Below are 57,671 nucleotides of genomic sequence, written 5' to 3'. Positions count from 1 at the left end.
ACGCCAGGCAGTCAGCGCCATCCACGCCAAGCCGCGCCAGCACCTCGAGATAGACATCGGGCGCGGGCTTTTTCACCGCGGTAGTGCCGGCGTCGCAGATGGCGGCGAAGCGAGCGCGCCAGTCCGGCCCCAGCGGCGAGCGCAGCAGCGCATCGAGGTTGGCCGGGGTGGTGGTGGTGGCGATCGCGATCGGCGTGCCCGCCTGGCCGGCCTCGCCGATCAGCCGGGCGATGCCGGGGCGCAGCGGCAACCCGCCGCCGCTGACGCGCTCGGTGTAGTGGCGGGTCTTGACGGCGTGCACCGCCTCGATGGCTTCGGCCACGCTGGCGCCGCGGGCCTCATCCGGATCGACCATGCGCCAGTAGTGCAGCAGGCGCTCCTTGCCGCCGGCCACCTTCAGCAGGCGCGTGTACAGCGCCACATCCCAGCACCAGTCGAGGCCGACCTCGGCAAAGGCCGCATTGAAGGCCTGCAGATGGGCTGACTCCGTATCGGCAAGCGTGCCGTCCACGTCGAAGATCAGGGCTTGCATGGCGCACACTCCTGGCCCTGAGGCTGCGCGAACACGCGGCTGGCGAGCAGGTCGGGGGCGGTGATGGTGGTCAGGGCCAGGTCGTCGGCAATGGCGCCCGGGTCATTGAGCAGGCGCGACGCGTGGCGCAGCCGCGCGCGGTCGAGCGCATTGCGCACGCTGCGGGCATTGGCGAAATGCGGTTGCGTCATGCGCCGCGCCAGGTAGTCGGCAAAGACCGTTCGGCTCTCGTCGTCGAAGCGGTACTGCATCGCGTCGAGCATCAGGTCAGCGATCCGGCCCAGTTCCTCGGCCTTGTAATCGGGAAAATCGATATGGTGGGCAATGCGCGAGGACATGCCCGGGTTGGATTCGAAGAATCGGTCCATGCGATCCTTGTAGCCGGCCAGGATCACCACCAGGTCGTCGCGGTTGTTCTCCATCACCTGCAGCAGGATCTCGATGGCTTCCTGGCCGTAGTCGCGCTCGTTCTCGGGCCGGTAGAGATAGTAGGCCTCGTCGATGAACAGCACGCCGCCCATCGCCTTCTTCAGGATCTCCCTGGTCTTGGGCGCGGTGTGGCCGATGTACTGGCCGACCAGGTCATCGCGCGTGACCGCCACCAGGTGCCCGCGGCGCACGTAGCCGAGCTGGTGGAGTATCTGCGCCATGCGCAGGGCCACGGTGGTCTTGCCGGTGCCGGGATTGCCGCTGAAACACATGTGCAGGCTGGGCGCGCCGGCGGAAAAGCCGCGCGCCGCGCGCAGCTTGTCCACCAGCAGCAGCGCCGCGATATCGCGGATGCGCGACTTGACCGGCGCCAGCCCGATCAGCTCGCGATCCAGCTGGGCCAGCAATTCCTTGATGCCCGAACTGGCGAGCGTAGCCGCCAGGGTGCCGGGCGGCTGCAGATGTGCGGGAGACTCGGGCGCGGACATGGCTTGCTCCGAAGTTGGCGGATGGACTGCGAATGAACAGCCGTTGCCGGCTCAATAGCGGCTGCCTTCCGGGCGGGCCTGCACCGCGTAGCTCTCGATCGCGTAGCGCACCGTGCGGCCCGGCTCCTCCTGCCGCACCAGGCGAAAGCCCGGTTCGTCGGCGGGACGGTTGACGATGAAGGACATCACCACGGACTCCACGGTATGCGTCGCGTCGAACGCCATCACGCGGATATAGTGGCTGGGGAAGGCCTTGCGCGCCTGGTTGACCTCCTGCAGGATGCCGGCGGCATCGCGCAGGTCGAACATCGGCAGGCCGAACATTTCCCAGTACGTGTTGCGCGGATGCGGGTCGTCGGTGTATTCGATGCCGACCGCCCAGCCCTTGGCGAGGCAGTACTCGACCTGGCTGGTGATCTGCGCGTCGGTGAGGTCGGGCAGGAAGGAAAAAGTGCCTTGCGTAATGCGCATGATGTCCTCTTCTCTTGTACGTTGATGTCGGGTGTCGGACCGGGTACGGCGCGCGCTCAGGCCACCGATGCGGTGGGCACGAAATCCGAGGTGTCCGTCGGCGTGTAGTTGAAGCTGATATCGCCCCAGGTATCGAGCGCGGCCCGCAGCGGCGAACACCATTTGGCCGCATCGCGCAGGATGTCCGGGCCCTCGTTGGCGATATCGCGCCCTTCGTTGCGGGCCAGCACCATCGCCTCCAGGGCCACGCGATTGGCGGTGGCGCCGGCCTGGATGCCTTGCGGGTGGCCGATGGTGCCGCCGCCGAACTGCAGCACCACGTCATCGCCGAACAGGTCCAGCAGCTGGTGCATCTGGCCCGCATGGATGCCGCCCGAAGCCACCGGCATCACCTTGCGCAGCGAGGCCCAGTCCTGGTCGAAGAACAGCCCGCGCGTCAGGTCGGTCCTGGTATAGGCGTCGCGGCAGACGTTGTAGTAGCCCTGCACGGTGAGCGGATCGCCTTCGAGCTTGCCCACCGCGGTGCCCGTATGCATATGGTCGACCCCGGCCAGGCGCAGCCACTTGGCGATCACCCGGAACGACACGCCGTGGTTCTTCTGCCGTGTATAGGTGCCGTGGCCGGCCCGGTGCAGGTGCAGCACCATGTCGTTCTGGCGGCACCAGTTGCTCATCGACTGGATGCAGGTCCAGCCCACGATCAGGTCGATCATGATGATCACCGAGCCAAGCGATCTGGCGAACTCGGCGCGCCGGTACATCTCCTCCATGGTGCCGGCGGTCACGTTGAGATAGCTGCCCTTGACCTCGCCGGTGGCCGCGGACGCCTTGTTGACCGCATCCATCACGAACAGGAAGCGGTCGCGCCAGTGCATGAAGGGCTGCGAGTTGATGTTCTCGTCGTCCTTCATGAAATCCAGCCCGCCCTTGAGGCCCTCGTAGACCACGCGGCCGTAGTTGCGGCCCGACAGGCCCAGCTTGGGCTTGGTGGTGGCCCCCAGCAGCGGGCGGCCGAACTTGTCCAGGCGTTCGCGCTCGACGATGATGCCGGTGGACGGCCCGGCGAAGGTCTTCACATAGGCTACGGGGAAGCGCATGTCTTCCAGGCGGGCCGCCTTGATCGGCTTGAAGCTGAACACATTGCCGATGATGGAAGCGGTCAGGTTGGCGATCGAGCCTTCCTCGAACAAGGACAGGTCATAGGCCACGTAGCAGAAGAACTGCTCGGGATTGTTGGGCACCGGGTCCACGCGGTAGGCCTTGGCCCGGTACATGTCGCACGCGGTCAGCCGGTCGGTCCACACCACCGTCCAGGTCGCGGTGGACGATTCGCCGGCCACCGCGGCCGCGGCCTCGACCGGATCCACGCCGGACTGCGGCGTGATGCGGAACAACGCCAGCAAGTCGGTGTCCTTGGGCTCGTAGCCGGCGTCCCAATAGCCCATTTCCTTGTACTTCATGACGCCAGCGTCGTAGCGCTTGCGCGGCTTGGCGGTGGCTTGGATCGTCTCAGGTGCGTTCATGATGTTTCCTTCCCGTGGGTTGGCTGCGTGGCTGCTGCGCTGCTTGGATTCGTCTTGAGGGAAACGATATCCAGCTATCTCCATAAGGTAAATTCAGATATTCTTAGCCCGTATATAAGGGATCCCTTAAGGTGATGCGTTCCAGCCCATGTCCTTCCTCCGCGCCCTCACTCTTCGCCAACTGCAGATCTTCGTCACCGTCGCCCGGCACGCCAGCTTCGTGCGCGCGGCGGAAGCGCTGCACCTGACCCAGCCGGCGGTCTCGATGCAGGTCAAGCAGCTGGAGTCCGTGGTCGGGCTGCCGCTGTTCGAGCGCGTCAGCCGCCAGCTCACCCTGACCGAGGCCGGCGACCGCCTGCTGCATCACGCCTCGCGCATCCTCGGCGAAGTCAAGGACGCGGAAGACGGCCTGCAGGCAGTCAAGGGAATCGACCAGGGCACGATCTCGATCGGGCTGATCAGCACGGCGAAGTATTTCGCGCCCAAGTTGCTGGCCAGCTATTCGGAACGCTATCCCGGCGTGGACGTGCGCATTGCCGAGGGCAATCGCGAAACGCTGCTGCGCCTGCTGCAGGACAACGCGATCGACCTGGCGCTGATGGGCCGTCCGCCGCGCGAGCTGGACGCCGTTTCCGAGCCCATCGCCGCGCATCCGCACGTGATAGTGGCCTCGCCGCGGCACCCGCTGCGCAATGCCGAACGCTTCGATCTGCAAGAACTGCGCCACGAGACCTTCCTGCTGCGCGAGCCGGGCTCCGGCACCCGCACGGTGGCCGAGGCAATGTTCAAGCACCACCTGTTCTCGCCGGCCAGGGTCATCACCCTGGGCAGCAACGAAACGATCAAGCAGGCCGTGATGGCAGGCATGGGCATCAGCCTGTTGTCACTGCACACTCTGTCACTGGAACTGCGCACCCGGGAGATTGCGCTGCTCGATGTCGTCGGCACGCCGATCGAACGCGTCTGGCATATCGCGCACATGGCGAGCAAGCGGCTGATGCCCGCAGGCGAGGTCTGCCGCGCCTTCCTGCTGGAGCACGCGGCGGAATACCTGGCGCGGGAGTACGCCGGGCTGCTGCCGGGCCGGCGCGTGGCCTAGGCACGACAAGGCGTAGCATTACGCACTCCCCAAGCCCAGGCTCAAGCCCCATGCGTTCCACGCGATCCCTGCCGCCCCTCGTGTCCCTGCGCGCTTTCGAAGCGGCAGCCAGGCGCCTGAGTTTCAGCCAGGCGGCGCAAGAGCTGTTCGTGACGCAAGGCGCCGTCAGCCACCATATCCAGCGGCTCGAAAGCGATCTGGGCGTGGCCTTGTTCGAGAGGCGCACGCGCGCCGTGGCGCTGACCGAAGCCGGGCAAGCCTATTACACGCAGGTGCATGCGGCCTTCGAGCTGCTGCGCCAGGGCACCGAGCAGCTTCGCGCACCCACCGCCGCGCGCACGACGCTGACGGTCGGCATACTGGCTTCCTTTGCCACCCGCTGGCTGGCGCCGCGCCTGCCGGCCTTCTCCGCCGCCCATCCCGGCATCGACCTGCAGCTGCGGCCCGATATCGCGCTGGCGGACGTCGCCGGCGGCGAGGTGGACGTGGCGATCCGCTACGGCCGCGGCGCCTGGCCGGGCGTGCGCGCGCAACGGCTGATGCCGGAACGCCTTTCCGTGGTGTGCGCCCCTGCCCTGATCGCCGGCCGCAAGCGCCCGCGCCAGCCGCAGGACCTGCTGCGCCATGCGCTCCTGGCCTCGCATGCCAGGCAGCCGTTCGAATGGGACGCCTGGGCCCGCCGCTTCGGGCTGGACCTGGGCCGGGCGCAAACCGTGCACCTGTACGACTACAACATCGTGGTGGAAGCGGCGCTGGCCGGGCAAGGCATGGCCATGGGCCGGCACCGCCTGATCGCCCCGCAACTGGCCAGCGGCGCCCTGGTGCAGGCGTTGCCCGACGCCGTACTCGAAGATCCGCGCATCGGATGGTGGCTCGTCATGCCCCGCGGCGCGCCGGGCGAGGCCGCGCTGGCGTTCCGGAACTGGCTCGCCGAGACGGTCGCCCACGAGTCGCCGGAAGGCACGTATTAGTCTTGCTCATGCATGCAGGGCAAAAACTGGTTTGTCACCCGGCGGGCAGGTCCATAGGATGGGGCTTTCCCGACCCATACCAGACGCAACCGACATGACCCTGGCAACCACCCTCTCCGCCCGCGTGGCCGAACTCGGCCTCGCCCTGGAAGCGCCGGCCGCGCCCGCCGCCAACTACGTGCCCTTCGTGCAGGAAGGCAATCTTCTCTATATTTCCGGCCAGATCTCGCGCAAGCATGGCCAGTCCGCCTACCTCGGCCGCCTGGGCGACAACATCGCGGACGATGACGGCGTGCAGGCCGCGCGCCTGGCGGCGCTGGGCGTCCTGGCGCAGATTGCCGCCGCCACGGGCGACCGGCTGGACCGCGTGGCCCGCGTGGTACGCCTGGGCGTGTTCGTGGCCAGCACGCCGGAATTCCATCGCCAGAGCGCCATCGCCAACGGCGCGTCGGACCTGATGGTGCAGGTGTTCGGCGATGCCGGCCGCCATGCGCGCAGCGCCGTCGGCGTGGCGTCGCTGCCCACCGGCGTTGCCGTGGAAGTCGAAGCGGTGATCGCGCTGAAGGTACCCCTCACCCAGCCCTGAAGCCGGCGCACGCTACTTTACGGGAGACCGCCATGCCTGTTCCGCTAACCCCTGCAGCCGTGGATGCGCTGCGCGCCCGCACGCCGGGCACGCAAACCACCACACATTTCAATCACGCCGGCGCATCACTGCCGTCCGTCGACACGCTGGCGGCGATCCACGCGCATCTGCAGCGGGAGGCCACCCAGGGGCCGATGGAAGCGGGCGTGGCGGCGCGCGAACAACCGGAGCGCGCGCGCATCCTTGCCGCGCGCCTGCTGAATGCGCAGCCGGATGAGATCGCGCTGACCACCGGCAATTCGCCCGGATGGGGCGCCGCGTTCGCGGCCTTGGGAGCCTGGCGCGCCGGCGACCGCATCCTGGCCGGACGCCACGAATGGGGCGGCAACCTGGCCGCCATGCGCCTGATCGCACAGCGCGCGGGCGCGTCGATCGAGGCCATCCCCTGCGACAGCAGCGGCGCGGTGGATCCGCAGGCGCTGGAAGCCATGCTCGATGAACGCGTCCGCCTGATTGCGCTGACCTGGCTGCCGGCCAACGGCGGACTCATCAATCCGGCGGCGGCTATCGGGCAAGTGGCGCGGCGCCACGGCATTGCGTACTTCGTCGACGCCGCGCAGGCCGTGGGCCAGTTGCCCGTCGACGTGGCCGAGGTGGGCTGCGATGTGCTGACCGGCGCGGGCCGCAAGGCGCTGCGCGGGCCGAGAGGCACGGGCCTGCTGTATGTGCGGCAGGATTTCCTGGCACGGCTGGCGCCCGCCTTCGTCGACGCCTATTCGGCGCCGCTGGACGCGCGCGGCGAGCCGGTGCTGCGCGCCGGCGCGGCACGCTTCGAATCGGCGGAAGCGGCGATGGCGCTGCGCTGCGGGCTGGCCAATGCCTTGCAGGAAGCGCTGGAGATCGGCCTGGAGAATATCCGTGCGCGCATCGACCAGACCGCGCAGGCGCTGCGTGCGCAACTGTCGGAGATCCCAGGCGTGACGGTACTGGACCAGGGCCGCGAACGCTCCGGGCTGGTGGCGTTCAACCTGGCCGGACAGGACGCGGTATCCGTGCAACGCAGCCTGGCGGCGCAGGGCGTGGCGATCGGCAGCAACGGCGCCGGCTACACGCCGCTCGACATGAACGCCCGGGGGCTGAGCCAGGTCGCCCGCGCCTCGGTCAGCTACCTGACCACCGAGGCGGAGACCGCAAAACTGCTGGACGGGTTGCGCGCGCTGGCCCGATAGCCGGCTGGCCAAGGCCACTGCCGGGGCCGGCCCGCCTGCGCAAGCTGCCCCGGCAGCGCTGCGGCATGGGCAGGTCCCGGGGCACAAGCGCCGCCCTGCCGCGGCGATGTCGTCAAAGCGGCTGCGCTTGCCGGTAGAGCACCACTTCGCAGCCGGCCGGGACGTCATTGAACCGTATCGACATGCCATGCATGCCGGCAACCGCATGCACGAGGCTCAGGCCGAGTCCGCTGCCGGGCGTGTGCCGGCTCGCCTCCCCCCGGTAGAATCGCCGCAGCACGGCCTGGCGCTCCCCGGGCGCGATGCCGGGACCGTCATCCTTGATCGTGACGCCGAAACCATTCGCGTCGCGGAACAGCGCGACCGAGACCTGTCCATGTTCGGGGGCAAACTTGATCGCGTTCTCGACCAGGTTGGCGAGCGCCTCGAAGAGCAGGCTCGGATCGCCCTGCATCTCGTAAGGCCCCGGCGCGGCGTGCCGCTGCTCGAGCGCGATGCCCTTCTCTTCCGCCGGCGGATCGTAGAATTCGACCACATCGGCAACCACCGACGCCAGGTCGACCTTGACGAAGGTATCCCGCCGCATGCCGCTCTCCACCTCGGAGATGCGCAGGAGCGCGTTGAAAGCGCGCAGGATGCCGCCGGCCTCCTGGATCGCGTCCTCGATTGCGCGCCGGTAGTCGGCATCCGACTTCGCGCGGCGTTCCGCACGCTCCAGCCCCGCCATGAGCCGTGTGAGCGGCGTGCGCAGGTCGTGCGCAATGGCGTCGCATACGCCCTTGACTTCGTGCATCAGCCGCTCGATTTCATCGAGCATGCCGTTCACGACGCGCACCAGTCGGTCAATGTCGTCCCCCTTCGCATGCAGGGGCAGGCGCTGGCTCAGGTTGCCACCGACGATCTCCCGGATGGACGCGGTGACCGCGTCCAGCCGCCGCACGGATCCCGCGCCGACCAGCCAGGCCCCGATCAGGCCGAGAACCAGCGTGAGCGCGGCGGCGGTGATCAGGACATGCAGCAACTCCTCGTCGAAGTGATCGAGTTCATGCGTTTCCTGGCATTGCAGGGCAACGCGGCCATCCTGGAGCCTCGCGGCGATACACCGCCCCGGGGGATCGCCGGGCAGCCCCTCGAGGCGCACGGAGAACGGCTTGTCAAAGAATGGAATCGCGGGACGATTGCCGGGATAGCCGCCCGCCACATGCCTGCCGTCTGCGTCGAAGAGGCCAAACGGGCGCTGGTGGCGCGGATCGTATCGATTCTGGTTTTCGAAGCGGGCGGCGAGATCGTCGGGCGCCACGCGCGCAATGGAGGCGCGTTCGCGCATCAGCCAGTCGTCGATACGCTCGGTTTCGAAGCCGGTGATCTCGACATAGAGATAGCTGAACAGTACGGCGGCCACCACGCCGAACATCGCGAGGAACAGGGTCGCGAGGCGAAAGCTGGTCGTGCGGTAGAAATCAGGCAGGCGCACGGAGCAGGTATCCCGAACCGCGTACGGTATGGATCATCGGCATCGAGCCCGCAGGATCGATCTTCTTCCTGAGGCGGCTGATATGCACATCGATGACGTTGGTGCGCTCGTCGAGGCGGTAATCCCATACGGCTTCGAACAGCATCGTGCGGCTCACCACCTGTCCTTCGTGCTGCATCAGGTACTCGAGCAGACTGTACTCGCGCGGCAGCAGGGGCACGGCGCGCCCCGCGCACGTCACTTCCCGCGTGAGCAGGTCGAGCCTGAGCGGCCCGACCTGATACGCCTGCACGCTCTGCGGCGCTTCGCGCCGGCGCATCAGCGCATCGAGGCGCGCGGTCAGCTCGATGAACTCGAAGGGCTTGGTCAGATAGTCGTCGCCGCCGGCGCGAAGGCCACGCACGCGTTCGTCCACCGCCGAGAGCGCACTCAGGATCAGCACGGGCGTCACCACGCCGGCGCTGCGCAGCGCGGCCAGCATGCCTAGCCCCTCCAGTCCGCCTGGCAGCATGCGGTCGAGCACGATCGCGTCGTAGCTTTTTGCGATCGCCAGCATCAGGCCGTCACGGCCGGTCCGTGCCGTCTCGACCGAGCAACCGTGATCAGTCAGCGCCTCGACGATTTCCTCGAGTGTCTGCGAGTCGTCCTCGACGACCAATACGTTCGACATGTAGGTTTCCAGAAATGGACAGCCCGCGCGGGCGCGGCCTGCCCGCTCGCTTTACACTATGCAAAGCGCATGGCGGCATGCCTTGCCACGCCGGGCAGCCGTTGCGCGCAAACATGAAACAATATTAAGGTATCGGATGGAAAACCGCCCTCCATGCGCATTCTGATAGTCGAAGACGACGCACGCGGCCGGCACTTCCTCTCGCGTGGCCTGGGCGAGAGCGGCCATATCGTCGATACGGCCGAGGATGGCGCCACCGGCCTCGCGATGGCCAGCGAGGGCATCTACGACGTCGTCGTCACCGACCGCCTGCTGCCCGCGCTCGACGGCGTGGAACTGGTGCGCCGCCTGCGCGCCGGCGGCAACGCCACGCCGGTACTGATGCTCTCCGCCATCGGCGGGCTTGCCCAGCGTGTCGAGGGGATCCAGGCCGGCTGCGACGACTACCTCGTCAAGCCCTATGCCTTCACGGAACTGCTCGCACGCGTCGAGGCGCTTGCCCGCCGCATCGATCGCACCCGCATGAACAACGTGCTGCAATGCGCCGACCTGTCGCTCGATACCCGCGCACGCACCGCCAGCCGGGCCGGGCAGGACCTGCGCCTGCAACGCCGCGAGTATCTGCTGCTCGAATGCCTGATGCGCCGCGCGGGGCAGGTCGTCACCCGCAGCATGCTGCTCGAGGCGGCGTGGAGCTACGACTTCGAGCCGCGCGGCAACATCATCGACATGCATATGCACCGCCTGCGCGCCAAAGTGGATCGCGACTTCGCCACACCCCTGATCCATACCGTCGTCGGCGCGGGCTACATATTGCGCCCGGGCGACTAGATATCCGTTCTCCTGGAAGCCTGCCGCATCAGGCGCTCGCGCTTTCACCACGCACCTCGCGCCCGTTGTCGTTCGCGGCAGCCAGGCTGGCGGGCCGCCGCCGGCTCGCCTCGATGCGCCTGGCCAGCCGGTCGAAGAAAAGATGCACCACCGGCGTGGTGAATAGCGTCAGCATCTGCGACAGGATCAGGCCACCGACGATCGCGATGCCCAGCGGCACCCGCAGCTCCGCGCCGGCACCATGGCCCAGCGCCAGCGGCAAGGCACCGAAGAGCGCGGCGAGCGTGGTCATCATGATCGGCCGGAAGCGCAGCAGGCAGGCCTGCCGGATCGCCTCGACCGGCGACAGGCCCTGCTCGCGCTCCGCGACCAGGGCAAAGTCGATCATCATGATGGCATTCTTCTTCACGATGCCGATCAGCAGGATGATGCCGATCATCCCCATGATCGAGAGATCCTGTCCGCACAGGATCAACGCGCAGAGCGCGCCGACGCCCGCCGACGGCAAGGTCGAAATGATCGTCAGCGGATGTATCGCGCTTTCATAGAGGATGCCAAGCACCAGATAGACCACGACAAGCGCCGCGAGAATCAGGTACGGCTCGCTGCGCAGCGAGGCCTGGAAGGCCTGCGCCGTCCCCTGGAACGTGCCCGACAGCGACTCGGGCTTGCCCGCCTCGGCTTCCGCCTTGTGGATAGCGGCTACCGCGGTACCGAGCGACTGGCCCTGCGCCAGGTTGAACGAGATCGTGACCGAGGGAAACAGTCCCTGATGGTTGACCGCGATCGGCGACACGGTGTTGTCGATCCTCGCCAGCGTATTGAGCGGGACCAGTTCGCTGGTCAGCGGCGAGCGCACATACAGGTGCGCGAGCGCGTCCGTGGTCAGCTGGAAGCGGGGATCGATCTCCTCGACCACGTGATACTGGTTCAGCTGCGTGAACAGCGTCGCGATCTGCCGCTGGCCGAACGCATCGTAGAGCGTGTCGTCGATCGCCTGCGCCGTAATGCCGAAGCGCGACGCCGTGGTGCGGTCGATCACGAGCGTGGCGCTGCTTGCCGACGCCTGCTGGTCCGAGCTGACGTCGGCCAGTTCCGGCAGGCCGGAAAAGCGCTTGGTGAGGACCTGCGCCCAATGATCCAGTTCCTGGATATCGGGATCCTGCAAGGTGTATTGATACTGCGCGGCACTGATGCGGCCTCCCACCTGGATATCCTGGCGGACCTGCATCGAAAGCGAGATGCCCATGACCTTCGCGACCTGCGGCTTGAGACGGTTCAGTACCTGCGCGGCGCTGTCGGCGCGCTGGCCAAACGGCTTCAGGTTGATCATCATCCGCCCCTGGCTCACGGTCGGGTTGGGGCCGATCCAGAAGTACACATTGTCCACGGCGGGATCGGCTTCGACGATGCGCCCGAGCTGCTGCATCCGCGCCGCCATCGCTTGCGGCGAAATGTCCGGCGCGGCCTGGGCCATGCCCATGATGAGCCCCGAATCTTCCTGCGGGAAAAAGCCCTTGGGAATCCATACGAAGAGCGCCCCGGTCGCAAGAACGGTCGCGACCGTGACGGCGAGCATCGTCTTCCGGTGCCGCAGTACCCAGTCAAGCCCGCGCTCATAATGCCTCTCCATGGCGACGAAGGCCCGCTCGAGCCATTTCTCGAACCTGCGGGGGCCCGCACCACCCTCGCCGGGCGCGCGGATCAGCCAGCCGCACAGCATCGGCGTGACGGTAAGCGAGACCAGCGCCGACATCACGATGGCCGCGCTCACCGTGACCGCGAACTCGCGGAACAGGCGCCCGACGATGCCGCCCATCAGCAGGATGGGAATGAACACCGCGATCAGCGAGATGGTCATCGAGATAATGGTGAAGCGCACTTCGCGAGCCCCGAGCAAGGCTGCGCGCATGCGCGGCACGCCCTCCTCGATGTGCCGCATCACGTTCTCGATCACCACGATCGCGTCGTCCACGACGAAGCCCACGGCGATGGTCAGCCCCATCAGCGACAGATTGTCGAGACTGTAGCCGAGCAGATACATCACACCGAAGGTGGCGACCAGCGACAGCGGTATGGTCAGGCTGGGAATAAAGGTGGCCCACGCATTGCGCAGGAACGAGAAAATCACCATCACCACGAGGGCGATCGTGAGCAACAGCGTGAACTGCACGTCGTGCACCGATGCGTCGATGGTCTGGGTGCGGTCGCCCACCACATGCAGGTGGGCCGCGGCCGGCAGCGTCGCTTCCAGTGCCGGCAGCCTCGCCTTGATACTGGCGATGGTCTCGACGACGTTATAGCCCGGCTGCTTGTGGATATCGAGGATGATCGCGCGCTCGTGCTGCAACCATGCGGCCTGCTGGGTGTCCTCGGCGGCGTCCACCACCACGCCGAGATCCTGCACGCGCACCGGTGCGCCGTTCTTGTAGGCGATAACGAGATCGCGATAGCCATCCGCCGTCGTGATCTGGTCCGTCGCGTTGAACACGACCGAGCGGTCCGGTCCGTTCAGCGCGCCCTTGGGTGCGTTGACGGTCTGCACGCCAACCATCGAACGCACGTCCTCCAGCGTGAGGCCGCGCGCGGCAAGCTTGTCGGGATCGAGGCGAATCCGTACCGCGGGCCGCTGCTGCCCGTGAAAATCGACCAGTCCGACGCCGGGCATCTGGGAGATCTGCTGTGCCAGGTAGTCTTCAGCGTAGCTGTCCAGTTGCGTCAGCGTCAGCGATGGCGACGTCAGCGCCAGCGACAGCAGCGTGAAGTCGGCGGGATTCACCTTCTGGTAGGTCGGCGGATTCGGCAGGTTCTTCGGCAAGGTTCCCCCCGCCGCGTTGATCGCCGTCTGTACGTCCTGCGCCGCGCCGTTGATATCGCGCGAGAGATCGAACTGGACGGCGATCGACGTGGTGCCCAGTGAACTGGACGAGGTCATCTGCGTGACCCCGGCCATGTTCGAGAGCTGGCGCTCGAGTGGCGTTGCGACCGACGTCGCCATCGTCTCGGCGCTTGCGCCGGGCAGCTTGGCCACCACCTGGATGGTCGGGAAATCGACCTGGGGCAGCGGCGCCACCGGCAGGAGGAAATACGCCATCGCACCGGCAAGCAGGACCGCGATCGCGAGAAAGCTGGTCGCGATCCGTCTCTGGATGAAAAACGCTAGCAGGCTCATGACGGGATACCAGGGCTGGTCCCGGCGGGCGACGCGCTGGCTTCGGCGGCCGCCGGGACCATGCTGACGGCAACGCGCGTACCGGGATTCAGGCGGCTCTGGCCATCGAACACAACGAGGTCGCCGGCGGCGATGCCGCTACGGATCTCGGTCATGCCGTCCACGCTCGCGCCGGTCTGTACCGCGCGCATCTGCGCCTTGCCGTCCGCCGCGACCGTATACAGTTGCGGCCCGCTTTGCGTATTGACGATCGCGCGGCTCGGCACGGCGAGGCGCTGGCTGTCCGTGCGTACCAGGACATGGGTGTTCACCAGTTCGCCTGGCCACAGCTTGCGATCCTGGTTTGTGAACGATGCCTTCAGCTTGATCTGGCCGGTGGCCGCATCGACATGGCTGTCGATGAAAACCAGCGCGCCGTTTGCGAGCGCTTCGCCGCCGGCACGGGCGGTGACGCTCACCGGGAGCGGTGCCTTCGCCTGGTTCGCCAGCAGATCCGGCAGCTGCTCTTGCGGTACGGAAAACAGCACGGTGATCGGCTCCATCTGCGTAACGGTCACGATGCCGGTCGCATCGGCCGGGTGGACGATGGCCCCGATGTCCGCCTCGCGCGCGCCGACCCGTCCCCGGAACGGCGCAGCCAGGGTCGTGTATCCCAGTTGCAGGCGGTCGCTCTGCACCGTCGCGGCATCGGCTGCAACGGTAGCGGTCAACGCTTGCACCTGCGCCTTCGCCGTATCCACGCTCTGCGAAGTGGCGGCGCCGATGCCGACCAGCTTCGCATAGCGCGCGAGATCGAGACGCGCATTGTCCAGGCTCGCCTGGTCCTTGCGCTGCGCGGCTTCGGCCTGATGCAATTGCGCCGTGAGCGGCCCCTGGTCGAGCTGTGCCAGCACCTGCCCCTGGCTGACGTCCTGCCCTTCGGTGAAGGCCACGCGCTGCAACTGGCCGTCGACGCGGACTTTCACATCGACCGAGTTGAGTGGCTGCACCGTCCCGACCGCGTCCACGCGGATCGGAAAGTCGATCCGCTTTGCCTGGCCAGCGTTGACGGGCACAGCGGCAGCGGCCGTGCGCGCGGGATGCGCGGGCCAGAACCACCACACCGGCAAGGCGAGCGCGATGAGCAGCGCAACGCCCGCGACGCGCCTGGATCCGTGCCCACGTCGAGCCTCCGGCTCACGCGGAATATGTTCTACCTGCTTCATGAGAGAGTGGGATTCCTTGGGTTGTCGCGGGATGCGGGCGCGGCTGGCATATCGGTCACGCCCTCGCCTCCGCCAAACGCGCGGAACAGCCCGACTGATGCCTGAAGGCGTTGCAGACGGACCTGCGCGAGCGTGTCTTCGGCCTGGTAGAGCGTGCGTTCGGTGTCGAGCACGGTCAGGAAATCGACCGTGCCGAGCTTGTACTGCGCTTCGGCCAGCGTGACGGCCTTGCGCGCGGCGTCGGCCGCGGCCTGATCCGCCGTTTCGGCGAGCTGGAGCTGCCTGGCGGCCGAGAGCGCATCCTCGACGTCCTGCAACGCCGTGACGACCGTCTGACGATAGTCGGCGACGCCCTTTGCCACTGCCGCCTGATTCGCATGCAACTGGCCGCGCAACGCGCCGCCATCGAGGATGGGAGCGGCCAGCGTGGACGCAATGGTCCCGAACGGACTCGACAGGAGGCGGGACAGCGAGGTACTGCTGAAACCGCCGTCGGCCGTCAGCACGATGCTGGGAAAGAACGCCGCGCGCGCCGCGCCGACGCTGAAGTTTGCCGATTGCAGCGCCGCCTCCTTCGAGCGGATGTCGGGCCTTGTCTCGAGCAGGCTGGCGGGAATATCAGGGCGCGCCTGCGGAATCGGAATGCTGTTCAATGGCGCCTCGCCCGCCGCGAACTGCTCGGGCGCCGTGCCTGTCAGCGTCGCAAGGAGGTGAGTGCTTTGTTCGAGCTGCTGTTGCAGCACGGGCACTGCCGCCTGGAACGTGGCGAGTGCGTTGCGCTGCTGCTGCACCTGCAGTTCGGTGGCGACGCCTGCGTCGCGTTGGGCCAGGAGCAGTTGCAGGATGTGCGCGGCGGCGTCGGAGATGGCTTGCGCCAGCACAAGGCGGCGGCGCAGCCCCTGGATCTGGAAGTAGGTATCCGTGACCGATGCGGTCAGGGTCAGCGCGACCGTGTCCCGATCGAATTCCGAGGCGCGCGCGAGCAGGCTCGCCGCATTCGCATTGGCCGAATTGCGGCCCCAGAAATCGATCTCGTAGCTCGCCTCGGCAAAGAGGCTCTGGCCGTGGCTGCTCGAACCGCCGCTCTTCTTGCCGCCGCGCTCGACGCTGGCGCCGAGCGACAGGCTCGGATACAGGGCCGCGCCACTCCTTTCGGCATTGGCGCGCGCCTGGTCCACGCTCGCCACCGCCGACGCCAGCGAGAAATTGTGCTTCAGGCTGCGCTCGACCAGCGTATCCAGATTCGGATCGCCGTAGGCACGCCACCAACCGCTCCTGACGGGAATGGTATCGGCCAGCGGCGCTTGCGCGGCGCCAGCCCAGGACTGGGCCATCGGCACATCGGGCCGCTGGTAGGTGGGCACGAACGAGCACCCCGGCAGCAAGAACAGCGCGAGCACGGGCACCAGGAGCGGAGCCAGGCGGGCAATCGGCGCAGGAAGCCGACGCCGCGGGCGCGAAGGTGACCTGGCCGCTCCCGGGATTCCCGGTCCCGGGAGGCGAAGCGTGCAGCGCGATAGCGCCGGGCGGTACGGCCCTGACATGAATGGAGTCCTCGCAACATGAATGAAGCGAGCTTAGCGAACACCTCCTGTCGGCCCTGTCGCGCAATGATTAAATGGATTTAATGAAGCACGCCCGAGCGGCCGGCCCGCTGGTCGCACGCGGCGGGCCGGAACTGGCTTGGGGTGGCGCCGGCGAACTTGCGCATCGCCCACACGCCTCGCAGACTGGATCACGGGTAACTAGGATCGCGGCGCACCTGGCAGGTCGCGTCAATGCGAGGCGGTGTCATTGAGACTGTCTTGAGACTTCTCGACCGAGAGCGCGCGCTTGAGCTCTTCAAGAGTGACCGGTTTGAACACAATTTCGTCCATCCCTGCGGCCAGACATTGTTCCACGGTTTCCGCCTCGGCGCTGGCCGTCAGGCCAATGATCCGGCATCGCCGGCGCTTGCTCCGAGTCTCCTCCCAACGTATTCGCTGGGCCAGTTCGAAACCACTCAGACGCGGCATCTGCCTGTCGGTTATCACGACATCGAAGTGGGTGCCAAGCCATGTTTCAAAGGCCTGCTGACCGTCTTCGGTCATGGCAACCTTGTGACCCATCATCTCGATCTGTGTGCCGAGTGTTTGGCGATTGAAAGGATTATCCTCCGCCACCAGTACAGAGAGCTGACGTGCTTCAGCGGATGCGCCCTGCCGGTGTGGCAGCGCCTCAACCTTGACAGCGTTCGGGGGCTCGCAGACAGGCAAATTCAGCTCGACGCTAAAGCACGACCCTTTGCCAAGCTCACTACGGAGGTCGATGGTCCCACCCATTTTGTGGACCAAACGCCGGCTGATATTCAGGCCGAGCCCGCTTCCCGTCGTCTGCGCGGAGGCCTGCTGGCCAACTTGCGAGAAAGGTCTGAACAACTTCGCCTTGTCGTCATCGGAGATGCCGATCCCCGTATCGATGACATCGAGCTTCAGGTGCAGTCGTTCCTGCACCCGGTCGGCCATGGCACGTATCGTGACACCGCCCGCCGCAGTGAACTTGATTGCGTTGCTCAGCAGGTTGAACAGTACCTGCTTGAAATGCAGCGGATCCATCATTACCCATTCAGCCAGATCGTCTTCAATGTCGAGATCCAGCGATAGGCCCTTTTGCTGAGCCATGCCCGCAACGACTTGAATGATCCTTTCAATCTGAGCTTTGACCAGCACTGGCTCGGGGGACGAATCGATCTTGCCGGATTCGATGCGGGAAAGGTCAAGCACGTTGCCCAGCAGTAGGAGAAGTCCTTGCGCAGCTTCCTGGGCAATGGACAACGACTGGACATCGACCTCTCCCTGCTTGGCCTTCATTAGTGCGAGCTCCTGCAGACCGATGATCGCGTTCAGCGGCGTGCGGATCTCATGGCTCATCGTTGACAGGAAAACGCTCTTGGCTTGATTGGCGGACTCGGCCCGTTCTTCCGCTTCCCGGGTCCTGCGGACTTGGCGCCTCAGGTAGAAGGCCCAGATAAGCGAAATCGAGATAAGGGCAGCGAAGGCGCCGCTTAGCTGGAGGATCCTGGCCCGGTGGTCGCGCCAGAAGTCGCTCCCGCCCCTGGCGAAGCGCGGCTCCCAGGCGTGGACGATGTCCGCGACCTCTTGCGGCGTGATCGCCAACTGCGTTTTCTCCAGGATGCTTTGCAACTCCGGCTGGTTTTTCGCGACGCCGACGCCAATAGGCGTGGAGATGTCCTGCAAGATCCCGGCGACCTGGATACGATTGCCGAAGTATTGCGCTGACAAGTACCGGCCGGTGTAGTCGCTGCTCAGGTACGCCTCGTTCTGCCCTGAATCAACCGAACGCATCGCATCAAGGAATGTGGGATATACCTTTAAATGGATCTCCGGATAGTCGCGTTTTATCGTATCGATAAAAAAGTAGCCTTCACCCGTCGCGAGGGTCCTCCCATTCAAATCGGAAAGTCCGTCGAAACGCCTTCCGTCGTCACGGCCATCACGGGTTGCCGTCATCAATACAGTCGAACTGCGCAGATACGGCGGCAATATGTCCAGTTGCGTCTCCAACTGGTCAGACTGAGACATGACCGGCGTCAAAAGCGCATGCCCCTCGGCAATCAGCCTTCTCGATTCGACGGTATTTTTCGTTCCCACGTACGAGAACTTCAGGCCACTACGCTGGCTGATCAATTCCAGGTAGTCGTGACCAATGCCGGTCACGCCGCGATCCGGGCCCAACTCGCCCAGCGCGCCAAGTGAGTAGTTGACCGCCACAGGCACCTGCGGGTGGGCATCCAGCCAGCGCTGCTCCGCAGGCGTCAGTTTCACGCGTTCGTCTTCGATCCTCAAACGGCGCCCGGCGCTCCAGCTGCGCAGGATGTCTTCCCCATAGCGCATGGAGATCCTGGGTATCGCGCGGTCAATGATATCCCGCAGCGGCTCATCTCCTGGGCGCAGAAGGAACCGAAAGCCCTTGCTCTCGATCGGCGCGAAATTCTCGATGCGTAGACTCAGCAGGTAGTTCGTCTGTATCAAGTAGTGCGACGACACCGCGTCACCTAGCACCGCGTCAATCTCCCCCAGTGTCAGCGCCTCCAGCGCCCGTTGAGGGCTGTCGAACAATCGGACCTTGCTTAAGGGATAGGCCTCGTGTACTGCAGATTCAGGGAGATAGCCCACGGTCATACCCAGCACGGTCCCCGGGCGTTCGCGCTCGAAGGGCTTGGTGCCGGACGTCACTAGAACGGGGCGGTCCGGGAGGTAGGATTCACTGCGGAGCAGGCCGTTTTCCTTGCTCTCTATTTCGCTGCCTGCACCCAGCAAGTCGATTGCCCCGGAGCGCAAGGCGGCCAGCGCAGCCGCCCGGGATGGGAAAGCCCGTACTTCAGGCGATTGCTCGAAGATCAGGGTCAGATAGTCCGCGGTGACGCCTTGGTAGCGGTCGGCATACAGGATGGACAAGGGCGGATAGTCTGGGAACACGACCCCAACCTTGAGCGGCCTGCGCTCTGCCAACCACTGGCGCTCCGGTTCGCCGAGCCAAGGACGAGCACTTGCGGCCATCCGGCCGGATAACGTGATGTCGTGCGCTTGAGAGGTAACCACCGGGGCGATGAGCAGGAACAGAGCAATGGTGGCGGAGGCGAAAGGTCCAGCGAGGGGATTGAATCGTCCCTTGAGGCGCATATTGAATGCCCGAGATAGAGAAAGCCGGTATGACCATTCTCCTCGCTGCTCAGTCTGGAAACGGCCGGAATGCGCATTTTAAGCTCTTGCGGACGAGAAGCCACCGGTGATTTTCGGACGCGGCAGACGTACGTCCACCCATACCGTGTCCTGCTGATTCGGCGAAGTGGAGCCGCGATGCCGGACGTGCGGAGGGATCGGTATGACCACGCAGGCTTGCCCTGCATGGCGATGGTCCATGTACCCGCCGGGGCGCTGGACGCGGCTGCGCGCGCCCGCTATGTTCGCCTCGCTCACGATGCTTTCCGGCTGGCGTTGCCGGACGCCGGCAACCGCATGCCGATTACGCCAGTAATCGTGCACGACGTCGCGGATGGCACCTGGGGTGCCAATGGCACGGTCTGGCGCTTGCCGGAATTTGCGCAGGCAGCCGGCTCCGGGCACTTGCAATCGCTTGTTCGTGCTGGCTGACGGAATAATCGGAAATTGCCGCGGACGCGGCTGAAGAAGGTGGTGCCCATGGGCAGGATCGAACTGCCGACCTCTCCCTTACCAAGGGAGTGCTCTACCACTGAGCCACATGGGCATTGACTGACATGCTGTACCGCACTGGAACGCAGGCTTGGGATACGGCACCCCAATGCACTCCAAGTGATTGATTTTATTGAGGTTTTTGCTTCCACCCTCGAATCGATGGACTGCATTATGGACTAGTCCCGAGACCTTGGCAACATCCTTTACCGCGAAAATTGCAAATCACCTTGAAGTTGCTCATTTTGTAGTCTAAGGGGCGAACTTGCCGTGCTGCGGACACGCCGGGACGTCCAGGTACCAGCGGTCACAGCGCGGGAGAGTGACAACGGCGCACCGGCCTGGCATGCACAGGCATGCCAGGCCGGTTGCCGGTTTGCCCGGCGCGGCGCGGCGCGGCGCGGGTTAGATGCCGAATTCAAGGCCCATCATCGGTACCTTGGCGGCTTCGCCTTCGACCTTGTTGAACGACTGCCTGCCGAAGTTCACGCCGATCAGGCCACCGTGGATGGTATAGCCGGAGCCCAAGGGGTTGATCTTGCCGCTGGCCGACGACTGGCTAACGGAGCCGCTGTTCCAGCCAACCAGGCCACCGAGGGTCCGGCCAGCCTTGCTGGTGACCTGGCCGGAGGCGGAGGCGTTGCTGATCTGGCCAACGTTCATGCCAACCAGGCCACCGACATGGCTACCGGCCCCTCCTGCGACATCGCCGCTGGCCGAGGAAGCCGTCACGCTGCCTCCGTCGAGGTAGCCAATCAGCCCGCCGGCATTGGCGCCCATGCCGCCGGTGACCGCGCCGTCAGCCCTGGCGCCATGGATCGAGCCGTCGCGGCTGAAGCCGATCAGCCCGCCGACGTTGGCACCGGTGCCGCCGGTAACCTTGCCGTATGCCTCGGCCCTGTTGATCGTAGCGAAGCCACTGTAGCCGATCAGCCCCCCCACGTTAGCGCTGCTTTCATCGCGCACATCGCCCTTGGCGGTGAGATTGGTCAGGGTGCCCTCCAGGTTCTTGCCGATCAGACCGCCGATCGCCTCCGCGCCGGCGCCGGTGACCTTGCCGCTGGCCGAGGCGTTGTTCAGCGAGCCGCTTTCGTTGAAGCCGACCAGGCCGCCGATATGAGCGCCCGCTCCGCCGGTCACGTTGCCGGAGGCGGAGACATTGGTGTGACGCCCGCCCAGGTTATGGCCGATCAGGCCGCCCACGTAACGGCTCTTGCTATCGAGCACATCGCCGCTGGCGGAGGCGTTGGCGATAGACCCCTGCTGGTTCTTGCCGATCAGGCCGCCGATCGCCTCCGCGCCGGCGCCGGTGACCTTGCCGCTGGCCAAGGCGTTAGTGAACGAGCCATTGGCGTTGAGGCCGACCAGGCCGCCAATATAGGCACCCTTGCCACCGCTCACGCTGCCGGAGGCGGAGACATTGGCATGGGTCCCCCCCTGGTTGTGGCCGATCAGACCGCCCAGATAACGGCCACTGCCATCGCTCACATCGCCGCTGGCGGAGCCGTTGGTGACAGACCCCTGCTGGTTCTTGCCGATCAGGCCGCCGAGCGCCTCCGCGCCGGCGCCGGCGACCTTGCCGCTGGCCAAGGCGTTGGTCAGCGAGCCGCCGTTGTTAAGGCCGACCAGGCCACCCAGGACGCCATCCCGACCCTTTCCCGAAACGCTGGCGGAGGATTCGACATTGGTCAGCGAGCCGCCGTCGTTGATGCCCACCAGGCCACCCAGGTTCAGCCCGTTGCCGGCCAGATCGACCGAGCCCTTGCTGCTGCTGTTGAGGATCTGTGCACTACGGTTCACGCCGACCAGGCCACCCGCGCCGTAGAAGTTGGAGCCGTTCTGCATCTGCCCGGCCAGGGCGACATCGGCCTGGCTATTGGAGATCTTCGCCACGCCATTGCCGTTGCCCATGTTAAGGGCCACCAGCCCGCCCATGGCATAGGTATTGCTGTCGCCGATCACCTTGCCGCTGGCAGAGGATTTGTCGATGCTGCCCCCTTGCAGATTCATCGCCACCAGCCCGCCAAGGCTGTTCAACATGGAGCCGCCGGTAACGTGGACATTGGTGGCCTTGACGTTGAAGATGCTGCCGAGGTTGACCCCCGCCAGCGTGCCGACCTGGGCGTTGTAGTGGGTGGCGCGAGCCGCGCTGACCGAGATACGGTCGAGATTCAGGTTGCGGATGTCACCGGCGTTCACACTGAACAGGCCGATGAAGCCGTCGCCATGGATGGACAGGTTATCGATGGTATTGCCCAGGCCGTCGAACACCCCGCTGAAGGTGCCGGCGTCGCCCAGCGACCGGAAACGGGCACCGTTGCCGGCAATCCTGTTACCCAGTACGTAGCGGCCGCTCAGGCCGTTGTCGATGCCGCGCAGTTGGGCCAGGTTCTGGATCACGGCGTAAGACTCGCCGTTGGACTGGAAGGTGGCGCCGGTGCCGGAGAGGGTCACCGCTTTGCCGTCCTTGAGCGAGTAGCCGTTTTTGCCGTAGTTCAGCGCCAGACCGGCGCCCGCGCCGGTAAGGGCTAGGTTGTCGTTCAGGCGGACGCTACCGTTCTGCGCGGTCAGCGCGAGGCTGGCCCTGTCGCCGCTGGCGCGCAGTTCGCCATCGACGCGGACATCGCCGCGCTCGGCCGTCAGGCTCAGTTTGTTGCCGCTGCGCCAGGACACCGGCGCCTTGACGGACAGGTCGCCACTGCTGCTGGTCAACTCGATATTGGTGCTGTCCAGGTTTCGCGACAGGGTATCGGCCCGCAGGGTCGGGGTTTTGCCGCCGTTGTTGCCGTCAAGGCTGGCGATGCTCACATCCTTGGAGCGGATCTTCCAGGTGCCGGTGTTGCCCTTGTCGGCGCGGGTATCTACCACCGTCGCCAGTTGCACTTCTACCTGGGCGCCCCGGGTTTCCACCACGCCACCGTTGCCCTGGCCATCGAGGGCGCTGGCGTCCAGACGGCCGGCGACCCGCACGATGCCGCTGTCGCCGCCATCCAGCACGATCCTGCCGGACTTGTTCTGCAGGGTCTTGGCCTCGATCACGCCCTGGTTGCTGACCACGGTCTTGAGCAGGCTGTCGGCGCTCCTGGCGGTCATCAGCACCTGGCCCCCGTCGGCCTTGAGCAGGCCACCGTTCTGTGCCAGGGCATCCACCGCGCCGCTGTTGACCTGCAGGTTGAGCAGGCCATTGCCGTCGAAGTTGACGCTGAAGTCCTTGCCCGCGCCCAGCGCGACGCTGCCCATGCGTGCCTGGACCACGCCGCTGTTGCTGACCTGGGCGCCGAGCAGGGCGACGCTGCCGCCTTCGCTGGCGGTCAGGGTGCCGGCGTTGCTGATGGCGGCGCCGGAGTTGCCGGCGAAGCGGTAGTTGCCGCCGAGGAAATCCTTGTCGGTGATGTTCTGGGTGGAAGCCACCAGGCCGCCGACGTTGACCTGGGCGGACTTGCCGAACACCACGCCGTTGGGGTTGACCAGGAACACCTTGCCGTTGGCGTCGATGCGGCCCTGGATGTCACTGCCGTTGGTGCCGATGACGCGGTTGAGGGCGATGGATGCGCTGCCGGGCTGGCGGAAGCTGACGCGTTCGTTGCCGCCCACGCTGAATTCGTTCCAGTTGGTGATCAGCTTGTTGCTCTGCTGGTCGATGGTCATGTGCTTGCCATCGGGGGAGGTCTGCAAGGTGGCGTCGCCGGCGACTATCGCCGCGCCACTTGGCAGGGCAAAGGCCGGAGCCTGCCCGAGCAGGCCGAGCAGCGATACGCCCGCGGCGATCACTACCTTGCCGCGGCCGGCCTTGCCGCGCCGCCGGGTCAGTTCGCTGGCGACGTTCCAGCAGCCCAGTGCCTGGTTCCAGACTAGTGCATAGCTCTTGTTCATGATGAATCCTCTTGTGTGAAAGACTCTGCTGACTCCCCAGCAGAACGGGCAATGCTCAGAAGGACCGGGTCGCCTGGAGCCAGAGGCGTGGCGTGCGCTCCGGTTTGATGTTGTCTTCGCCCTTGCCGAGCGGCCAGGCGGCGGTCAGGCTGACCTGGTGGTCGCTGCCGTACCAGGTGGCGCCGACGCCCGTGCCCGCCATGTGGTTGTGGTTGCATTCCCGGGTCCAGGGGCGCTTGTTGAACTTCACCGCCCCCTGGTCGATGAAGGAACTCAACTGCCAGCCTGGTGCCAGGCTGTAGCGCAGTTCCACGCTGGCCTGCCAGCCTTCGTCCCCGCTGCCCCTGGCAGTGCCCATGGGATAGGCCCGCACGCCATAGGGGCCGCCCAGGCCGATCTTCTCGGCGCTATCCAGGTTGCCGGAGGCCCACTGGGCGCTCAGCCGGGCGAAAAACTGGACGCGTCCGCTCACCTGTTGCAGGCGCATCGCACTGAGATTGAGCTTGTCGAAGCTGCCGGCCTTGCCGGCAGTGCGACTGTCCACGTATCGGTCTATCGGGTCGCCGATGCGCAGGCGGCCATGCCCGTAGGTCAGCGAGAAGCCGTTCTGGCCGCCGCCGAACAGGCGGTCCTGGCTGTTGCCGCTGATGCCGACCGTCCACAGGCCGATATCCTTGCGCCCGCGAAAGTCGAAGAGGCCGATGTTGTCGCGCAGCGTCTTGTTCTCGTATTGCACGAGCGCAGAGATATTGACGCTGCGGCCACGCAGCAGGGGTTGCGCAAGGAACAGGCTGTCGATGGTGGCCCGGCCGTGGGCATCCAGTTCCGAGAAGTCCCTGCCGAGGCGGTAGCGCATTTCGGAGCGGGCCAGGCCAATGCGGGTGGACCAGGGGCCGACCGGCAATTGGTAGGCCGCACGGTAGTAGCGCTGGTGCCGGTCGCTGCCCAGCAGCCGCAGGTTCAACTGGTCGCCCAGGCGCAGCGGGCTGTTGAGGCCGAGACTGCCGCTCAGGCGGTATTCGCCGGTGGTGTAGTCGCCATAGTTGTCGGCCTCCACGCTGCCGCTGACAAGCGGGCTGGCGCTCGTCTCGACCAGCAGATCGGTGGTGCCGGCCCGCTGGCCGGGGCGCAAGGTGCCCTTGGCCTCGACGCCAGCGATGTCGCTGAGCAGCAGCAGGCTGCGTTCCAGTTCCGCGCCTTGCACCGCGGCGCCGCTTTCCAGCCGCGCCAGCGGCTGGCGCAGTACGCCATCGAGCGTGCGTGAACCGTTCTGCAGCCGGATCTGCCCGTAGCGCCCTTCGAGCACCTCGATGCGCACCTGGCCGTCTTCGACTTCCTGCCGCGGCAGGTAGGCGCGCGCCAGCGCGTAGCCTTGCGCCTGGTAGAAAGCGCCGATGCGTCCGGCGGCGTCATTCAGCTCGGCGAGGCTCAGCTCGCGTCCCCTCAGGTCGTCAAGCAGTGCCAGCAAGCGGGGCGAGTCGAACAGCAGGTTGCCGCCGATGTGGAAGCCATTGACCCGAACTCGCGGCCCCTGCTCCGCCTCTTCGACGGTGGCGCGGTCTCGTGTCCCGGGTAGTTCCAGCTCCAGCTCCACTGGTTCGGGCAGGCTGGGGCGGGTGCTTTCGACGTCGCGCATCACCTGGCCGGCATTGGGCGGCACCGGCACCGGCGCCGCCGATACGGCAAGGGAAAACAACAGCGACATCGCTCCCGCTGCGCGGATATGGCGTCTGTTGTCCGGGCAGGAGCGCTGACGGAACCGAGGCGCAAGGACGAAAGACGCCGGAAGGTGGCTGGAATGAGGGGCAGTGTCTTGCGCGGAACGCTTGCGAGATTCCTGCCCCGTGCGGGAAAAATACTTCTCTGTGTTCAAGGAAATCTTCAATTTCTAGCAGCTGGACAGGCTCTCTAATCGAGACAATTTGCGGAGGGGGCACCCGATCAGTACATGCGGATAACGGGGTGCAATTGGTGTGGCGCGCCCATCGTTTGCTCCGGAACCAGGGCAGCGGACAGCGTTGCCCCATTCGCCGGCATACCCATCGCCAGCCGTAGCGGTGTCTTTTGCATCCGCCCGGCGAGGCTTTAAATCGTCTTTCCTCGGGTGGAGGTCGATCACCAGCGATGATGGGTATGTCCTTCCCGACTTCGGAGCAGTGGATTTCCCAGAAGCCTGCCGCCGATATCTGGTAGAGGAGATGCACGGAAACCTGAAGGCCCGGTACCGCCATGCTGGTCCGTCAGGCGTGCTGCAGGCCTTTGATCATCGTCGCCAGCGCGCGGCGGCAAAGGGGGGCGCGCGTCATCGTGGTCACCGCATGGTGCCGATGCCCCGCAGATGAATCGATCGACTCCCGCCGGTACGCCGGACCGTGCGCTCCATCCATTTGCTACGGGTACAGATTTGCGACATGTACCGATTGGCAAAGGAACCGTGTCTTTCGTCTTGAAGCTCGACCGGGTAAGGATAGCGGCGTTTCCGAAGAAAAAACCCAAGAATTATCTGGTGTCATCCAGCAATCCGGTACATGGGATTCGATCTCGCCGACGCATGGCTTTCATTGAGATAGAAAGAGCGAGAGGATATTGTGCAGACATCTCGTCAAAGCTATCACTTGCTGATTGCGGCAGGATTGCGAAATTTCCCAAACCTTGCGGCGACCCTTCCTAATGCCAACGCATTCGCCTGTATGCGAAATGGATCGTCCCATTTCGTCAATGCGATGCAAGCTGGGAAGGAAACGAGGAACACCGGGCGCGGTGGATTCAGCCGCGCGTTGTCCACTGAGGATGGCGGATGCATCCGCACCCGGATAGGGACAACGCATTGTGATGGCGAAGGCCAGCAGACGTATCCGGGTGGATCGGAAAAAAATGGCGCTGGGCAGTATGATCTATCGCGCGTGGGAGCCCAGCAGCGAAGCGCAGCAAGGCCGAAGCCTTGCGAGCATGCGTGAAGGCGGATCGCGCGTCTTGTCGGCCGGCTTACGCAACGAAGTCGTGATTCAGTGCACCAACGGCACAGGCTGGCGATCGCGGTGGCCAGCTTGCCTGCCGTGGCCTCGATGCCGCTAACGATGCCTGAACACCGGCTCCCGCCGCTCAAGGAAAGCGTTCATTCCCTCCTTCAGATCCGCCGTGGCAAACAGCGCATGCAGCTGCCGGCGCTCGAACAGGATCCCCTCGGACAGGGAAGACTCCCAGGCACGGTTGACCGCCTCCTTGACCGCCATCATCGAGGGCAGCGAAAAACCGGCGATGGTCTGCGCCACCGCCATGGCCTCGTCCATCAGCCGCTCCGCGGCCACCATGCGCGAGACCAGCCCGCTGCGCTCCGCCTCGGCGGCGCCCATATTGCGCGCCGTCATGCACATGTCCATGGCCTTGGCCTTGGAGATGGCGCGCGGCAGGCGCTGCGTGCCTCCTGCCCCGGGCATCACGGCGAGCTTCAGCTCCGGCAGGCCGAACACGGCATTGTCCGCCGCGATCAGGATGTCGCAGGCCATGGCCAGCTCGCAGCCGCCGCCCAGCGCATAGCCGGCCACCGCGGCGATGACCGGCTTGCGCACGCTGCGCAGCGTCTCCCAGTTGCGCGTGATGTAGTTGGACTTGAAGGCGTCCATATAGTCCCAGCCGCGCATCGCCGCGATATCGGCCCCGGCCGCGAACGCTTTGTCGTTGCCCGTGACCACGATCGCCCCGATGCCGTCGTCTTCGTCAAAGGCTTGCAGCGCCAGGCCGAGCGCATCCATCAGCGCATCGTTGAGCGCGTTCATCTGCCGGGGCCGGTTGAGCCGGATCAGCCCGACGCGGCCGGCGGTCTCGACAAGGATCGGATTTTGATTTTCTTCTCCTTTCTTATTTTCTTTCTCTTTCTCTTTCTCTTTCTCTTTCTCTTTCTCTTTCTCTTCCATCGCGGGACCTCCCTTATGCAGGTGCGCCGGGCTCGCCATCCGGCGGCCGGCTTGCAGGCAGTGCTTCGCGGAGTTGCTCCCGCAGCCTGAATTTCTGGATCTTGCCCGCCGGCGTGGAAGGCAGCGCTTCCTGCACGACCAGCCGCTCCGGAATGTATTGCGCGGTCAGCTTCTGCGCCTTCAGGAAGGCCACCATCGCCGCCATGTCGAACGCCTGGCCAGGCCGCGTGACGACGAAAGCGCAGGCCCGCTCCCCAAGGCGTTCGTCGGGATAGGCCACGATGGCCACCTGCGCGATGGACGGGTGGCGATACAGCAGGGTTTCGACCTCCACCACGGGGATGTTCTCGCCGCCGCGGATAATGACGTCCTTGCTGCGCCCGTCGATGCGGATATAGCCACGGGCATCGATGCGGGCGAGATCGCCGGTGTCGAACCAGCCCTGCGCATCGGTGTCGTTCAGGTGCGGCCGCCGCAGGTAGCCGCCGAAGTTCGAGCAGGAGCGCACCAGCAGCCTGCCGGTGCGCCCCTCGGGCAGCGCCGTGCCGGCCGCGTCGGCCACCCGGACTTCGACCCCGGGCAGAGGACAGCCATCGGTATTGACGGCACGCTCGTCGTCGTCTTCGAGCCGCGTCGTGGCGACCGCGCCCATTTCCGTCATGCCCCAGGCCGACACCACCTTGGCGCCCAGCGCGCTGCGCGCCTGCTCCACCAGGGCGCCGGGTATCGGCGCGCCGGCGCACAGGAAGGCGCGCAGGGTGGGGACCGCCTCGCCGGTCCCTGCCACCGTCCTGGCCAGGTCGGTCAGGAACGGCGTGGAAGCCATGGTGAAGCTGACGCCGTGCGCCCGGATCAGGTGCAGCGCCTGGCGTGGCTCCCAAATGTCCTGCAGCACCACGCTCGCGCCAAGCATGACCGGCATCATCAGCCCGTACATGAAGCCGGTCTGGTGCGCCATCGGCGATGCCATCAGGATCACGTCGCGCTCATCCAGCCGCAGGCGTTCGGCGTAGGCCACGATGTTGGCCATCAGGGTATTGGCCGAATGCAGCACGCCCTTGGGCTCGCCGGTGGTGCCGGAGGTGTAGATCAGCTGGGTGATGTCGTCCGGGCCGGGCCGATGCCGTAGCAGCCGGTCCTGCGCGCCGGCCTCGGCTTCCCACGCGGGACCGCTCAGCAGGGACGCGAAGGCATTGGCCCCATCTCCGCCGACCACCACCACGTGTTGCAGGTCCGGCAGCCCTCCCCGCAGGCCATCGAACATCGCCTCATGGTCAAACCCGCGAAACCGCCCTGGAATCACCGCCACCTTGCTGCCCGCATGGCTGAGCATGAACGATAGCTCGCGTTCGCGCAGGATCGGCATCAGCGGGTTGAGCACCGCGCCAAGGCGCGAGCAGGCCAGGTAAAGCGCGGTGAACTCCCACCAGTTCGGCAACTGGCAGGACACCACGTCGCCAGCCGCTATGCCAAGCCTGGCCAGCCCGAGGGCGATGCGGTCGGCCCGGCCGGCCAGCTCCCGATACGTCAGGCGCGTGGTGGCGCCACTTTCGACCCGCACGGCGGTCAGCGCGATCCGGTCCGGGCATCGGGCCACGCAATCGTCGAGCGCGTCGTTGATGGTGCGCTCGGGCCAGAGGCCCCGCGCGATACTGGCGGCGCGCCGCGGGGGCAGCAGTACGGCGTCGAATTCCATGGGCGTGTCTCCTCGTTCTTGTCGTCGTTCGATGCGTTGTTCGATGGGTTGTTCGACAGCACGGCATGCCGTGCCATCGCCGCGCCGTCAGGCCGGCACCGCTTCCCGGCCCGCCTGCGTACGGGCGATGATGGTCTTCATGATCTGGGCGGTGCCATCGCCGATCTGGAAACCCAGCACGTCGCGCAGGCGTTGCTCCATCGGGCCACGGTCATAGCCGCCATGCCCGAACGACAACAGGCACTGGTGCACCGCGTCGTAGGCCAGCTTCGGCGCCCACCACTTGCACATCGCCGCTTCGGCCGTGTGCGGCAGGTTGCGGTCTTTCATCCAGAGCGTCTGCAGGCACAGCAGGCGGGCGGCGTTCACCTGGGTCTCGTAGTCGGCCAGCGGATGCGACACGCCCTGGAAGGCCGACAACGGCTTGCCGAAGGCCTGGCGCTGCGCCACGTATTCCCAGGTTTCCTCCAGGCTGGCCTTGGCCACCGCCAGCACCTGCAGGCCGATCAGCGCGCGGGAGAAATCGAAGCCCTGCATCACCTGCACAAAGCCTTCGCCCTCCTTGCCGAGCAGATGGCTGACAGGTACGCGTACGTTCTCGAAGAAGATCGAGCCCCGGCCGATCGCGCGCTGCCCATGGCAATCGAAGCGATTGGTGGAGATGCCGGGCAGGTCCATCGGCACCAGCAGCGCCGACACGCCGCGCGCGCCCGCCTCGACGGAGCCGGAGCGCGCGAATACCACCGCGGCGTCGGCCTGGTCGGCGGCGGAGATGGACGTCTTCTCGCCATTGAGCACGTAATGGCCGCCGTCCCGCTCCATGCGCAGCCGCAGGCTGGCCGCGTCGGAGCCGCCGCGCGGCTCGGTCAGCGCAATGGCGAACAGCGCTTCACCCTGCGTCAGCCGCTGCAGCCAGGGCCGGGCGATGTCCGGCGCGGCGTGATGGGCCAGGATCTGCCCGTTCAGCGAAGCCAGCAGGTTGATATAGGAAATACTCAGGTCGGCGCGCGCCACCTCTTCGTGGATCACGCCGGCCGCCAGGCAGCCCATGCCCTGGCCACCGTATTGCTCGGGCAGTTCGGGGGCGATGAAGCCCATCTGGCCCATTTCACGCATCAGCGCGCGATCCAGCACGCGGGTCCGGTCGCGCTCCAGGAAGCCGGGCGCGATACGGTCGGCGGCGAAGCGCCGGGCATGGCCGGCCAGCGCGGCCAGGTCTTCGTCGAGGTAGGGGTTCATGGTGTCTCCGGGATGTCTTGCCGCATGGCGCGACGCTGCGATGCGCCATGCGGGCGCGTTGCCTGTTCCGGCAACGGCGGATTACTTCGCGTACTTGCGGAACTCGGGCTTGCGCTTTTCCTGGAAGGCCTTGACGCCCTCGCGCGACTCTTCCGTGTCGTAGTAGAGCTTCAGCGCGTACATGCCCATGCCGGCGATGCCGCTCTGGTGCGCGGTGTCCATGTTGAAGGAGCGCTTGGCGATGGCCAGCGCCGTGGGGCTCTTCTCCATGATCTCGTCGCACCACTTCTGCACTTCGGCGTCGAGTTGCCCGTGCGGAACGACCGCGTTGACCAGGCCCATGGCGAGCGCTTCCGCGGCCGGATAGCGCCGGCACAGATACCAGATCTCGCGCGCCTTTTTTTCGCCGACCACGCGCGCCAGGAACGCCGTGCCGTAGCCAGGATCGACCGAGCCGACCTTGGGGCCGACCTGCCCGAACACCGCCTTGTCGGAGGCAATGGTGAAATCGCAGATCGTGCACAGCACGTTGCCCCCGCCGATGGCGTATCCCTGCACGCGTGCGATCACGGGCTTGGGCACGTCGCGGATGGCGTTGTGCAGTTCTTCCATCGGCAGGCCGATGGTGCCGCGGCCGTCGTACTGGCCTTCATGGGCGGACTGGTCGCCACCGGTGCAGAAGGCCTTCTCGCCCGCGCCGGCGAGCACGATGGCGCCGATCTCCCGGTCGTAGCCGGCGCGATTGATCGCGTGGATCAGTTCGTCGCAGGTGCGCCCGCGGAAGGCGTTCATCTTCTCCGGGCGATTGATGGTGATCCATGCGGCGCCGTTGCGCACGTCGTAGAGGATGTCTTCGTAGTTCATGGCGGTGGTCTCCGTTGTCGTGGTCTGCGTGTTGCGTGTCGCGTACCGTCAGCCGTTCATGGTCAGGCCACCCGACACGCTCAGCACCTGGCCGGTGATAAAGGCGGCGTCATCGCTGGCGAAAAACGCGATCGCCCCGGGCAGGTCGTCCGGCTGGCCGATGCGGCCCAGGGGGATCGAGCGGGTGAAGGCTTCCATCAGCTTTTCCGGGTTGCCGGCGCCTTGCTTGTAGTCCGCGAACAGCGCCGTGTCGGTCGGCCCCGGGCACACCACGTTGACGGTGATGCCATGGCGGGCGTGCTCGCGGGCAATGGTCTTGGAGAACGACACCAGGCCGCCCTTGCACGCGGCGTAGACCGCCTCTCCGGACGAGCCCACCCGCGCCGCGTCGGACGCGATATTGACGATGCGCCCTTGCCGGCGCTCGACCATGCCGGGCAGCACGGCATGATGCATATGCAGCGCGCCGGTCAGGTTGATGGCGATCAGGCGCTCCCATTGCACGGGTTCGGTCTTGGTGAACGGCTTGAACACGTCCCAGCCGGCGTTGTTGACCAGCACGTCGACGGCACCGATCCTGCTCGCGGTGGCGGCGACAGCCGCATCCACGCTGGCGCGGTCCGTGATATCGCACTGGAACGCCTCGGCCCGGCCGCCTTGCTCACGGATCAGGGCGGCCACCTGCTCCGCCGCTGCGGGGTTCAGATCCAGCACGGCCACGGCCGCGCCTTCGCGCGCAAAGCGCCGGCAGGTCGCCCCGCCGATGCCGCCACCGCCACCGGTCACGATGACCGTCTTGCCTTCGAGTCTTTGCATGGTGTTCTCCTTGATGGTCAGGGGTGCTATCGTGCGGCTGAAGCGTCTCGCGCCAGCAGCTATATGTGTAAATATATTGACGTATACTAGGTCGGCAGCTAACGCAATGCAAGCGCCACCAATCAGGAATTCGCTATGGTTAACCCCAAATTAGATGACGATCTCGCCCCGACAGCGCGCATGGAGATGGCAAACAGGTTGTTCTTCCGCCTATACCAATGCGCAAACATGTTGCATAAAACGGGATCAAGAGCCGTGGAGGCCGAAGGACTGACGACGCAGCAGTGGGCGGTCCTGGGCGCGTTGTCGCGGCCACAGGCGGAGGGCGGCATGAGCGTGGGCGACCTGGCTCGCTACCTGATGGTGAGCCGGCAGAATCTGTCGGGACTGGTGAGCCGCATGGAGCGCGATGGCCACCTGCGCATGACGCCCGACGGGCGCGACCGGCGCTCGCGGCTGGTCACCATGACCGAATCCGGCCGCGATGTCTGGCTGCGCCTGGCCCAGCCCAAGATCCGGGATTACTACGAGCGGGCGCTGGCCGACTTCTCGACGGGCGACATCACCCACACGCTGCACTACCTGCTCAAGCTGCTGGAAAACATGAAGGCGCTGGACACCGAAGCGCCCATGACGGAGGACGCGGCGCCGTGACGGCGGAAAGCCGGCGGCCAAGGCCGGCGCGTTATTCCGCCTTGATGCCGCGGGAACGGATCAGTTCGGCCCAGCCGGCGCTTTCCTCGCGGATGCGCGCGGCGAGCGCCTCTGGCGTGCCGGCAACCGGCTCCATGCCCTGCCGCGCCAGTTCCTCGCGGACCGCCCTGCTGCCAAAGACCTCGCGCACATCGGCATGCAGCGCGGCGACCAGGGCCGGCGGCGTGGCGCGCGGCGCCAGCAGGGCATACCAGGAACTGACCTCGATGCCCTGCACGCCCTGCTCCGCCAGCGACGGAATCGCGGGCGCCGCGGGCGAGCGCCTGGCCTGGGTAACGGCAAGTGCGCGCAATGCGCCGGAGCGGATGAACGGCGCCAGCGTCGGCAGCGTGCCGAACAGGATCGGGACCTGTCCCCCGACCACATCGTTGAGCGCCTGGGTAGTGCCCTTGTAAGGAACATGGAGCAGCGCAATGCCCGCCTGCCGGCGGAACAGCTCGCCGGCCAGGTGCAGGCCGCTGCCCACACCCGGACTGGCATAGCCGAGCGGCGGGCTGGCGCGCCGCGCCAGCGCGACCAGTTCCGGCACCGAGTTGGCCCGGACCGACGGATGCACCGCCAGCACATTGGGCGAACTCGCCAGCAGGGAAACCGGACGGAAGTCGCGCTCCACCTGGTAGGACAGCGCGGGAAACAGGATGGGGTTGATGGTCAGGTTGCCGGCCGGCGCGACCAGCAGCGTGCAGCCGTCGCCCGCCGCGCGGCGCACCGCGTCGATGCCGATATTGCCATTGGCGCCGGGCTTGTTGTCCACCACCACAGTGACGCGCCGCCGCTGGTGCAGGCCTTGTGCGAGCGTACGGGCCAGCAGGTCGGCGGGGCCGGCCGCCGGGAACGGCACGACGATGCGCAGCGTGCCGCACGCGGCGGCCGGATCCGCCCGGGCCGCGGGTACGGCGCCTTGCCACGTGCCGGCGGCCGCCAGGCAGGCCAGTGCCGTCCTGCGCATCGCACGCCGGAGTTTGATTTCACGCTTCTGATAATGCATTGGAAAGGCCTGACCTGGAGTGGATAAGACGACTGCCTCGCTCCAACGCCGGTTTGTTTCATATACAAAACAACAAACCATAAATGGAACCAAACAGAATATAGCCGCCCTCCTCAAGGAAGGAGACTAGGGTTATCCCTGGGAACATCGCCGATCCGTGGTCCGGTGCGCGGCGCAGGCGCGCTGGGAAGAAAATGCCGGCGATCGGCAGGCAGGCGGTCAGGAAAGCGTCGGAAAGGCCGGCGCGGGCCGCCCGCTCCCGGCGGATCGTCACACGGGATCGCTCGCCGCGGCTGGCCTAAACTGCAGACAGCACCCTGTCGCGGTGCGCCGTCGATGCCGCGGCCGCGGCACGCGTACACCGCCGCTGGGACGCATAGGAGGGGCTAACGTGCAAGGCTTCCAGCTCACGCTGTTCACCGTCGAGAATCGCCGCCACCACGGCAAGCAGTTATCGCACTGGCTGCTGCAGATCCTGCGGGAACTGCATATTCGCGGCGCCACGCACACAGTGGCGGCCGAAGGCATCGGCCATGACCACCGCTTTCACACCTGGCATTTCGTGGAACTGGCCGACCGGCCCGAAGAGATCACCGTGATCGCCACCGCGGACGAAGTGCAGCGATTGTTCGACCGGCTGGCGCAGGAGGACATCCAGGTGTTCTACGCCAAGACGCCTGTCGAGTTCGGCTTCCTGGGCAAAAGCACGGCCGGCGCGCCGGGCTCCGGGACAGCACCGGAGCCCGGCAGCGCTTAATCCATGCTCGCGGCAACGGTGGTGGTACTGCTGCTGCCGCGCAGGGTGGCCTCCGGCAGGCGGGCCACCAGGAACGGCGCCACCAGGGATACGGCCGCGCTCAGCAGGAACAGCGTACGGAACGCCACCTCGGCAGCGGCCCGCACTGCGCCGGCGTCGGCCGTATCGCCGCCCACCATGGCGCGGTGGAACATGCTCATCAGGATGTCCTCGCCGCCGCGCAGGTCCGCCACGCCCATGCCGCTATGGCGCAGCAACCCGATCAGCACCGTGGTCAGCACCGCCACGCCTACCGCTCCGCCCAGCATGCGCGAGAATGCGGTCAGCGCCGTGGCCACGCCGACCTGGTTCGGGGGCACCGCGTTCTGGGTCGCCACCAGCCCGCTGGGCAGTTGCAGCCCGATGGACAAGCCGAGCACCACCATGACCAGCGCGGTCAGCAGCACCGCATGGGGATCGACGAAGGCCAGCGCCACGATCGCCAGCGGCGCGACCAGGGAGCCCGCCAGTTGCAGCGGCTTGTAGCGGCCGCTCCACGACATAAGCCGGCCGGAGATAAACGCGCCGAACGGGATCGCCAGCGTCAGCGGCACCAGCCGCAGCGCCGCGGCGTCGGCCTGCGCGCCGCCCACCACCTGGAAACGCAGTGGCAGGAGCACGGACATGGCGATCAGCTGGAAGAAGCACAGGAACAGCGTGATGCAGCAGATCGTCACCGTCGGCACGCGCAGCATGGCCAGCGGGATCATCGGATCGGCGACCCGGCGCTCCTGCCAGACGAACAGCACCAGGGCCGCCAGACCTGCCAGCAGCAGGCCAAGTGTCTGCGCCGCCAGGGCCGACTGGCCCTGCCCCAGCCGGGTCAGGAACACCAGCACGCCGGTCAGGCCGCCGCCGAACAGCAATGCGCCGACATAATCGATGCGATGACGGCGCCCGCCCACCGGCAGGTGCTTGAGCGCCCGGCGCACCACCACCAGGGCGATCAGCGCAAGCGGCAGGTTGATCCAGAAAATCCAGCGCCACGACAGGTAATGCGCCAGGTAGCCCCCGATCACCGGGCCCGCCATGCTGGCCACCGCCCACACACCGCTCACATAGCCCTGGTAGCGGCCACGGTCGCGCAGGGGCACCACATCGGCGATGGTGGCCTGGGACACCGAGATCAGGCCGCCGCCGCCAAGCCCTTGCAGGATGCGCGCGACGATCAGCTGCGGCATGGTCTGCGCCATCGCGCAGGCCACCGAGGCCAGGAAGAACAGCACGATCGCGAACGACAGCACGGACCGCCGCCCCAGCAGATCCGACAGCTTGCCGTAGATCGGCGTCACCACCGTCGATGCCACCAGGTAGGCCGAAACCACCCACGCCATCACCTCGAAGCCATTGAGCTGCAGCGCAATCTCCGGCAGCACCACGGCCACGATCGATTGTTCCAGCGCACCCAGCAGGATGGCCAGCATCAGGCCGAAGATGACCTGCATCACGGGCGCCGGCGGCACTGCCGGCGGGCCGTTTCCAGAGAGGGATGAGGAGGCCGCGGCGGGCGTGGAGGATGGGGGCGTTGTAGCCATCGCGAGCAATGGCTGGGAAACGGCGGTCATGGGCGGGCTGGGGGAGAGAAGCGCTGCGGGGACATGAAGCGCGATGCCGGCACCGCGGACGCGCCGGCGCGCTCCTGCCTGTTATTTTGTATACAAGGGCGCTATTGTAGGCCGAAGCCTTCCGCCCTGCATTGTCCCTGGCAGCGCTGCCAGCCCTCGCCTCTCCGGGAGGCTCAGAAGGATTCCCAGTCGCCGCCGGCCACGGCAAGGCCTGCGGCAGCCGGCGTGCGCGCGGCACGGCGCGCTGCCACCGGGGCGGCCATGGCAGGTTTGGCTTGCCGTGCCGACGGCTGCGTCCTGGCCGGCAGCACCGGCTCGCGCGTCTGGCGCACCACCGGTGCGCGGGCCTTGCTGGGCAGCACGGGCTGGCGGCCGGTGCGGACCGCGCCAGCGCGCGGCGCGGCGGCGGCCGGCCGGGGAGTCGCCTTGGGCGCTACCGCCGTTGCCACGGGTGCCGCAGCCGGCGTCTTCGGTGCTGCCGGTGCCGCTGCCGGGCGCGCCGGCGCATGGTTCCTGGCGCCGGCATGCGGTGCCGGGCGCCGGGCGGCCGGCACCGGTGCCGCGCGGGACACCGCAGCCGCGCGCGGGGCGGCGGCCCGCTCAGCCCGGAGCGGCTGCGCGGCCAGCGTTTCCGCCGGCGTCACCTGGAACCGTGAGACCTCGCCCACCAGCCCAGCGGCCTGCTGCTGCAGGCTCTCGGCGGCAGCGGCAGCCTCTTCCACCAGCGCGGCATTCTGCTGCGTCACGCTTTCCATCTGGCTGATGGCGCGGTTGACCTGCTCGATGCCCAACGACTGCTCTTCACTCGCGGCGGCGATCTCGCCCATGATGTCGGTCACGCGCTTTACCGCGCCGACGATATCGTCCATGGTGCGGCCGGCGTCTTCCACCTGCTTGGCGCCATGCGCCACCTGCCCCACCGAACCATGGATCAGCTGGCCGATTTCCTTCGCAGCCGAGGCGGAGCGCTGCGCCAGGCTGCGCACTTCGGCCGCCACCACGCTGAAGCCGCGGCCCTGCTCACCGGCGCGGGCCGCTTCCACGGCCGCATTGAGCGCCAGGATATTGGTCTGGAAGGCAATCCCTTCGATCACCCCGACGATCTCGGCCACCTTGGCCGACGACTGCGAAATATGCTGCATGGTCTCGACCACGCTGCGCACGGCGCGGCCGCCCTCGGTAGCCACGCCGGAAGCGCTGGCCGCCAGTTCGTTGGCATGGCGCGCATTGGCGGCGTTCTGCCGGACCGTGGAAGTCAGTTGCTCCATCGAAGCCGCGGTCTGCTCAAGCGAAGCGGCCTGCTCTTCGGTGCGTTGGGAAAGATCGGTATTGCCGCTGGCGATTTCACGGGTGGCGCCGTCAATCGAGCGCGACGCGCCCTGGATACCATGCACCAGCGCAGCCAGCTGGCCAAAAGCACGCTCCAGCGCACCCAGCATGCTGCCCATCTCGTCGTCGCTGCGCGCCTCGATGGCATAAGTCAGGTTGCCTTGCGCCAGTGCCTGTGCCGCTTCCAGCGCATGGCGCGCGGGACGCGTGATCGAGCGCGTAATGCCGATGCCGAGGGCAGCGGCCAGGGCCACTGCCACCACGGCCAGGCCCAGCAGCAGGTTGCGGGCCATCTCATAACTGGCATTCGCCTCTTGCACCGCGGCCAGGGCCACCTTGCGCCCGGTCTCGGCCAACTCGCCGAGCTTGTCGAAATAAGGTGCCTGGGCCGCCGACAAGGTGGACACCAGCGCGCTGCGGGCGCCGTCGAACTCGTTGCCCTGCAACTGCCGCAGCACCATGTCGAGCTGACCGTTATAGCCCTGGCGCGCCTCGGCCAGGCGGCGATAGGTTTCCTGGACTTCCGGCTTGGCCGAGGTGGAAAGCCACTTGCCCAGTTCGTCCAGCGTGGCGCCCATATCCTGGCGCAGCGCGAGAATCTGCTCGGCATTGCGCCTTACCGCAACGGGATCCTCATTCAGGGTGGCATCGCGCACCAGGATGCCGATCGACAACGCGTCCTGCTTGACGCGTTCGATGTCCAGCACCTTGAACAGCCGCCCTTGCACCGTGATGCGCATCGATTCGTTCATGGTGCGCAGGGACGTCATGCCCAACACGGCAACGGCAACGAGCAGCAATGCCACTACCGCAAACGCCATCGTCAGGCGCGCCCCAATGCCAAAGTTTCGCAACCAACGCATGTTTTCCGGCTCCTTTTGCTTTCATCGCGAGCGCTTTTTTCCCGCTCCGGACACACTTCCGGCTCGACACCGCACCGCGGGCTTAACGGCAGCAAGGGGGCAAGCTTGAGGAATGCGCGGCGATTTCGCCAAATAAAAGGGAAAATGCGAAAAAGAAAGGAGATATAGGGGCAAAAAGCCCGGCAATTCGAGGGATTGACGAAGCGCGACCTGTCGTCTAATGACACTCAGGCACTCCGAAGTGCCGTCATCGGCGCTTGTCGCCGGAGGCGCACAAACAAAACAAGTGGCGCAAAAAAAAGAAGCCCACGCGCGGGGTGCTCGTAGGCTTTCCAGGACTGCGAAGAGCCGAAAGGCTCCATAGCGAATATAAACCGCGCTTACATGAGGTGTAAATCCAATTTCTATCAGGGATATCTCTGATAGAAAAAATGCCGAAAATGCCACGCAAGTGACGAATGTTCGACATGGAAGGCACCTCGCCAAAAGGCCAGGGCCACCTTGCTGCCTGCAAACCCGTGCCGCACGGGGACGCAGGCGCTGGTGGCGTTGGGACTTGCGGCGCAATGGCACATCCCTTGTGGATGAACATTGTGACGCAAGTGCATTATTAGAGTAAAGCCTCTAATTCCGGCATGCCGCCCAACCATCCAGATTTGTAAAATTTTGTTACCCTCGCCCCTGAAGTATTCCCCTTCTCTTCTGGCGGCACCCACCGCCAACGTTTGCGGGGCAGCATCGGATCCGCCGGTCCGGCCCACGCCGCGGCCGGTCGCGCCCCGGGCAGCCAGTCACAGCGCCAGCACCGAGAGCGGATGTTTCATTTCCCGCCCCGCCCAGGCCACGCCGCAGCCCGCGCCCAGCAGTGCTGTACCTACCCAATTGCCCGGGTCCGGTCACCGGACCCTCGCCAGCCGCCAGAACCCGCGCGGGCTCTTCCGGAGACGTTGTGAAGAAGAAGGAAAGCAGGATCGATCGACCAAGCAGGAGGCTGCAGCATCTACAACTGTCTACCCACATTGCCAGCCGCAATCCGGTCGTGGTGCACCTGGCCAGCGGCATCCGCCTGCACGGGGTGATCGTGGCCTCGGACAGCTATATGGTGCTGCTGGCGGAAACGCCGCAGGACCCGCTACCGCAAGTCATCTACAAGCACGCCATCGCCGTGATCACGCCTGCCCATGCGCCCGAGGCCATCGCGTCGGTGCCCGGCGCGGAGAGCTCGCCGGATTTCGTCAGCTTATATACCCCGCGCACGCGCAAGCGCCGCTAGGCCATGCCGCGGCTGGCAGGCTGCCAAGCCGGCCGCGGCCATCTCCATCGCAATTCCTATCTGCAGCCCGGTATCGGTTCATCGCAAAGATCACTCTAAATCTTTCCCGGCCCCAACCGATAACCCAAACAACGGTGGCACTTCTCGCCCTGCTTTACCAGGCAGCCAGCGTTGCGGCAACAGCCGGATTGAACTACCTACTGTGATAAAAATAGGAGTTGTACCATGTCGATGACCATCAATACCAATACGCTGTCCCTGATGACTCAGAACAACCTGAGCTCGTCGCAATCGTCGCTGAACACGGCGATCCAGCGCCTGTCCTCGGGCCTGCGTATCAACAGCGCCAAGGATGACGCTGCCGGCCAGGCCATTGCCAACCGCTTCACCGCCAACATCAACGGCCTGACGCAAGCCCAGCGCAATGCCAACGACGGCATCTCGCTGGCGCAGACCACCGAAGGCGCGCTGAACGAAGTCAACAACAACCTGCAGGCCATCCGTACCCTGGCCGTGCAAGCCGCAACGGGCAGCAACTCGGCAAGCGACCTGAAATCGATCCAGGACGAAATCACCCAGCGCCTGGCTGAAATCGACCGTACCTCGCAACAGACCGACTTCAACGGCGTCAAGGTGCTGTCCTCCAGCGCAACCCCGCTGAACGTGCAGGTTGGCGCGCAAGACGGCCAGACCATCTCGATCGGCCTGCAGGAAATCAGCTCGAAGACCCTGGGCATGACCGGCTTCACGGTCGCCAAGAACGCCCTGAGCACCAGCTCCGCCATCACCACGGTGGCCGCTTCCACCGGCGCCGCACCGGTTGCCGTCAACCTGACCTCGGCCGCCAACGCGCTGTCCGCCGTCGTCGGCTCGACCGTCAGCACCAGCTCCCTGACGCTGAACAACGTGCTGGATACCGCCGGCAACGCCACCAGCAACTACGTGGTCAAGTACGGCAACGACAACTACGCCGCTTCGGTCGACGCCGCCACCGGCAACGTCACCCTGAACAAGGTGCAAGTGAAGATCGGCGATGCCGCCAACGGCAACACCGGCAACACCGTGGCTGGCCAGCTGGTCAAGGTCGGTGCCGACACCAGCGGCGCCGCGGTCGCTTTCATCACCCAAGGCGGCAACAACTACGCGCTGTCCGCCGGTACGCAGGCTGGCGCCCAGGCCAACGGCGGCGCGGCGACCACGTCGGTCACGGACGCCACCCAAATCGAGCTGAGCACCGCCGGCACTACCACCGCAACGGCCCAGTTCACCGGCTCGGGCAGCACCAACCCGCTGGCCCTGATCGACAAGGCGCTGGCCACGGTCGACAAGCTGCGCAGCTCGCTGGGTGCGGTTCAGAACCGCTTCAACTCGGCCATCTCGAACCTGGGTTCGGCGGTGACCAACCTGTCGGCTTCGCGCTCGCGGATCCAGGACGCTGACTACGCGACCGAAGTGTCGAACATGTCGCGCGCCCAGATCCTGCAACAAGCTGGTACCTCCGTGCTGGCCCAGGCCAACCAGTCGAACCAGGGCGTGCTGTCGCTGCTGCGTTAATCGCGCAACAGACGGCGGTCTCCTAGCAAGACGGGCCCTCCTCGGGCCCGTCTTGCCGGCAATACTTCCAGAGCGGCCTCCGCTCTGGATGCGTTTCGACCGGAGCCTTTCGTGCACCGGCCCAACCGTTGCAAAGACAGATCATGATCAGTTCGACCGAACCGCTGCTGCCGACCATCGCCTCCCAACCCACCTCCCCGGTGTCCGGGACGGTGACGTCCGCCGCGGCTGCAGGCTCGAATTCGAATGCCGCAGGATCGAAGCCGGCAGACGGATCCGGATCCCATGCGGCCGGCAGCGCCGAACTGGACAGCGCGCTCAAGAGCCTCAACGACGCCCTGCAGGCCACCCCGCTCGAGGTACGCGTCAGCATCGACAAGGCCACGCACCGGATGGTGACGAGCGTTGTGGACAAGGTCACCGGCGAGACCATTCGCCAATTCCCATCGAAAGAAGTCCTGCGTATCGTCAGGGCCATCGACAAGCTGCAGGGCCTCTTGATTCATCAAACCGCCTGAACGGGCACCCTCCCGTATATATTCACTTACAGGTACCAATCATGAGTTCAACGAGTGTTACGAGTTCAACTGGCACATCAAGCTCCCCGATTTCGTCGCTCGGCGTTGGCTCCGGGCTGGACCTGAGCACCCTGCTGAGCAATCTGCAGACGGCGGAACAAGCCAAACTCACCCCCATCACCAACCAGCAGACCGCCGCCAATACCAAGCTGTCCGCCTATGGCGTGCTGCAGGGCGCGCTGGCCTCGTTCCAGGCCACCTCCGCCGCGCTCGGCACGGCCAGCCTCTACAACAGCACCACCACCTCGTCCAGCAACACCAGCGTGCTCGGCACCACCGCCGACAGCACCGCGGTGGCGGGCAGCTACGCGGTCAACGTATCGCAGCTGGCGCAGGCGCAAACGCTGATCTCGAGCGGCGTGGTCGACAGCACCGGCCTGCAGCTGGGCAGCGCCACCATCCAGATCCAGTTCGGCACCACCACCACCAGCGGCGGCACCACCACGTTTACGCCCGGCAGCAGCGCGGCAACGTCGATCAACATCAACGGTACCAACGACACGCTGAGCGGCATCCGCGACGCCATCAATGCCGCCAATGCCGGCGTCACCGCCAGTATCGTCAACGACGGCAGCGGCACGCCCTACCACCTGTCGCTGACCTCGAACACCACCGGCGCCGCGTCGAGCATGAGCATTTCGGTCAGCAGCAATGGCAGCGGCAGCCCCACCACGATCAGCAACCTGCTGACGTACAACCCAGGCGGCACCACCGCGATGACGCAGAACATCGCTGCCCAGGACGCCAAGCTCACCATCAACGGCCTGGCCGTCACCAGCTCCACCAATGCGGTGCAGGGCGCGGCACAGGGCGTTACGCTGAACCTGGCTTCCACCGGCACCAGCACGGTTAGCGTGGCCACCAACACCAGCGCGATGGCCACCGCCGTGCAGAGCTTTGTCACTTCGTACAACACCCTGCAGTCCACGGCGTCGCAACTCTCCGCCTACGACGCGTCCACCAACACCGCCGGCGTGCTGCTGGGCGACTCGACCCTGCGCGTGATCGAAAACCAGTTGCGCAACGTGATCAACACGCCGCAGACGGCCGTCGGCACCACCGGACTGACCAACCTGACGCAGATCGGCATCAGCTTCAATGCCGACGGCACCATGGCGCTGGATTCGAGCAAGCTGAACGCCGCCCTCACCAGCAACCGCACCGGCGTGGCCCAGTTGCTGAGCGGCACCGACGGCAAATCTGGCTACGGCAACCAGCTCTCCAACACGGCGACCGGCTTTGTCAGCACCACGGGCGCCTTGACCTCCGCCACCAACGGCGTCAACGCCACGCTCAAGTCGCTGGCAACCGACTACACCAGCACACAGGCCCAGATCACTGCCGCCATCGCCCAGTACCAGGCTGAATTCCAGAACCTGGACACGGTGATGGCGCAGATGAACTCAACCAAGACTTACCTGACGCAGCAGTTCAGCTCGTCGACCAGTTCTTCGGGCTGAGCGCGGCCGGGCCAACCAATACGCCATATCAAACTCAGGGATCGCCGCTATGTATGCACGCACCGCCGCCAACGCTTATTCCAACGTCGGCAACGAAACCGGGGCCATGAGTGCCTCTCCCCACCGCCTCATCGTCATGCTGTTCGACGGTGCGCGGGCGGCGATCGCCCGAGCCAGGTTCCACATGGAAGCAGGCAATATTGCCGACAAGGGCAAAGCCATCTCCCACGCCATCAGCATCATCGAAACCGGGCTGCGCGCCTCGCTCGATCACGCCGCCAGCGCGGACCTGGCAGGCAACCTCGATACGCTTTACGAGTACATGACCCGGCAGCTGATGCTGTCCAACCTGCACAACGACGACAACCGCCTCAACGAGGTGGACAAGCTGCTGGCCAATATCGCCTCGGCCTGGAGCCAGATCGACCCCGCCGCCGCGGAGCCGGAGCCTGCCAACCAGGCATTCAGGCCGATGGAAGCCGTTTCCATAGGAGCCTGACATGCTGAAACAGAAGAAGCCACTGATCGCCTGCTACGAAGAACTGCTACGCCTTTCCGGGCTGATGTGCGAGGCCGCCCGCGCGGGCCAGTGGGAGACGCTGGGCGCGCTGCAAACCGGCTATGTCGCCCAGGTCAACACCTTGAAAATCATCGACGACGTAGCTTCGCTGACTGCCGACGAGCGGCGCTACCGCTACGGGATGCTCGAAACCATCCTGTCGCAGGATGCTGCCATCCGCAACCTGGTGACGCCCAAGCTGGAAGAGCTTGGCCAGTTGCTGAACAATTCGCGCCGCCGCCAGGACCTGCATCAGGCCTACAGCGCCAGCACGCCTGCCTGACACGCTGAATGGTCGGCATCAACCTTCCGCCGGACGCGGCGCTTGCCCTGCGCGCGGACCCGCAGGCGCTGAAATCCGCGCTCACCGTTGCCAAGCTGGCCGCTCTGCAGCCCGTTGGCACCGTCACCGACACCGTGGGGCCTTCCGCGGGCGGCAATACGGTGCAGCAGGGCCGTGCCGGAATGGTGGGTACCGGCACGCCGCTCGCCCCCGACGGCGCAACGACCACTTCCGCCCGCGAGTCGCTCAGCACGGCGGCGCGCGTCATCCTGGACATCCTCGACAGCACCGACGCCGTGCCGCTGCGCGGCGCCGCGCCGCTGGTCGCCACGCCGCCGGGCAACGGCCAGGCCGGCGCACTGGCCAGCGCACTGGCCCGCCAGGTGGGACAGAGCGGACTGTTCTATGAATCGCATCTCGGCCAATGGCTGAATGGCACGCGCCAGCTCGACAGCCTGATGCGCGAGCCGCAGGCCATGCTGGGACGCCCGCCCGCGCCGCCGGCCCCGGCCAGCACGGACAGGAACAGCGCGCAACCTGTGCTGCAATTGACCTATGAGCCGGCCGCCACCCCCACGCTTGCCACCGCTGGCGCCGCCAGGGTAGCCGCTGCCGCGGTGGCGGAGTCCACCGGCCTCGCGCTCCCCGAGGAAGGCGCCGGCACGCCGGCGCAAGCGCCGAAGAATACGGTCACGTATTCAGCGCCGGCCCCCGGCCCTGCCGCCACAGCGACGGCAGGCCCCGCCGCGAATCCGCCCACGCCCTCCGCGCACCTGGCCCAGCAGGCAACCCAGGCCTACCAGGCAGCCTCTGCCTCGCCAGCCTCGCCCGCGGCGCGGATGCTGCCGCTCACCGCCGACAGCATCCGCGCCGCCAGCGCAGCGGACACCGCCCCGTCGCAGCTCGCCAGCGGCCCCGCCGTGCATGCCGACGCCACCACGCTGGTCCGCCAGCAGCTGGACACGCTGGCAACCCAGCAATTCCGCTGGATGGGCGAAGCGTGGCCAGGCACGCCGATGGAATGGCAGATCGCGCGCGAACAGGACGACAACCCCGCGCGCGCGCACGGCGAGCCGGATGCCATTGCCGGCGGCGTCTGGTCGACCCGGCTGGTCCTCGAATTCCCCAACCTGGGCACGGTGGAAGCCCGCCTCAGCCTGACTGGCAACGGCATTGAAGCCAGGCTGGCCGCGCCCGCCTCGGTCAACCTGCTGAAGGCCGCGCGCGCGCAGCTTCAGGATCGCCTCGCCGCTACCGGCCTGGATCTCACCGCGCTGGCGGTGGAAGGCGTCCTCTCGCCCGCCGGGAGCAGCAGGCAGTGAAACATCCCGACGACAACGCGCGCGGCACCGCGGTAGCGCTGAGCTACGACGAGACGCGCGACCAGAGCCCCCGCGTGGTGGCCAAGGGCTATGGCGAAGTCGCCGATGCCATCATCGCCCGCGCCCGCGACAGCGGCGTCTATGTCCACAATTCCCCGGCCCTGGTGACCTTGCTCATGCAGGTCGACCTGGACTCCCGCATCCCGGAGCAGCTGTACGTGGCCGTGGCCGAACTGCTGGCCTGGCTGTACCAGCTGGAGCAGGCGGAGGCCGCCGCCGCACCGGCAGCGACGACACCCCTCCCCCGCTGAGCCCCCGCGCCCCGCGCCGGCCCCGCGCGCGAAAGCGCCGCATCCTCCTCTCGACTGTCCCGCCTCTGGAATTGGCCTCGTTTTTGGCCCGTATTCCGGCCTCCCCGCGCTTGCCGTCCTGATAACTTTCAGGGGCCGGAACAGCCTGGCAATCACCGCCGCAAACCGCCTTGCCCGGTATGCGGCGGCATCGCCAACAAGCGCATTGCCTGTACCAGCCCGCCAAGACGGGCCCAACCGATGAAACCTACCCAGATTGCTCCCAAGTCTCCCCGCCAGATCGAGAAGGCTCGCACAGCCTATCAGGCCGGCCAGTACCGCGTTGTACTCAGGGAAGCCGAAAATGCGGAGCAGATACTTGGCAAGCGGGCCGACGCCTCCTACTGGCAGATGGCCGCGTGGCTGGCACTACAGGACACCAGGAAGGCCGGCGAGATCCTGCACGACGGGCTGCAGCATTTCCCGGACGATATCGAACTGATGTCTCTCGGCGGCTTCGTCCTGCTGCGCAACGGCGAGCACGAGGAAGCCAGGCAACTGCTGCAGCGATGTGTCGGCGCCGACCCCGGCTCGCTCAGCGCCTGGGTGCACTATGCCGCCCTGCTGCTGGAATTGCGCGAGCCCGCGGCGGCCAGGGAGGCCGCCAGCAAGGCGCTGGCGATCAACCCCAACGAGGCCACCGCGGCCTGCAACTACGCCCTGGCCCTGAAGGAAACGGGTGAAATGGCCGAGGCCATGCCTGCCCTGCGCAAAGCGGTAAAGCTGGCCCCGGGCAACATCGCCATCCGGGCCAACCTGCTGTTCGCCATGCTGTTCGCCGAGGACACCACGGCGCCCGACCTGTTGCGCGAAGCCAAGACCTACGAGACGCTGCTGCTGGCCGGCCCGCGCCTGCCGCGCGAAGCCGGCGCGCCGCGGCGTACCAGCGGTCCGATCCGCCTGGGCCTGTTCTCGAACGACCTGATGCGGCACGCCTGTGCCTACTTCATCCTGCCGCTGATGGCGCATCTGGACCGCTCGCGGGTAGAGGTGGTGGCACTCTCGCTCAACCCGCTGAGCGACCATGTCACCGACAAGATCCGGCTGCACGCCAATGAGTTCATCGAGCTGGCGGGCAAAACCACGGCCGATGTCGTGGAGACCATTCGCAACGCGCAGCTGGACGTCGTGATGGATCTCGGCGGGCATACCGGCAATTCGCCGCTGCCATACATGGTCCACGGGCTGGCTCCGGTGCAGATGACATGGCTGGGCTATCCCGGCAGCACCGGACTGAAATCCATCCAGTACCGCATCAGCGACGCGACCTGCGACCCGGAAGGCTTCGAGCCCCACTACACCGAGACCCTGCTCAGGGCGCCCACCGTCTTCTGCACGTACGCGCCGCTGATACACAGCCCCCTGAATGCGTACGGCCCAAAGTACCGGGTCCAGGAGACGCCGGCGCTGCGCACCGGCGCGATCACTTTCGGCTCCTGCAACAACCTGGGCAAGGTCACCGATCAGACCGTGGCACTGTGGCACGCGGTGCTGGCGCGTTGCCCGGGCAGCCGCCTGCTGATCGAAGCACGCGACCTCGACAACGAAGCCGTCAGCGGCCCTCTGCTGGCCCGCCTGGCGCGTGCCGGCATCGACCCGGTCCGCGTGGCTTGCATCCCCAGGCTGGCGACGAACCAGTACCTGACTTACCACGACATCGACATCATGCTGGACACCGTGCCGCTGACCGGCGGCACCACCACCTGCGACGCCTTGTGGATGGGCGTGCCGGTGATCACGCTGGCGGGGGCGGCCTTCCACTCGCGCATGTCGGCCAGCTTCCTGCATGCGCTCGGCCTGGATGGCCTGATCTGCCGCGATGCGCAAGAGTACGTCGAGATGGCCGCGCAACTGGCCGCAGACGCGGGCCAGCTCAACGCCTTGCGCCTGTCGCTGCGGCAGCGTTTCGAGCAGGGTCCCCTGGCCGACGGCGCCGCCTTCGCGCGCTGGATGGAAGACCAGCTTGCCAAAGCAGTCGGTCCGCACCGGCCGGTCGACAGCTTGCCCGGCTCGCACGATGGCGTGTACTTCTCCGGCGCCTGGCACACCATGGCGGAAATCGTGATCGCGGTTGCCGGCTTGCTGGCGGCCCAGCGCCATATCGAACTGCGCGCCCTGCTCGAGAACTTCTCCGCGAAGTGGCCCAGGCACTGGATGGTGCCCTACGTGCTGGCCGAAATCGAGCACCGCGACGGGCAGCACGAGGCAGCGGTCGACTACCTGATGGAAAGCATCGGCTTGCGTACCTATCACCTGCCGCTGTTCCGCCTGCTTAACGCCCGGCTGGACGAGTACCAGTATGACAAGAGCATGCTGGGCGAATTCGTCCAGCAGCAGTTGGGCGTGACGCTGGCGTTCCTGGAGCAGCAGGGCGCGCCCACGGTGCTGGAAGTCCTCGGCATCGAGGTCGGGCAGGAAGCAGAGGCCGAGCAGGAACATGCCTGAGCCATCCAGCCAAGTCCGCCAACCTCGGCAAACCTGGCTATCTGAACCATTGCCAGCCCGTCATCGTGCACACGCCCCCCGTTGCCGCGCCCGGTAAATCAATCCGTCCAATATGAAGAACCTCGCAAACAGCTCCAAGGCGGACCGTTACATCAAGAAAGCCGAGAACAGCCATGCTACCGGGCAGTTCGAGGCAGCGATCGGCTACGCGGAGAAGGCCCTGAAGCTCAACCCGCGGCTGCGCGCCGCCTTCTACTGGCACGCCCTCTCCTTGCTGCTGCTGCACCGGCACGAAGATGCACTCCGTGTCGCGGAGGAAGGCTTGAAGATGCACCCGGGACAGCCGGACATGATGACCGTATGCGGCCGCATCCTCGCCACGATGGGCCGGCTGGAGCATGCCAGGACCTTGCTGCAGGACTGCGTGGCCCGGCACCCTCGCTATCTTGAGGCCTGGGCGAACTACGCCATCGTGCTGCGCCAGCTGGGCCTGCACGCCGACGCCAAGCAGGCGTCGCTCAAAGCCGTCGAGATCGCGCCGGACCATCCCGTCGTGTTGGCCAACTACGCCAATGACCTGAAAGACACCGGCTTCGCCGAAGACGCGATCACGATGCTCAGGCGCGCCGCGGCAAGCGCCCCGACCAACAAGAACATCCGCTCGAACCTGCTGTTCATGCTGCTGTTCGGCGACAAGACCAGCGCGGGCGAGCTGCTGGCCGAGGCCGGCAACTTTGCCCGGGTACTCGCCCGCGAGCGCCTGCCGGAATTGCCCGTGGTGGCCAGGCCGCGCTCCGAACGGATCCGGCTCGGGATCCTGTCAAACGACTTGTACCGGCACGCCTGTGCCTATTTCCTGATCCCGCTTATCGCCAACATCGATCGCGCGCGCTTCGAGGTGGTGGCGCTTGGCCTGCAATCGACCCAGGACACTGTCACGCGCAAGATCTCCATCTACTGCGACCGCTATGTGAACCTGGCCAAGAAGCCGGAAGCGGAAATCGTGCAGGCGGTACGGGAGGAGAACATCGATGTGCTGATCGACCTGGGCGGCTATACCGGCATCTCGCCGCTGCACTATATGGTGTATGGCCTGGCGCCGGTGCAGCTCACCTGGCTCGGCTATCCCGGCAGCACCGGCATGCCCGCCATCCAGCATCGCGTCACCGACCGGATCGGAGATCCGGCCGGCAGCGAATCGAACTACACCGAGAACCTGCTGTACGCGCCCGGCGTGTTCGCGGTCTACCACCCGCTGATCGGCAGCCCGCTGCAGGTCTACCAGCCCGACTACCAGGTCCGGGAAACACCCGCGCTGCGCAACGGCTTCATCACCTTCGGCTCCTGCAACAACATCGGCAAGCTGACCGACCGCACCCTGCGGCTGTGGAGCGCGGTGCTGGCGCGCTGCCCCGGCAGCCGCCTGCTGATCGAAGCGGCAGGACTCGACCGGGAAGAAGTGCGCGGACCGCTGCTGGCGCGCATGGAACAGGCCGGCATCGACACGCAATGCGTCGTCTGCGTGCCAAGGGAAGGCAAGAACCAATACCTGACCTACCACGACATCGACATCGCGCTGGATACATCGCCGGTGACCGGCGGCACCACCACCTGCGACACGCTCTGGATGGGCGTGCCGCTGGTCTCGCTGGCCGGGCCGGCATTCCACACCCGGGTGTCGGCGCCGTTCCTGCACGCGGTGGGCCTGGAAGGCCTGATCTGCGACAGCGAGGAAGCCTACGTCGCGATGGCCGCGCAGCTCGCCGCCGACGCCGGGCAGCTCAACGCGCTGCGCCTGACCCTGCGGCACCGCTTCGAGAAAAGCGCCATCGCCGATGTGGCCGGCTTCACGCGCTGGTTCGAAGACCAGGCCATGCAGCTGATCGGCCCGCACCGCGACGTGAGCCACCTCAAGCCGCGCACGCAGGATGGCGTGTTCTGCAACGGCGACTGGCACTCAATGGAAGAACTGGTGCTGACCATCGGGCTGCTGCTGGAGGAGGGACGGCATTTCGAGCTGAACGGCCTGCTGGAGAACATGTCGGCCAAGTGGAGCAAGCACTGGCTGATCGCGTTCGCGCTGGGCGAGATGGAGCAGCGCATCGGCAACCATGATCGCGCCCTCGAACTGTTGATGGAAGCGATCAACCTGCGCCCCTACCATCTGCCGCTCTACCGGCTGCTCAGCGCGCGGATGCGCGACGGCGGCCATGACACAAGTCCCGTGGCCGATATCCTGCAGCAGCAGTTCGGCCTCGACCTGGCCCTGATCGATAGCCAGGGCAAACCCTCGACCCACGAAATCCTGGGCATCCAGGTGTTGGAGGAAGCTGCATGAAAGCCGTCATCCTGGCGGGCGGGCTGGGTACCCGCATATCCGAAGAATCGCACCTGCGCCCCAAGCCCATGATCGAGGTCGGCGGCAAGCCGATCCTGTGGCACATCATGAAGATGTACGCCGCGCACGGCATCAATGACTTCATCATCTGCCTGGGCTACAAGGGCTACGTCATCAAGGAGTACTTCGCCAACTACTTCCTGCACATGTCGGACGTGACCTTCGACATGTCGGAAAACCGCATGGACGTGCACTGCCGCAAGGCCGAGCCGTGGCGCGTGACGCTGGTGGATACCGGTGAGGAGTCGCAGACCGGCGGCCGCCTGCGGCGCGTGCGCGAGTACCTGGCGCCGGGCGAGCCGTTCTGCTTCACCTATGGCGACGGCGTCTCCGACATCGACCTCACCGCCGAGATTGCGTTTCATCGCGAGCACGGCCGCTGGGCCACGGTCGCGGCCGTACAGCCCCCGGGCCGCTATGGCGCGCTCGAGCGCACCAGTGAAGGCATGGTCGCCGGCTTCGCGGAAAAGCCCCGCGGCGACGGCGCCTGGATCAATGGCGGGTTCTTCGTGCTGCAGCCCGAAGTGATCGACCTGATTCCCGACGACAAGACCAGCTGGGAGCAAGGGCCCATGGAAGATCTGGCCCGCCGCGGCCACCTGCTCGCCTTCGAGCACCAGGGCTTCTGGCAGCCGATGGACACCCTGCGCGAGAAGAATATGCTGGAGCAGCTATGGCAGTCCGGCGCCGCGCCCTGGAAAACATGGTGACCTGCATGCTCGATGGCTACGCCGGCCGACCGGTCTTCCTGAGCGGCCATACCGGTTTCAAGGGCGCCTGGCTGGCGCTGTGGCTCGCGCGCCTCGGCGCGCGGGTGACGGGCTATGCGCTGCCGCCGGAATCGCCGGCCGGCCTGTTCACCGCCGCCGGCGTTCAGGACGCCTTGCACGCCCACCATCTGGCCGACATCCGCGACGCCGCCACGCTGGCAGGCGCCCTGCAGGTGGCGCAGCCTGAGATCGTCTTCCACCTTGCGGCGCAGCCGCTGGTCGGCGCCGGCTATCGCGATCCGGTGGCCAACTGGGCCACCAATGTCATGGGCACGGTCCACCTGCTGGAAGCGGTGCGCCATTGCCCTTCGGTGCGCGCCGTGGTGGTGGTCACCACTGACAAGTGCTACGACAACAAGGAATGGTTCTGGGGCTACCGCGAGACCGATGCGCTCGGCGGGCATGACCCGTACAGCGCCAGCAAGGCCGCCGCGGAACTGGTCGCCGCCAGCTACCGCAAGTCATTCCTGGCAGAGCGCGGCGTGCTGGTGGCGACCGCGCGGGCCGGCAACGTCATCGGCGGCGGCGACTGGGCCGAGAACCGGCTGATCCCGGATGCCGCGCGCGCTGCCGCCGCCGGCAGCGTCCTCGATATCCGCAATCCGCTGGCCACCCGGCCCTGGCAGCACGTGCTGGAAGCCCTGCGCGGCTACCTGCTGCTCGGCGCGCGCCTGACGGCCGGGGAAGAGGAACTCGCGCGTGCGTTCAACTTCGGGCCGGAAGCCACCGACAACCTCGCCGTCGGCGCTGTGCTCGCCCGACTGGAAACGCACTGGCCCGAACTGCGCTGGGCGCATCGCGCCGAGCCTGGCGCCACGGCCCCGCACGAAGCCCGCAATCTTCACCTGGACTCCGCCCTGGCGAGAGGACTGCTCGGCTGGCAGCCACGCTGGTCGCTCGACCAGGCCCTGGCGGCCACCGCCCACTGGTATCGCGCCGTGCAGCAAGCCCCGGCCCAGGCGCGGTCCGTCACCGAACGACAAATCGAGCAATTCTGCGCATGACAGACGCTGCCCACGCCACCCATTCCGCTCACGCCGCCGATCCGGCTTGCCGCGCTTGCGGCCTGCCCCTTGCGCAAACCGTCGTCGACCTCGGCCTGTCGCCGGTCTCCAACGCCTTTATCAAGGCGGGCGACACCGCCATGCCGGAAACCTTCTACCCGCTGCACGCCATGGTGTGCCAGCACTGCTGGCTGGTCCAGCTGCGCGACGCCACACCCGCGGAGACCCATTTCCACGACGACTACGTCTACTTCTCCTCCTATTCCACGTCGTGGCTTGCGCATGCGCAGCGCTATGTGAGCGCGATGACCAGCCGCTTCGGCCTTGCCGCCGATAGCCGCGTGATGGAGCTGGCCAGCAACGACGGCTACCTGCTGCAATTTTTCGTGCAGGCCGGCATTCCCTGCCTGGGGGTGGAGCCTACCGCGAACACGGCGGCCGCGGCGCGCGCCAAGGGCGTGGACAGCCGCGAGCTGTTCTTCGGCAAGGACACTGCGCGCGGCCTGCGCCAGCAAGGCTGGGAAGTCGATCTGCTGCTCGGCAACAACGTGCTGGCGCATGTGCCGGACATCAACGACTTCGTCGGCGGCATGCCCGAGGTGCTCAAGCCCCAGGGCGTGATCACGCTGGAGTTTCCGCACCTGCTGCGCCTGATCGAGCAGAACCAGTTCGACACGCTCTACCACGAGCACTACTCCTACCTGTCGCTGTCGGCGCTGCTGCCGGTGTTCGCCAGGGCAGGCCTGCGCGTGTTCGATGTCGAGCACCTGCCCACCCACGGCGGCAGCCTGCGGGTGTTCGCCTGCCATGCGGATGCCAACCATGCGGCATGCCCCGCCGTAGCCGCCGCGCTGGAAGAGGAACACGCCGCGGGCCTGACCTCCGCCACGCTCTACGCGGGCTTTGCCGAACGCGTGCGCAAGGCCAAGCGCGACCTGCTCGCCTTCCTGATCGAGGCGCGCAATGCCGGCAAGCGCATTGCCGCCTATGGCGCCGCCGCCAAGGGCAATACGTTGCTGAACTACTGCGGCGCCGGCACCGATTTCATCGACTACGTGGTGGACCGCAACCCCACCAAGCAGGGCCGGCTGCTGCCCGGCACGCGCATCCCGGTGGTAGCGCCCGAACAGGTCTTCAGCGACCGTCCCGATTACCTTCTGATCCTGCCCTGGAACATCAAGGACGAGGTGATGGCGCAAATGGCCGGCATCCGCGCATGGGGCGGCCGTTTCGTGGTGGCCATTCCGGAAACCGCGGTGCTGGCATGATCTTCACGCCGACCCCCATCGACGGCGCCTGGCTGGTGGACCCGGAGCCACTGGCGGACGAACGCGGCTTCTTTGCCCGCACGGTCTGCGTGGAAGCGTTTGCCGAGCGCGGGCTCAACGGGCGCTTCATCCAGCAAAGCGTGTCGCGCAATACGCGCGCCGGCATCCTGCGCGGCATGCATATCCAGTACGAGCCGGCCGGCGAGGACAAGCTGGTACGCGTCACCACCGGCGCCATCTTCGATGCGATCCTGGACCTGCGGCCGTACTCGCCAAGCTACCGGCAGTGGTTCTCGGTGGAACTGTCGGCGCAGAACCAGCGCGCGCTCTATATACCGAAAGGCGTGGCACACGGCTTCCAGACGCTGACCGCACTGTCGGAAGTCTTCTACCAGATGACCGTGCCCTTCGCACCCGCCCACAGCGGCGGCGTGCGCTGGGACGATCCCGAGATCGGCATCGCCTGGCCGCCTTGCGCGGCACGGTTGATCTCGGCCAAGGATCTCGCGCTGCCGCTGCTCTCGTCAGTCAATCCTTACTGAACCTGAATACCTGAATTCCGCTGTATCGAATCCAACCGGTCCCCGACCAACAAGCCAAACTTCGGAGCCAATCCATGAGTACCGATCAATTGCAGAAACTATCCCAAGCCCTGCGCGAAGTTGGCACCAACGCGGCCGCGCGCGACCGGCTGGTCGCGCTGTGCAAGTCCATCGAGCAGGATCTTTCCGGCTACCAGGGCAGCGTGCGCGACGACATCACCGGCCCCATCGTCGATGCCATGTACGACGACGATTCGCGCCTGCGCAAGACGCTGGCCGACGGCACGGTGTTCGAGTTCCTCTATCGCACCAAGATCGCGCGCGACTTCCTGATGAGCACGCCCGCCGCGCCCGATCACGTGTGGGAGCCGCAAACCACCAAGCTGCTGGTCAAGCTGTGCCAGGGTGGCGGCAACGCAGTGGTAGGCGGCGCTTACTTCGGCGACCAGGTCATCCTGATGGCCAGGCAACTGGCCGCCGCGGGCGGCGCCTGCCACGCCTTCGAGCCCAATGCCGACCAGCTCGGCATGCTGCGCAACAACGCCCGGCTCAACAATGTGGAGAACATCCATAGCTGGCGCCTGGGCCTGTGGTCCGACAGCAGCACCCAGTTGCGCCTGGTCGGCAACGACTCCTTCGCCCACGCCGAGCGCGCCGAGGGCGCCGCCGGCGACGACAGCTTCGCCACCATCACCATCGACGACTACTGCGCGCAGCACAAGCTGGACAAGCTCAGCCTGATCATGCTGGACATCGAAGGCGCCGAGCTGGACGTGTTCAAGGGCGCCCGCGGGCAGCTCTCGCGCCCGGCGCCGGATGCGCCGAACATCGTGTTCGAGGTGCACCGCCACTATGTGGACTGGAGCAACGGCCTGGAAAACGCCGAAATCATCCGCATGCTGCAGGGCTTTGGCTACAGCGTGTTCGCGGTGCGCGACTTCAACTCCAACGTGGACATGGCCGGCCGTCCGATCGAGCTGATCCCGGTCGGCGAGGTCTACCTGGAAGGCCCGGCCCATGGCTTCAACATGGTGGCGGTCAAGGATCCGGCCCTGCTGCAGGGCGCGGACTTCTCGGTCTGCCACGGCGTGAGCCCCAAGCTGCTGTGGCACCGCGATCCGGCCCTGCATCACCCGCTGTCGTGAGCCTTGCCGTGTCCGATAGCGTGCTTTGTACCGTGATCGGCGGCGCCGGCTTTGTCGGCCAGCGCCTGGTCCAGGCGCTGCGCCAGGCCGGGCATGAAGTCTACGTGCCCGGCCGGGACGAGCCCGCCCTGCTGACGCGCGACCTCGGCCGCGTGTTCTATTGCGCCGGCCTGACCGCCGACTTTGCCGCCCGCCCGTTCGATACGGTCGAGGCCCATGTCGGCCTGCTGGCCCGGCTGCTGCAATCGGGCCGCTGGGAGCACCTGGTCTATCTCTCGTCGACCCGGCTGTACGACAGCGCCGCGCTGCCGGTGGGCGACGAGGCCGGTGCGCTCACGCTGCAGCCGGCCAATCCCCGCCACCTCTACGACCTGTCCAAGGCGCTGGGCGAGAACCTCTGCCTGACGCTGGCACCGCAGCGCTCCGCCGTGGCGCGCCTGTCCTGTGTCTTCGACTGGACGCCGGGCTCGCCGGGCTTCCTGTCGGAATGGCTGCAGCGCGCGTCGGCCGAGCGGCGCTTCGTGCTGGACAGCGATGCGGCCTTCGTGCGCGACTATATCCACCTCGACGACGTGGTGGCCGCGCTGCGCGCCATGTCCGGGCAAAACGCACGGGGCATCTTCAACGTCGCCAGCGGCGCCAATGTCTCCAATGCCGAGCTGGCCGGCGCGTTCAACCGCGCGGGCTGGGCGGTGGAACTGGCCAGGTCCACCGGGCCGCAGCCGGCGGCGGTCTGCAGCGTAGCGCGGCTGCACGCGCTGGGCGTGGCGCCGCGCGACGTGCGCGCGGTGCTGGCCACCTGCCTGGAAGGAATACGAACGTGGAACTGATCGACCAGACACCGGAAAGCCTGGCCGCCTACACTTGCGCCCAGGTGGCGGCGCTGGTGCCGGACGGCAAGGCCGGCACCCTGCTGCCGCTGATAGCGCGCCACCAGGCCGAAGCGCTGGCAAGACTGGAGCGCTGCATCGGCGCCGTGCGCATGTGGCAACCGGGCCGCTTCAACTACCTGCACTCAAGCCAGTACTGCCAGTACCTCTACTACCTCGCCAACACCATCTGGCGCAACGAAGGCGACGCGCGCGCCTGCACCCGGCTGTTCCTGCTGAACAAGGCGCTCAACGGCATCGATCTGTTCTATGAGATCGAGATGCCGGAAGTCTTCTTCATCGGGCATTCCGTCGGCATCGTGCTGGCCAAGGCCACCTATGGCAACTATCTGGTCCTCTACCAGAACTCCACCGTAGGCAAGAACCACGGCGTGGCACCGGTGATCGGCGACGGGGTGGTGATGTATCCCAACACGGCCATCATCGGGCGCAGCCATGTGGGCGACGGCTCCGTCATTGCCCAGGGCGTGAGCATCATCAACCGCGACACCCCGGGGCATTGCCTGGTCTATGCCGGCCAGGCCGGCGACCTGGTGTGCAAGCCGGCGCGCGAACCGGGTGCGGAGGAGTATTTCCGGGTATGAGTGATGGGGCGCAGAGGTGCAGAACGAAGCCGCCAGATGCGCCAGAACCGTCTGGAATGACGACGGTCGTCGCTCCCTCTCTTTTCATGGGGAGAGCAGCCGTGTCAAGTGGCCATTGTGTTTTGCCATGGCTGGCCGGTCTTCACCGTGGCGTTGATTCATCCATTCTGGTTTGATGGCTGTTTCGGAATTGATCTATTTTTTGATGTTGCTGTTTCTTGGTTTTTTAGTGACATTATTTGAGGTGGCAGGGCCTAAAGGCGGAGTGGTTTCGGGCTCTTGGGCTTGGGTGAGTTGAGACAAGTCTGCAGGGCCTAAAGGCGGAGTGGCGTCGGGCTCATGGGCACATGGAGGTGTCACTTTTCTTTACTCGTAAAGAAAAGTAACCAAAAGAAAGCGACCCCTTGCAGGGGGGCTGGCTTATCGGGATTGGTGGCTTTGCGGATTCGTGGTGGGCGCAGCGGTTCTAATAAACTGCTGGCGCTACCGGCACGAACGGCATTGCCGCTGCGAATGACGGCGGTTTCATTTTATGACCCCTGAATGACGATCTCGCTTTCCCATTCAGGCATCTTCCGTTACCAGTTTATATGGCCACTCGATCATGAACGGCATTGGATTCGTCGTGGGCGCGGTGGCCCCGGCTTGAGGCGAATACCAAAAATCTGGAGCCACCGCGCCCACGACGAATCCAAT

Annotated in this window: 46 protein-coding genes and 1 tRNA gene (1 of these 47 cut by a window edge); 25 read left to right on the top strand and 22 right to left on the bottom strand. The window is 66.2% G+C overall.

Annotation, left to right across the window (positions count from 1 at the left end):
• The 4 genes in view from AC3FOF_RS10640 to AC3FOF_RS10625 are tightly spaced (at most 56 nt apart) and all read right to left on the bottom strand, a layout consistent with a single transcriptional unit that may run on beyond the window.
• Positions 1-532 carry the 5' portion of an HAD family hydrolase gene (locus tag AC3FOF_RS10640; RefSeq protein ID WP_276269328.1) on the bottom strand. The gene continues 233 nt to the left of window position 1, outside the view, so only the first 532 of its 765 coding nucleotides appear in the window; the start codon lies at positions 530-532; the stop codon falls past the left edge of the window.
• A complete protein-coding gene (gene cbbX, locus AC3FOF_RS10635; protein WP_017225361.1) occupies positions 520-1,449 on the bottom strand; it encodes a CbbX protein in 930 nt (309 codons plus the stop codon). The genes AC3FOF_RS10640 and cbbX overlap by 13 nt, the downstream gene beginning before the upstream one ends.
• Positions 1,450-1,500: 51 nt before the next feature.
• Positions 1,501-1,920: a ribulose bisphosphate carboxylase small subunit gene (locus AC3FOF_RS10630; protein ID WP_017225360.1), complete on the bottom strand. Its 420-nt coding sequence runs from the start codon at positions 1,918-1,920 to the stop codon at positions 1,501-1,503.
• A gap of 56 nt (positions 1,921-1,976) precedes the next feature.
• Complete coding sequence (locus tag AC3FOF_RS10625; protein WP_017225359.1) at positions 1,977-3,443, bottom strand: form I ribulose bisphosphate carboxylase large subunit; 1,467 nt, start codon at positions 3,441-3,443, stop codon at positions 1,977-1,979.
• A gap of 148 nt (positions 3,444-3,591) precedes the next feature.
• Between AC3FOF_RS10625 and AC3FOF_RS10620 the strand changes: the two genes are divergently transcribed.
• The 4 genes from AC3FOF_RS10620 to AC3FOF_RS10605 all read left to right on the top strand — a co-directional run bounded on the left by AC3FOF_RS10620 (position 3,592) and on the right by AC3FOF_RS10605 (position 7,328).
• Positions 3,592-4,542 (top strand): LysR family transcriptional regulator, encoded by a 951-nt coding sequence (locus AC3FOF_RS10620; protein ID WP_488726571.1) that lies wholly within the window; start codon positions 3,592-3,594, stop codon positions 4,540-4,542.
• 50 nt (positions 4,543-4,592) lie between these two features.
• Positions 4,593-5,513, top strand: coding sequence for a transcriptional regulator GcvA (gene gcvA, locus AC3FOF_RS10615; RefSeq protein WP_488726570.1), 921 nt, complete (start codon positions 4,593-4,595; stop codon positions 5,511-5,513).
• A 94-nt stretch (positions 5,514-5,607) separates the two neighbouring features.
• Entirely contained in the window at positions 5,608-6,099 is a 492-nt protein-coding gene (locus tag AC3FOF_RS10610) for a RidA family protein (protein ID WP_488726569.1), read from the top strand.
• Between the two features lie 32 nt (positions 6,100-6,131).
• Positions 6,132-7,328: an aminotransferase class V-fold PLP-dependent enzyme gene (locus tag AC3FOF_RS10605; RefSeq protein WP_488726568.1), complete on the top strand. Its 1,197-nt coding sequence runs from the start codon at positions 6,132-6,134 to the stop codon at positions 7,326-7,328.
• Between the two features lie 112 nt (positions 7,329-7,440).
• Here the strand turns inward: AC3FOF_RS10605 and AC3FOF_RS10600 are convergent, their stop codons facing one another.
• Positions 7,441-8,802, bottom strand: coding sequence for a sensor histidine kinase (locus AC3FOF_RS10600; protein WP_488726567.1), 1,362 nt, complete (start codon positions 8,800-8,802; stop codon positions 7,441-7,443).
• A complete protein-coding gene (locus tag AC3FOF_RS10595) occupies positions 8,789-9,472 on the bottom strand; it encodes a response regulator transcription factor (protein WP_017226628.1) in 684 nt (227 codons plus the stop codon). The genes AC3FOF_RS10600 and AC3FOF_RS10595 overlap by 14 nt, the downstream gene beginning before the upstream one ends.
• 153 nt (positions 9,473-9,625) lie before the next feature.
• Between AC3FOF_RS10595 and AC3FOF_RS10590 the strand changes: the two genes are divergently transcribed.
• Entirely contained in the window at positions 9,626-10,303 is a 678-nt protein-coding gene (locus AC3FOF_RS10590; protein WP_017226629.1) for a response regulator transcription factor, read from the top strand.
• Between the two features lie 28 nt (positions 10,304-10,331).
• Here the strand turns inward: AC3FOF_RS10590 and AC3FOF_RS10585 are convergent, their stop codons facing one another.
• From AC3FOF_RS10585 to AC3FOF_RS10570, 4 genes are all read right to left on the bottom strand, one after another.
• Positions 10,332-13,475, bottom strand: coding sequence for an efflux RND transporter permease subunit (locus tag AC3FOF_RS10585; protein WP_488726566.1), 3,144 nt, complete (start codon positions 13,473-13,475; stop codon positions 10,332-10,334).
• A complete protein-coding gene (locus AC3FOF_RS10580) occupies positions 13,472-14,680 on the bottom strand; it encodes an efflux RND transporter periplasmic adaptor subunit (RefSeq protein ID WP_488726565.1) in 1,209 nt (402 codons plus the stop codon). The genes AC3FOF_RS10585 and AC3FOF_RS10580 overlap by 4 nt, the downstream gene beginning before the upstream one ends.
• Positions 14,677-16,080 carry an efflux transporter outer membrane subunit gene (locus tag AC3FOF_RS10575; RefSeq protein ID WP_488726564.1) on the bottom strand — a complete coding sequence of 468 codons (1,404 nt, stop codon included), beginning with the start codon at positions 16,078-16,080 and terminating at the stop codon, positions 14,677-14,679. The genes AC3FOF_RS10580 and AC3FOF_RS10575 overlap by 4 nt, the downstream gene beginning before the upstream one ends.
• A gap of 375 nt (positions 16,081-16,455) precedes the next feature.
• Positions 16,456-19,362, bottom strand: a complete 2,907-nt coding sequence (locus AC3FOF_RS10570) for an ATP-binding protein (RefSeq protein ID WP_488726563.1) — start codon at positions 19,360-19,362, stop codon at positions 16,456-16,458.
• Between the two features lie 225 nt (positions 19,363-19,587).
• Between AC3FOF_RS10570 and AC3FOF_RS10565 the strand changes: the two genes are divergently transcribed.
• Positions 19,588-19,833 carry a hypothetical protein gene (locus AC3FOF_RS10565; RefSeq protein ID WP_488726562.1) on the top strand — a complete coding sequence of 82 codons (246 nt, stop codon included), beginning with the start codon at positions 19,588-19,590 and terminating at the stop codon, positions 19,831-19,833.
• 40 nt (positions 19,834-19,873) lie between these two features.
• Here the strand turns inward: AC3FOF_RS10565 and AC3FOF_RS10560 are convergent.
• From AC3FOF_RS10560 to badH, 8 genes are all read right to left on the bottom strand, one after another.
• A tRNA-Thr gene (locus AC3FOF_RS10560) sits at positions 19,874-19,948 on the bottom strand.
• Between the two features lie 350 nt (positions 19,949-20,298).
• The gene (locus AC3FOF_RS10555) at positions 20,299-23,766 is read right to left on the bottom strand and encodes a GLUG motif-containing protein (RefSeq protein ID WP_488726561.1); all 3,468 of its coding nucleotides are present in this window, start codon (positions 23,764-23,766) and stop codon (positions 20,299-20,301) included.
• Positions 23,767-23,821: 55 nt separating this feature from the next.
• On the bottom strand, positions 23,822-25,471 hold the full coding sequence (locus AC3FOF_RS10550; RefSeq protein WP_488726560.1) for a ShlB/FhaC/HecB family hemolysin secretion/activation protein: 1,650 nt from the start codon (positions 25,469-25,471) through the stop codon (positions 23,822-23,824).
• A gap of 1,366 nt (positions 25,472-26,837) precedes the next feature.
• A complete protein-coding gene (locus AC3FOF_RS10545) occupies positions 26,838-27,680 on the bottom strand; it encodes an enoyl-CoA hydratase (protein ID WP_488726559.1) in 843 nt (280 codons plus the stop codon).
• A gap of 13 nt (positions 27,681-27,693) precedes the next feature.
• Positions 27,694-29,376, bottom strand: coding sequence for a cyclohexanecarboxylate-CoA ligase (gene aliA / locus AC3FOF_RS10540; RefSeq protein WP_488726558.1), 1,683 nt, complete (start codon positions 29,374-29,376; stop codon positions 27,694-27,696).
• 87 nt (positions 29,377-29,463) lie between these two features.
• Positions 29,464-30,615, bottom strand: coding sequence for a cyclohexanecarboxyl-CoA dehydrogenase (gene aliB / locus AC3FOF_RS10535; protein ID WP_488726557.1), 1,152 nt, complete (start codon positions 30,613-30,615; stop codon positions 29,464-29,466).
• An 81-nt stretch (positions 30,616-30,696) separates the two neighbouring features.
• Positions 30,697-31,479: a 2-ketocyclohexanecarboxyl-CoA hydrolase gene (gene badI, locus AC3FOF_RS10530; protein ID WP_017226639.1), complete on the bottom strand. Its 783-nt coding sequence runs from the start codon at positions 31,477-31,479 to the stop codon at positions 30,697-30,699.
• A gap of 48 nt (positions 31,480-31,527) precedes the next feature.
• Positions 31,528-32,295 carry a 2-hydroxycyclohexanecarboxyl-CoA dehydrogenase gene (badH, locus tag AC3FOF_RS10525; protein ID WP_276269314.1) on the bottom strand — a complete coding sequence of 256 codons (768 nt, stop codon included), beginning with the start codon at positions 32,293-32,295 and terminating at the stop codon, positions 31,528-31,530.
• Positions 32,296-32,430: 135 nt separating this feature from the next.
• On the opposite strand from badH, the gene AC3FOF_RS10520 reads away from it, so the two are divergent.
• Positions 32,431-32,949, top strand: a complete 519-nt coding sequence (locus AC3FOF_RS10520; protein WP_488726556.1) for a MarR family winged helix-turn-helix transcriptional regulator — start codon at positions 32,431-32,433, stop codon at positions 32,947-32,949.
• A 31-nt stretch (positions 32,950-32,980) separates the two neighbouring features.
• Here the strand turns inward: AC3FOF_RS10520 and AC3FOF_RS10515 are convergent, their stop codons facing one another.
• Both AC3FOF_RS10515 and AC3FOF_RS10510 read right to left on the bottom strand, forming a co-directional pair.
• Entirely contained in the window at positions 32,981-33,997 is a 1,017-nt protein-coding gene (locus AC3FOF_RS10515; protein WP_488726555.1) for a tripartite tricarboxylate transporter substrate binding protein, read from the bottom strand.
• A 58-nt stretch (positions 33,998-34,055) separates the two neighbouring features.
• Positions 34,056-34,271, bottom strand: a complete 216-nt coding sequence (locus AC3FOF_RS10510; RefSeq protein WP_488726554.1) for a hypothetical protein — start codon at positions 34,269-34,271, stop codon at positions 34,056-34,058.
• Positions 34,272-34,388: 117 nt separating this feature from the next.
• On the opposite strand from AC3FOF_RS10510, the gene AC3FOF_RS10505 reads away from it, so the two are divergent.
• Entirely contained in the window at positions 34,389-34,754 is a 366-nt protein-coding gene (locus AC3FOF_RS10505) for a DUF190 domain-containing protein (RefSeq protein WP_276268823.1), read from the top strand.
• Here AC3FOF_RS10505 and AC3FOF_RS10500 read toward each other — a convergent pair.
• Both AC3FOF_RS10500 and AC3FOF_RS10495 read right to left on the bottom strand, forming a co-directional pair.
• A complete protein-coding gene (locus tag AC3FOF_RS10500) occupies positions 34,751-36,238 on the bottom strand; it encodes an MDR family MFS transporter (protein ID WP_488726553.1) in 1,488 nt (495 codons plus the stop codon). The genes AC3FOF_RS10505 and AC3FOF_RS10500 overlap by 4 nt on opposite strands.
• Positions 36,239-36,531: 293 nt before the next feature.
• Positions 36,532-38,550, bottom strand: a complete 2,019-nt coding sequence (locus AC3FOF_RS10495; protein WP_488726552.1) for a methyl-accepting chemotaxis protein — start codon at positions 38,548-38,550, stop codon at positions 36,532-36,534.
• 949 nt (positions 38,551-39,499) lie between these two features.
• Here AC3FOF_RS10495 and AC3FOF_RS10490 point away from each other — a divergent pair.
• The 17 genes from AC3FOF_RS10490 (at position 39,500) to AC3FOF_RS10410 (ending at position 56,975) form a co-directional block, all read left to right on the top strand.
• On the top strand, positions 39,500-39,823 hold the full coding sequence (locus tag AC3FOF_RS10490) for an RNA chaperone Hfq (protein WP_017224682.1): 324 nt from the start codon (positions 39,500-39,502) through the stop codon (positions 39,821-39,823).
• A gap of 225 nt (positions 39,824-40,048) precedes the next feature.
• Positions 40,049-41,377 (top strand): FliC/FljB family flagellin, encoded by a 1,329-nt coding sequence (locus AC3FOF_RS10485; RefSeq protein ID WP_488726551.1) that lies wholly within the window; start codon positions 40,049-40,051, stop codon positions 41,375-41,377.
• A gap of 143 nt (positions 41,378-41,520) precedes the next feature.
• Positions 41,521-41,895, top strand: coding sequence for a flagellar protein FlaG (locus AC3FOF_RS10480; RefSeq protein WP_488726550.1), 375 nt, complete (start codon positions 41,521-41,523; stop codon positions 41,893-41,895).
• A 41-nt stretch (positions 41,896-41,936) separates the two neighbouring features.
• The gene (fliD, locus tag AC3FOF_RS10475) at positions 41,937-43,415 is read left to right on the top strand and encodes a flagellar filament capping protein FliD (protein WP_488726549.1); all 1,479 of its coding nucleotides are present in this window, start codon (positions 41,937-41,939) and stop codon (positions 43,413-43,415) included.
• Between the two features lie 49 nt (positions 43,416-43,464).
• Positions 43,465-43,914 carry a flagellar export chaperone FliS gene (gene fliS / locus AC3FOF_RS10470; protein WP_017229997.1) on the top strand — a complete coding sequence of 150 codons (450 nt, stop codon included), beginning with the start codon at positions 43,465-43,467 and terminating at the stop codon, positions 43,912-43,914.
• A gap of 1 nt (position 43,915) precedes the next feature.
• Positions 43,916-44,257, top strand: a complete 342-nt coding sequence (locus AC3FOF_RS10465; protein ID WP_017229998.1) for a flagellar protein FliT — start codon at positions 43,916-43,918, stop codon at positions 44,255-44,257.
• 8 nt (positions 44,258-44,265) lie between these two features.
• A complete protein-coding gene (gene fliK / locus AC3FOF_RS10460) occupies positions 44,266-45,579 on the top strand; it encodes a flagellar hook-length control protein FliK (protein WP_488726548.1) in 1,314 nt (437 codons plus the stop codon).
• A complete protein-coding gene (locus tag AC3FOF_RS10455; RefSeq protein ID WP_017230293.1) occupies positions 45,576-45,890 on the top strand; it encodes an EscU/YscU/HrcU family type III secretion system export apparatus switch protein in 315 nt (104 codons plus the stop codon). The genes fliK and AC3FOF_RS10455 overlap by 4 nt, the downstream gene beginning before the upstream one ends.
• Positions 45,891-46,130: 240 nt before the next feature.
• On the top strand, positions 46,131-48,374 hold the full coding sequence (locus AC3FOF_RS10450) for an O-linked N-acetylglucosamine transferase, SPINDLY family protein (protein WP_488726547.1): 2,244 nt from the start codon (positions 46,131-46,133) through the stop codon (positions 48,372-48,374).
• 112 nt (positions 48,375-48,486) lie between these two features.
• The gene (locus AC3FOF_RS10445; RefSeq protein ID WP_488726546.1) at positions 48,487-50,712 is read left to right on the top strand and encodes an O-linked N-acetylglucosamine transferase, SPINDLY family protein; all 2,226 of its coding nucleotides are present in this window, start codon (positions 48,487-48,489) and stop codon (positions 50,710-50,712) included.
• The gene (rfbF, locus tag AC3FOF_RS10440) at positions 50,709-51,482 is read left to right on the top strand and encodes a glucose-1-phosphate cytidylyltransferase (RefSeq protein ID WP_017230296.1); all 774 of its coding nucleotides are present in this window, start codon (positions 50,709-50,711) and stop codon (positions 51,480-51,482) included. The genes AC3FOF_RS10445 and rfbF overlap by 4 nt, the downstream gene beginning before the upstream one ends.
• Entirely contained in the window at positions 51,446-52,546 is a 1,101-nt protein-coding gene (rfbG, locus tag AC3FOF_RS10435) for a CDP-glucose 4,6-dehydratase (protein WP_488726545.1), read from the top strand. The genes rfbF and rfbG overlap by 37 nt, the downstream gene beginning before the upstream one ends.
• Positions 52,543-53,814, top strand: coding sequence for a methyltransferase domain-containing protein (locus AC3FOF_RS10430; RefSeq protein ID WP_488726544.1), 1,272 nt, complete (start codon positions 52,543-52,545; stop codon positions 53,812-53,814). The genes rfbG and AC3FOF_RS10430 overlap by 4 nt, the downstream gene beginning before the upstream one ends.
• On the top strand, positions 53,811-54,356 hold the full coding sequence (gene rfbC, locus AC3FOF_RS10425) for a dTDP-4-dehydrorhamnose 3,5-epimerase (RefSeq protein WP_488726543.1): 546 nt from the start codon (positions 53,811-53,813) through the stop codon (positions 54,354-54,356). The genes AC3FOF_RS10430 and rfbC overlap by 4 nt, the downstream gene beginning before the upstream one ends.
• Positions 54,357-54,430: 74 nt before the next feature.
• Positions 54,431-55,501: an FkbM family methyltransferase gene (locus tag AC3FOF_RS10420; protein WP_488726542.1), complete on the top strand. Its 1,071-nt coding sequence runs from the start codon at positions 54,431-54,433 to the stop codon at positions 55,499-55,501.
• 8 nt (positions 55,502-55,509) lie between these two features.
• A complete protein-coding gene (locus AC3FOF_RS10415) occupies positions 55,510-56,331 on the top strand; it encodes an NAD-dependent epimerase/dehydratase family protein (RefSeq protein ID WP_488726541.1) in 822 nt (273 codons plus the stop codon).
• Positions 56,322-56,975 (top strand): LbetaH domain-containing protein, encoded by a 654-nt coding sequence (locus tag AC3FOF_RS10410; RefSeq protein WP_017230301.1) that lies wholly within the window; start codon positions 56,322-56,324, stop codon positions 56,973-56,975. The genes AC3FOF_RS10415 and AC3FOF_RS10410 overlap by 10 nt, the downstream gene beginning before the upstream one ends.
• Positions 56,976-57,671: the final 696 nt, after the last annotated feature.

This window comes from Cupriavidus sp. 96C5-1 (assembly GCF_057798855.1).
The sequence above is the reverse complement of the archived record's forward strand: the minus strand, read 5'-3'. Positions and strand labels throughout refer to the sequence as shown.

Coding starts and splice junctions, on each gene's coding strand:
- cbbX (WP_017225361.1), bottom strand. CDS start 1,449: ATGTCCGCGCCCGAGTCTCCCGCACATCTGCAGCCGCCCGGCACCCTG.
- AC3FOF_RS10630 (WP_017225360.1), bottom strand. CDS start 1,920: ATGCGCATTACGCAAGGCACTTTTTCCTTCCTGCCCGACCTCACCGAC.
- AC3FOF_RS10625 (WP_017225359.1), bottom strand. CDS start 3,443: ATGAACGCACCTGAGACGATCCAAGCCACCGCCAAGCCGCGCAAGCGC.
- AC3FOF_RS10620 (WP_488726571.1), top strand. CDS start 3,592: ATGTCCTTCCTCCGCGCCCTCACTCTTCGCCAACTGCAGATCTTCGTC.
- gcvA (WP_488726570.1), top strand. CDS start 4,593: ATGCGTTCCACGCGATCCCTGCCGCCCCTCGTGTCCCTGCGCGCTTTC.
- AC3FOF_RS10610 (WP_488726569.1), top strand. CDS start 5,608: ATGACCCTGGCAACCACCCTCTCCGCCCGCGTGGCCGAACTCGGCCTC.
- AC3FOF_RS10605 (WP_488726568.1), top strand. CDS start 6,132: ATGCCTGTTCCGCTAACCCCTGCAGCCGTGGATGCGCTGCGCGCCCGC.
- AC3FOF_RS10595 (WP_017226628.1), bottom strand. CDS start 9,472: ATGTCGAACGTATTGGTCGTCGAGGACGACTCGCAGACACTCGAGGAA.
- AC3FOF_RS10590 (WP_017226629.1), top strand. CDS start 9,626: ATGCGCATTCTGATAGTCGAAGACGACGCACGCGGCCGGCACTTCCTC.
- AC3FOF_RS10585 (WP_488726566.1), bottom strand. CDS start 13,475: ATGAGCCTGCTAGCGTTTTTCATCCAGAGACGGATCGCGACCAGCTTT.
- AC3FOF_RS10580 (WP_488726565.1), bottom strand. CDS start 14,680: ATGAAGCAGGTAGAACATATTCCGCGTGAGCCGGAGGCTCGACGTGGG.
- AC3FOF_RS10570 (WP_488726563.1), bottom strand. CDS start 19,362: ATGCGCCTCAAGGGACGATTCAATCCCCTCGCTGGACCTTTCGCCTCC.
- AC3FOF_RS10565 (WP_488726562.1), top strand. CDS start 19,588: ATGGCGATGGTCCATGTACCCGCCGGGGCGCTGGACGCGGCTGCGCGC.
- AC3FOF_RS10555 (WP_488726561.1), bottom strand. CDS start 23,766: ATGAACAAGAGCTATGCACTAGTCTGGAACCAGGCACTGGGCTGCTGG.
- AC3FOF_RS10550 (WP_488726560.1), bottom strand. CDS start 25,471: ATGTCGCTGTTGTTTTCCCTTGCCGTATCGGCGGCGCCGGTGCCGGTG.
- AC3FOF_RS10545 (WP_488726559.1), bottom strand. CDS start 27,680: ATGGAAGAGAAAGAGAAAGAGAAAGAGAAAGAGAAAGAGAAAGAGAAA.
- aliA (WP_488726558.1), bottom strand. CDS start 29,376: ATGGAATTCGACGCCGTACTGCTGCCCCCGCGGCGCGCCGCCAGTATC.
- aliB (WP_488726557.1), bottom strand. CDS start 30,615: ATGAACCCCTACCTCGACGAAGACCTGGCCGCGCTGGCCGGCCATGCC.
- badI (WP_017226639.1), bottom strand. CDS start 31,479: ATGAACTACGAAGACATCCTCTACGACGTGCGCAACGGCGCCGCATGG.
- badH (WP_276269314.1), bottom strand. CDS start 32,295: ATGCAAAGACTCGAAGGCAAGACGGTCATCGTGACCGGTGGCGGTGGC.
- AC3FOF_RS10520 (WP_488726556.1), top strand. CDS start 32,431: ATGGTTAACCCCAAATTAGATGACGATCTCGCCCCGACAGCGCGCATG.
- AC3FOF_RS10515 (WP_488726555.1), bottom strand. CDS start 33,997: ATGCATTATCAGAAGCGTGAAATCAAACTCCGGCGTGCGATGCGCAGG.
- AC3FOF_RS10500 (WP_488726553.1), bottom strand. CDS start 36,238: ATGCAGGTCATCTTCGGCCTGATGCTGGCCATCCTGCTGGGTGCGCTG.
- AC3FOF_RS10495 (WP_488726552.1), bottom strand. CDS start 38,550: ATGCGTTGGTTGCGAAACTTTGGCATTGGGGCGCGCCTGACGATGGCG.
- AC3FOF_RS10485 (WP_488726551.1), top strand. CDS start 40,049: ATGTCGATGACCATCAATACCAATACGCTGTCCCTGATGACTCAGAAC.
- AC3FOF_RS10480 (WP_488726550.1), top strand. CDS start 41,521: ATGATCAGTTCGACCGAACCGCTGCTGCCGACCATCGCCTCCCAACCC.
- fliD (WP_488726549.1), top strand. CDS start 41,937: ATGAGTTCAACGAGTGTTACGAGTTCAACTGGCACATCAAGCTCCCCG.
- fliS (WP_017229997.1), top strand. CDS start 43,465: ATGTATGCACGCACCGCCGCCAACGCTTATTCCAACGTCGGCAACGAA.
- AC3FOF_RS10465 (WP_017229998.1), top strand. CDS start 43,916: ATGCTGAAACAGAAGAAGCCACTGATCGCCTGCTACGAAGAACTGCTA.
- fliK (WP_488726548.1), top strand. CDS start 44,266: ATGGTCGGCATCAACCTTCCGCCGGACGCGGCGCTTGCCCTGCGCGCG.
- AC3FOF_RS10450 (WP_488726547.1), top strand. CDS start 46,131: ATGAAACCTACCCAGATTGCTCCCAAGTCTCCCCGCCAGATCGAGAAG.
- AC3FOF_RS10445 (WP_488726546.1), top strand. CDS start 48,487: ATGAAGAACCTCGCAAACAGCTCCAAGGCGGACCGTTACATCAAGAAA.
- rfbF (WP_017230296.1), top strand. CDS start 50,709: ATGAAAGCCGTCATCCTGGCGGGCGGGCTGGGTACCCGCATATCCGAA.
- rfbG (WP_488726545.1), top strand. CDS start 51,446: ATGGCAGTCCGGCGCCGCGCCCTGGAAAACATGGTGACCTGCATGCTC.
- AC3FOF_RS10430 (WP_488726544.1), top strand. CDS start 52,543: ATGACAGACGCTGCCCACGCCACCCATTCCGCTCACGCCGCCGATCCG.
- rfbC (WP_488726543.1), top strand. CDS start 53,811: ATGATCTTCACGCCGACCCCCATCGACGGCGCCTGGCTGGTGGACCCG.
- AC3FOF_RS10420 (WP_488726542.1), top strand. CDS start 54,431: ATGAGTACCGATCAATTGCAGAAACTATCCCAAGCCCTGCGCGAAGTT.